The sequence below is a fragment of the Gluconobacter sp. OJA genome (assembly GCF_039638325.1).
GTDB lineage: Bacteria > Pseudomonadota > Alphaproteobacteria > Acetobacterales > Acetobacteraceae > Gluconobacter > Gluconobacter cerinus.
Genome location: NZ_JBDIWI010000001.1, coordinates 627,027 through 683,941 on the forward strand (window position 1 = coordinate 627,027; position 56,915 = coordinate 683,941).

50 protein-coding genes, 2 tRNA genes, 1 other RNA gene and 1 pseudogene (1 of these 54 only partly in view) are annotated in these 56,915 nt (G+C 56.6%); 31 read left to right on the top strand and 23 right to left on the bottom strand.

Going from position 1 to position 56,915, the window contains the following annotated elements:
- Nucleotides 1–9: 9 nt before the first annotated feature.
- Nucleotides 10–1,518 (top strand): oligopeptide:H+ symporter, encoded by a 1,509-nt coding sequence (locus ABDK75_RS02905; protein WP_346004932.1) that lies wholly within the window; start codon nt 10–12, stop codon nt 1,516–1,518.
- 194 nt (nt 1,519–1,712) lie between these two features.
- Nucleotides 1,713–3,260, top strand: a complete 1,548-nt coding sequence (locus tag ABDK75_RS02910; protein ID WP_046901006.1) for a carbohydrate porin — start codon at nt 1,713–1,715, stop codon at nt 3,258–3,260.
- An 84-nt stretch (nt 3,261–3,344) separates the two neighbouring features.
- On the opposite strand, the gene ABDK75_RS02915 is transcribed toward ABDK75_RS02910, so the two are convergent.
- A complete protein-coding gene (locus tag ABDK75_RS02915; RefSeq protein ID WP_099211846.1) occupies nt 3,345–5,594 on the bottom strand; it encodes a TonB-dependent siderophore receptor in 2,250 nt (749 codons plus the stop codon).
- 170 nt (nt 5,595–5,764) lie between these two features.
- Nucleotides 5,765–7,333: a carbohydrate porin gene (locus tag ABDK75_RS02920; RefSeq protein WP_086633364.1), complete on the bottom strand. Its 1,569-nt coding sequence runs from the start codon at nt 7,331–7,333 to the stop codon at nt 5,765–5,767.
- Nucleotides 7,334–7,632: 299 nt separating this feature from the next.
- On the opposite strand from ABDK75_RS02920, the gene ABDK75_RS02925 reads away from it, so the two are divergent.
- Nucleotides 7,633–8,289, top strand: a complete 657-nt coding sequence (locus ABDK75_RS02925; RefSeq protein WP_339408315.1) for a POTRA domain-containing protein — start codon at nt 7,633–7,635, stop codon at nt 8,287–8,289.
- A gap of 13 nt (nt 8,290–8,302) precedes the next feature.
- Here ABDK75_RS02925 and ABDK75_RS02930 read toward each other — a convergent pair whose 3' ends face one another.
- From ABDK75_RS02930 to ABDK75_RS02940, 3 genes are read right to left on the bottom strand one after another with little or no spacing between them, the layout of a single operon-like run.
- Nucleotides 8,303–8,911 (bottom strand): DUF1643 domain-containing protein, encoded by a 609-nt coding sequence (locus ABDK75_RS02930; protein ID WP_215751641.1) that lies wholly within the window; start codon nt 8,909–8,911, stop codon nt 8,303–8,305.
- Nucleotides 8,912–8,937: 26 nt separating this feature from the next.
- On the bottom strand, nt 8,938–9,483 hold the full coding sequence (locus ABDK75_RS02935) for a peroxiredoxin (RefSeq protein ID WP_211498701.1): 546 nt from the start codon (nt 9,481–9,483) through the stop codon (nt 8,938–8,940).
- A 31-nt stretch (nt 9,484–9,514) separates the two neighbouring features.
- Entirely contained in the window at nt 9,515–10,900 is a 1,386-nt protein-coding gene (locus ABDK75_RS02940) for a lytic transglycosylase domain-containing protein (RefSeq protein WP_346004934.1), read from the bottom strand.
- 209 nt (nt 10,901–11,109) lie between these two features.
- Here ABDK75_RS02940 and ABDK75_RS02945 point away from each other — a divergent pair, with 209 nt between their 5' ends.
- The 3 genes from ABDK75_RS02945 (at nt 11,110) to ABDK75_RS02955 (ending at nt 13,072) form a co-directional block, all read left to right on the top strand.
- Complete coding sequence (locus ABDK75_RS02945) at nt 11,110–11,991, top strand: ABC transporter permease (protein ID WP_046900800.1); 882 nt, start codon at nt 11,110–11,112, stop codon at nt 11,989–11,991.
- Nucleotide 11,992: 1 nt separating this feature from the next.
- Nucleotides 11,993–12,775, top strand: coding sequence for an ABC transporter ATP-binding protein (locus ABDK75_RS02950; RefSeq protein ID WP_346004935.1), 783 nt, complete (start codon nt 11,993–11,995; stop codon nt 12,773–12,775).
- Between the two features lie 78 nt (nt 12,776–12,853).
- Complete coding sequence (locus tag ABDK75_RS02955; protein WP_046900802.1) at nt 12,854–13,072, top strand: hypothetical protein; 219 nt, start codon at nt 12,854–12,856, stop codon at nt 13,070–13,072.
- Between the two features lie 34 nt (nt 13,073–13,106).
- Here ABDK75_RS02955 and ABDK75_RS02960 read toward each other — a convergent pair whose 3' ends face one another.
- The 3 genes from ABDK75_RS02960 to ssrA all read right to left on the bottom strand — a co-directional run bounded on the left by ABDK75_RS02960 (nt 13,107) and on the right by ssrA (nt 14,588).
- Nucleotides 13,107–13,499 (bottom strand): VOC family protein, encoded by a 393-nt coding sequence (locus ABDK75_RS02960; protein WP_046900803.1) that lies wholly within the window; start codon nt 13,497–13,499, stop codon nt 13,107–13,109.
- Nucleotides 13,500–13,599: 100 nt separating this feature from the next.
- On the bottom strand, nt 13,600–14,172 hold the full coding sequence (locus ABDK75_RS02965) for an SspB family protein (protein WP_046900804.1): 573 nt from the start codon (nt 14,170–14,172) through the stop codon (nt 13,600–13,602).
- Between the two features lie 89 nt (nt 14,173–14,261).
- Nucleotides 14,262–14,588, bottom strand: a transfer-messenger RNA (tmRNA) gene (gene ssrA, locus ABDK75_RS02970).
- An 83-nt stretch (nt 14,589–14,671) separates the two neighbouring features.
- On the opposite strand from ssrA, the gene thyX reads away from it, so the two are divergent.
- A complete protein-coding gene (gene thyX / locus ABDK75_RS02975) occupies nt 14,672–15,583 on the top strand; it encodes an FAD-dependent thymidylate synthase (protein WP_346005820.1) in 912 nt (303 codons plus the stop codon).
- A 479-nt stretch (nt 15,584–16,062) separates the two neighbouring features.
- Here the strand turns inward: thyX and ABDK75_RS02980 are convergent.
- The 3 genes from ABDK75_RS02980 to ABDK75_RS02990 form a co-directional block, all read right to left on the bottom strand.
- Nucleotides 16,063–16,137: transfer RNA gene (locus ABDK75_RS02980), tRNA-Thr, on the bottom strand.
- Between the two features lie 68 nt (nt 16,138–16,205).
- A complete protein-coding gene (locus ABDK75_RS02985) occupies nt 16,206–16,364 on the bottom strand; it encodes a hypothetical protein (RefSeq protein ID WP_167386129.1) in 159 nt (52 codons plus the stop codon).
- The gene (locus ABDK75_RS02990) at nt 16,361–17,551 is read right to left on the bottom strand and encodes an Mrp/NBP35 family ATP-binding protein (protein WP_346004936.1); all 1,191 of its coding nucleotides are present in this window, start codon (nt 17,549–17,551) and stop codon (nt 16,361–16,363) included. Before ABDK75_RS02990 ends, ABDK75_RS02985 begins: the two co-directional genes overlap by 4 nt.
- A 117-nt stretch (nt 17,552–17,668) precedes the next feature.
- Here ABDK75_RS02990 and ABDK75_RS02995 point away from each other — a divergent pair, with 117 nt between their 5' ends.
- The 4 genes from ABDK75_RS02995 to ABDK75_RS03010 all read left to right on the top strand — a co-directional run bounded on the left by ABDK75_RS02995 (nt 17,669) and on the right by ABDK75_RS03010 (nt 22,684).
- Complete coding sequence (locus ABDK75_RS02995) at nt 17,669–19,204, top strand: Do family serine endopeptidase (RefSeq protein ID WP_211498703.1); 1,536 nt, start codon at nt 17,669–17,671, stop codon at nt 19,202–19,204.
- A gap of 30 nt (nt 19,205–19,234) precedes the next feature.
- Complete coding sequence (locus tag ABDK75_RS03000) at nt 19,235–19,987, top strand: glycosyltransferase family 25 protein (RefSeq protein ID WP_211501641.1); 753 nt, start codon at nt 19,235–19,237, stop codon at nt 19,985–19,987.
- 84 nt (nt 19,988–20,071) lie between these two features.
- On the top strand, nt 20,072–21,103 hold the full coding sequence (locus ABDK75_RS03005; RefSeq protein WP_244591121.1) for an FUSC family protein: 1,032 nt from the start codon (nt 20,072–20,074) through the stop codon (nt 21,101–21,103).
- Nucleotides 21,104–21,226: 123 nt separating this feature from the next.
- Nucleotides 21,227–22,684: a mannitol dehydrogenase family protein gene (locus tag ABDK75_RS03010; protein ID WP_264649143.1), complete on the top strand. Its 1,458-nt coding sequence runs from the start codon at nt 21,227–21,229 to the stop codon at nt 22,682–22,684.
- A gap of 80 nt (nt 22,685–22,764) precedes the next feature.
- Here the strand turns inward: ABDK75_RS03010 and ABDK75_RS03015 are convergent, their stop codons facing one another.
- On the bottom strand, nt 22,765–23,649 hold the full coding sequence (locus tag ABDK75_RS03015) for a LysR substrate-binding domain-containing protein (RefSeq protein WP_346004937.1): 885 nt from the start codon (nt 23,647–23,649) through the stop codon (nt 22,765–22,767).
- Between the two features lie 107 nt (nt 23,650–23,756).
- Between ABDK75_RS03015 and ABDK75_RS03020 the strand changes: the two genes are divergently transcribed.
- A complete protein-coding gene (locus tag ABDK75_RS03020; protein WP_346004938.1) occupies nt 23,757–24,827 on the top strand; it encodes a YeiH family protein in 1,071 nt (356 codons plus the stop codon).
- On the opposite strand, the gene ABDK75_RS03025 is transcribed toward ABDK75_RS03020, so the two are convergent.
- Entirely contained in the window at nt 24,824–25,654 is an 831-nt protein-coding gene (locus tag ABDK75_RS03025) for a TerB family tellurite resistance protein (protein ID WP_046900812.1), read from the bottom strand. The genes ABDK75_RS03020 and ABDK75_RS03025 overlap by 4 nt on opposite strands.
- A gap of 107 nt (nt 25,655–25,761) precedes the next feature.
- On the opposite strand from ABDK75_RS03025, the gene ABDK75_RS03030 reads away from it, so the two are divergent.
- The gene (locus ABDK75_RS03030) at nt 25,762–26,130 is read left to right on the top strand and encodes a hypothetical protein (RefSeq protein ID WP_046900813.1); all 369 of its coding nucleotides are present in this window, start codon (nt 25,762–25,764) and stop codon (nt 26,128–26,130) included.
- A 5-nt stretch (nt 26,131–26,135) separates the two neighbouring features.
- Here the strand turns inward: ABDK75_RS03030 and ABDK75_RS03035 are convergent, their stop codons facing one another.
- Together ABDK75_RS03035 and queG are read right to left on the bottom strand one after the other, a co-directional pair.
- Complete coding sequence (locus ABDK75_RS03035; protein ID WP_086633354.1) at nt 26,136–26,360, bottom strand: ribbon-helix-helix domain-containing protein; 225 nt, start codon at nt 26,358–26,360, stop codon at nt 26,136–26,138.
- On the bottom strand, nt 26,357–27,421 hold the full coding sequence (gene queG / locus ABDK75_RS03040) for a tRNA epoxyqueuosine(34) reductase QueG (protein ID WP_346004939.1): 1,065 nt from the start codon (nt 27,419–27,421) through the stop codon (nt 26,357–26,359). Before queG ends, ABDK75_RS03035 begins: the two co-directional genes overlap by 4 nt.
- Before the next feature lie 109 nt (nt 27,422–27,530).
- Between queG and ABDK75_RS03045 the strand changes: the two genes are divergently transcribed.
- The 4 genes from ABDK75_RS03045 (at nt 27,531) to ABDK75_RS03060 (ending at nt 31,882) form a co-directional block, all read left to right on the top strand.
- Nucleotides 27,531–28,439 carry a PhzF family phenazine biosynthesis protein gene (locus ABDK75_RS03045; protein ID WP_346004940.1) on the top strand — a complete coding sequence of 303 codons (909 nt, stop codon included), beginning with the start codon at nt 27,531–27,533 and terminating at the stop codon, nt 28,437–28,439.
- 75 nt (nt 28,440–28,514) lie between these two features.
- Complete coding sequence (locus tag ABDK75_RS03050; protein ID WP_346004941.1) at nt 28,515–30,059, top strand: adenosine deaminase; 1,545 nt, start codon at nt 28,515–28,517, stop codon at nt 30,057–30,059.
- Nucleotides 30,056–31,147, top strand: a complete 1,092-nt coding sequence (locus tag ABDK75_RS03055) for a purine nucleoside permease (RefSeq protein ID WP_346004942.1) — start codon at nt 30,056–30,058, stop codon at nt 31,145–31,147. Before ABDK75_RS03050 ends, ABDK75_RS03055 begins: the two co-directional genes overlap by 4 nt.
- A 126-nt stretch (nt 31,148–31,273) precedes the next feature.
- Nucleotides 31,274–31,882 carry a nitroreductase family protein gene (locus ABDK75_RS03060; protein WP_339408293.1) on the top strand — a complete coding sequence of 203 codons (609 nt, stop codon included), beginning with the start codon at nt 31,274–31,276 and terminating at the stop codon, nt 31,880–31,882.
- 48 nt (nt 31,883–31,930) lie between these two features.
- On the opposite strand, the gene ABDK75_RS03065 is transcribed toward ABDK75_RS03060, so the two are convergent.
- From ABDK75_RS03065 to mazG, 7 genes are all read right to left on the bottom strand, one after another.
- Nucleotides 31,931–32,989, bottom strand: coding sequence for a purine nucleoside permease (locus tag ABDK75_RS03065; protein ID WP_346004943.1), 1,059 nt, complete (start codon nt 32,987–32,989; stop codon nt 31,931–31,933).
- Nucleotides 32,990–33,056: 67 nt separating this feature from the next.
- The gene (gene tgt, locus ABDK75_RS03070; protein WP_346004944.1) at nt 33,057–34,223 is read right to left on the bottom strand and encodes a tRNA guanosine(34) transglycosylase Tgt; all 1,167 of its coding nucleotides are present in this window, start codon (nt 34,221–34,223) and stop codon (nt 33,057–33,059) included.
- A complete protein-coding gene (queA, locus tag ABDK75_RS03075) occupies nt 34,220–35,263 on the bottom strand; it encodes a tRNA preQ1(34) S-adenosylmethionine ribosyltransferase-isomerase QueA (protein WP_346004945.1) in 1,044 nt (347 codons plus the stop codon). The genes tgt and queA overlap by 4 nt, the downstream gene beginning before the upstream one ends.
- A 115-nt stretch (nt 35,264–35,378) precedes the next feature.
- Complete coding sequence (locus tag ABDK75_RS03080) at nt 35,379–35,867, bottom strand: OsmC family protein (protein WP_346004946.1); 489 nt, start codon at nt 35,865–35,867, stop codon at nt 35,379–35,381.
- A 54-nt stretch (nt 35,868–35,921) separates the two neighbouring features.
- Nucleotides 35,922–38,351, bottom strand: a complete 2,430-nt coding sequence (locus ABDK75_RS03085) for a membrane-bound PQQ-dependent dehydrogenase, glucose/quinate/shikimate family (protein WP_346004947.1) — start codon at nt 38,349–38,351, stop codon at nt 35,922–35,924.
- 97 nt (nt 38,352–38,448) lie between these two features.
- Nucleotides 38,449–39,237, bottom strand: coding sequence for an SDR family oxidoreductase (locus ABDK75_RS03090; protein WP_346004948.1), 789 nt, complete (start codon nt 39,235–39,237; stop codon nt 38,449–38,451).
- A 53-nt stretch (nt 39,238–39,290) separates the two neighbouring features.
- The gene (gene mazG / locus ABDK75_RS03095) at nt 39,291–40,076 is read right to left on the bottom strand and encodes a nucleoside triphosphate pyrophosphohydrolase (protein ID WP_346004949.1); all 786 of its coding nucleotides are present in this window, start codon (nt 40,074–40,076) and stop codon (nt 39,291–39,293) included.
- 186 nt (nt 40,077–40,262) lie between these two features.
- Between mazG and argC the strand changes: the two genes are divergently transcribed.
- The 7 genes from argC to ABDK75_RS03130 all read left to right on the top strand — a co-directional run bounded on the left by argC (nt 40,263) and on the right by ABDK75_RS03130 (nt 47,539).
- Nucleotides 40,263–41,168 (top strand): N-acetyl-gamma-glutamyl-phosphate reductase, encoded by a 906-nt coding sequence (gene argC, locus ABDK75_RS03100; RefSeq protein ID WP_046900824.1) that lies wholly within the window; start codon nt 40,263–40,265, stop codon nt 41,166–41,168.
- Between the two features lie 75 nt (nt 41,169–41,243).
- Nucleotides 41,244–41,327 (top strand) — tRNA-Leu (locus tag ABDK75_RS03105).
- A 55-nt stretch (nt 41,328–41,382) separates the two neighbouring features.
- On the top strand, nt 41,383–42,540 hold the full coding sequence (locus ABDK75_RS03110; protein ID WP_211498720.1) for a phosphoserine transaminase: 1,158 nt from the start codon (nt 41,383–41,385) through the stop codon (nt 42,538–42,540).
- Nucleotides 42,537–43,676: an ATP phosphoribosyltransferase regulatory subunit gene (locus tag ABDK75_RS03115; protein ID WP_099211890.1), complete on the top strand. Its 1,140-nt coding sequence runs from the start codon at nt 42,537–42,539 to the stop codon at nt 43,674–43,676. Before ABDK75_RS03110 ends, ABDK75_RS03115 begins: the two co-directional genes overlap by 4 nt.
- 53 nt (nt 43,677–43,729) lie before the next feature.
- Nucleotides 43,730–45,019 (top strand): adenylosuccinate synthase, encoded by a 1,290-nt coding sequence (locus tag ABDK75_RS03120; RefSeq protein WP_046900827.1) that lies wholly within the window; start codon nt 43,730–43,732, stop codon nt 45,017–45,019.
- A 91-nt stretch (nt 45,020–45,110) separates the two neighbouring features.
- Complete coding sequence (locus tag ABDK75_RS03125) at nt 45,111–47,081, top strand: protein kinase domain-containing protein (RefSeq protein ID WP_346004950.1); 1,971 nt, start codon at nt 45,111–45,113, stop codon at nt 47,079–47,081.
- Nucleotides 47,078–47,539, top strand: coding sequence for a hypothetical protein (locus ABDK75_RS03130; RefSeq protein WP_346004951.1), 462 nt, complete (start codon nt 47,078–47,080; stop codon nt 47,537–47,539). Before ABDK75_RS03125 ends, ABDK75_RS03130 begins: the two co-directional genes overlap by 4 nt.
- Nucleotides 47,540–47,553: 14 nt before the next feature.
- Here the strand turns inward: ABDK75_RS03130 and ftsY are convergent, their stop codons facing one another.
- Nucleotides 47,554–48,519 carry a signal recognition particle-docking protein FtsY gene (gene ftsY, locus ABDK75_RS03135; RefSeq protein ID WP_046900830.1) on the bottom strand — a complete coding sequence of 322 codons (966 nt, stop codon included), beginning with the start codon at nt 48,517–48,519 and terminating at the stop codon, nt 47,554–47,556.
- A gap of 257 nt (nt 48,520–48,776) precedes the next feature.
- Between ftsY and ABDK75_RS17820 the strand changes: the two are divergent.
- The 7 genes and pseudogenes from ABDK75_RS17820 to ABDK75_RS03170 form a co-directional block, all read left to right on the top strand.
- Nucleotides 48,777–48,917, top strand: a pseudogene (locus ABDK75_RS17820) (IS5/IS1182 family transposase); the annotation flags it as partial.
- Nucleotides 48,918–49,956: 1,039 nt separating this feature from the next.
- Nucleotides 49,957–50,751, top strand: coding sequence for an ABC transporter permease (locus tag ABDK75_RS03145; RefSeq protein WP_099211894.1), 795 nt, complete (start codon nt 49,957–49,959; stop codon nt 50,749–50,751).
- A 438-nt stretch (nt 50,752–51,189) separates the two neighbouring features.
- Nucleotides 51,190–52,251, top strand: a complete 1,062-nt coding sequence (locus ABDK75_RS03150; RefSeq protein WP_145995778.1) for a capsule biosynthesis protein — start codon at nt 51,190–51,192, stop codon at nt 52,249–52,251.
- 10 nt (nt 52,252–52,261) lie between these two features.
- Complete coding sequence (locus ABDK75_RS03155; RefSeq protein WP_099211898.1) at nt 52,262–52,909, top strand: ABC transporter ATP-binding protein; 648 nt, start codon at nt 52,262–52,264, stop codon at nt 52,907–52,909.
- Between the two features lie 420 nt (nt 52,910–53,329).
- On the top strand, nt 53,330–54,556 hold the full coding sequence (locus ABDK75_RS03160) for a polysaccharide biosynthesis/export family protein (protein ID WP_174694803.1): 1,227 nt from the start codon (nt 53,330–53,332) through the stop codon (nt 54,554–54,556).
- A 290-nt stretch (nt 54,557–54,846) separates the two neighbouring features.
- Nucleotides 54,847–56,301, top strand: a complete 1,455-nt coding sequence (gene rfaE1, locus ABDK75_RS03165; RefSeq protein WP_099212024.1) for a D-glycero-beta-D-manno-heptose-7-phosphate kinase — start codon at nt 54,847–54,849, stop codon at nt 56,299–56,301.
- 38 nt (nt 56,302–56,339) lie between these two features.
- Nucleotides 56,340–56,915, top strand: partial view of an AGE family epimerase/isomerase gene (locus tag ABDK75_RS03170; protein ID WP_099212026.1) — the start only. The gene runs 627 nt beyond the window's last position; only the first 576 of its 1,203 coding nucleotides appear in the window; it begins with the start codon at nt 56,340–56,342; its stop codon lies off the right edge, out of view.

The following is a 56,915-nucleotide window of genomic DNA, read 5'->3' on the forward strand; positions in this document are numbered from 1 at the left end:
GGGTTTTTCATGACCTCTTATTCTACACCTGCCTCCGGGCAACCGCTGGCGACGACACGTCGTCGCGCCTTTACCGTTGTGCTGGCAATCGAGCTGTGGGAACGGTTCGGTTATTACGGCATGCAGGCAGTTCTGACGCTGTTCATGGTCCAGCAGCTTCGAATGGCCGATACCACGGCCAATCTGATGCTGGGGGCCTTCTCCGCCCTGACCTACATCACGCCTGTTCTGGGTGGCGTGCTGGGAGATCGTTTTCTCGGGACGCGGCGCACTATGGTTATGGGAGCTATTTCCCTTGCCATCGGCTACGCCTGCCTTGCCGCTTCTCTGACATCACCGACACTGCTCCTGCTGGCCATGGCGCTGATTTCTACAGGAAATGGCCTCTTTAAGCCGAATGCGGGTAATCTGGTTCGCCGGATTTATGAGGGGGATAATGCCGCCCTCGATGCGGCGTTCACCCTCTATTACATGTCCGTCAACGTTGGCTCCACGGTGTCGATGCTGCTGACACCATGGCTACAGGTTCACTATGGCGCACCTGTTGCTTTCGCGACCTGTTCGGTCGGGTTGGTGATTGGGTTGCTCTATTATGTGTGGCGTTCGGGATGGCTTGCCCAGACAGCCAGTCCTTTGGAAAAAGAGCGCGTGCCTGCCAGCCGTTTTGCTCTTGTGGGGCTCGGACTCCTTGCGCTGACTGTTTTTAACGCCTGGATCATGAGCAGCGACGGCCTTGCCCGGATCTGTATTTTTGCTGCCGCTGTGTTGCTGTTTCTGTCCTGGGTCGTCCTGTACGTCCGTGCACCGGGAGAAGAGCGACCGGGTTTGCGGCTTACATACATGCTGTGCCTGCAGGGAACGATTTATCTCGTCTTTTATCAGCAGATGATCACGTCCTTGACGTTGTTCGCACTGCGAGATGTCTCGGGCGACTTCAGCATCGGCGGCGTAACGCTTTTTCATATGTCTGCCGGGCAGTTTCAGGCTCTTAATCCGATCTGGATTATGGCGATCAGCCCACTACTGGCGATTTTGTATAATCGGCTGGGCGCACAGGGGCGGGACCTGTCGCTGGCTCGAAAAATGCTGATTGGCTACGTGATGGTGGCTATGGCTTTCGCGGTTTGGTGGCTCTCTGCCGTCGGAACGACAGGTTTGGTTTCCCCCTGGATTATGGTCGCGGGCTACGGACTTCTGTCTTTCGCCGAGTTGCTGACAAATGGTTTGGGTCTGGCGATTGTGGCCCGCTATACGCCCGGGCGTCTAAGTGGCTTCATGATGGGCGCACTTTATCTGCTGTGGGGCATTGCGATGTATGTGGGCAGTGTCATCGCCAACCGGGCGGCCATGCCTGCCGATATGGCAGCTTCCGCGGGAAATGCCCTGTATGCCAGTTTGTTCCGGACGTTGTGCGAAGTGGCGGTTGTTGTGGTGGTGATTCTGGCCTGCCTGGAGCCTTTGACACGCCGTTGGGACCGAGAACACATAACTGTGAACAGGAAACTTTCGCCGAATTGAACCATGTGAAGGTTTTGTAATTCGGGAGAAAACCTAGGAAAAAGATTAGACATGATCTGAAGTGATGCGGCGGAAGTGTCGCATTACGAAAACAACCGTCTTCCTCTCTCTATTCCGGACCGGCATCGGCCTGTATGGGAAAGTCATTCATGATTTCCGGTTACAGGCGACGTGAGAAGGAGACGCGGGAAAAGATGCAGAGGTTTAAAAGCGGTTTGACGAAGGCTCTGGGGGCGGCCTGTCTTTTGAGCACGACGCTCTCCACACCCCAGATTGCATACGCCGAGACGGCTTCTGCATCTGATCAGGGAAAACCTGGTCAGCCTCGCGCCCATAATAGTGCGGGGCACCCGGTTCTTCGCACCCGGTCCATCCAGCCAACCCCTCTGCTGGTCAAACCCGCTCCGACCCCGTCGCACCTTGCTGACGTGCAGCCTTCAGATACGACAGAAAACCGCTTCTTCCCGGCCAGCTTCCATGACTGGCTGACGCAGAGCACCATGACCGGTGACTGGGGCGGATATCGCACCTGGCTTACGGAAAAAGGGATCAACATCGGTGGTCACTTCCTGCAGGACAGTGCAGGAAATCCGATGGGTGGTAAGGCCAAGACCGTTCGTTATGCGGATGAATTCGGTCTTAACATCGATCTCGATCTGAAGCGTCTGACCGGCTGGAACCTTGGCCTGTTCCATTTCCTCAGTACTGCCCGTCAGGGGCTGGGTATCGGTGCCAAGCTTCCGGCGCTGGATAGCCCGCAGCAGATCTTTGGATCTGGTGAGACCGTGCGTCTGACCCGTCTTTCGTGGGAGATGCCGTGGAACCGGTATGTTTCTACCGAAGTCGGTGAAATCAACACTGAGAATGATTTCGAGCAGTCGTCCATGTACTGGGGCATGAGCCAGTACTGCCAGTTCGAGTCCAACGCCATCTGCGGTATGCCGCAGTCTGTCGCAATGAACTCGGGCTACGGATATTACCCGACGGCGCATCCGGGTGCCTGGGTGAAGTTCTACCCTGCCGGAAACAATCATTACCTGATCCAGTTTGGTGCGTATTCGGTCGATCCGACCATCGCCAACACGCATAATGGCTGGAAAATGAACCTTCATGGCGCAACGGGGACGTATGTTCCGTTTCAGCTTGGATGGCATCAGGGCGGTAAGGACGATTACAGCGGCCCGCTTCAGACCAACATCAAGATTGGTGGCTACTGGGATTCTTCTCAGGTCAAGAACGTCTATGGCCAGCTTGGCACATTCGGTGTTCCGACAGAGTATCTGATTTCAGCGCCGACCCAGCAGGTTCGTGGCCGTTTTGGTGGCTGGTTCCAGTTCGACCGTATGCTGGAACGTGACAAGGCTGATCCGAACCGTGGAACATCGTTCTTCGGATCTTTCACCTGGGGTGATCCCCGCACCGCGATTGCACCTTACTTCATTACGTGGGGCATCACGCGTAAGGGGACCTTCCCGAGCCGACCCAATGATACGATCAGCCTTGGCATGAAGATGCTGTGGGTGAACCCGAAGCTGACGATCTGGGCGCGACAGATGCAGGCTGCCGGGGCAACAAACCTGTTCAAGCCCTCTGAAGAGCATGCCATTGAATTGAACTATGGCTGGCGTCCGACCCCGTGGCTCGTGATCCGGCCGGGTGCGCAGTATCTTATGCATCCCGGGGGCACCAATCGCTACAAGAATGCTTTGCTGCTTGATTTTGAGACGGGCATTACCTTCTGATTTCTTTGGCAAAAGCCAGACATGAAAAACGCGCCACCCGATCAAGGTGGCGCGTTTTTTTTGTGCCAGTCGTCTGACGTGAAATCAGAGGTCGGTCGTGAAGGAAAACTTGAATGTCCGGGGCAGGCCTTCAAGCAGATAGCCGTTGAAGGACGAAGACCAGTAGCGTGTGTTGGCGATGTTATCGACGCCAAAGCGCAGAGTGACAGGCTTGTGGTACGTCGTGAACGTATAGCGTGCGGCCAGATCAAAGCGCGTCCAGACGGGCAGATGCAGGGTATTGGCTGTGTTGACCCACTGCTTGCCTGTATTGACGACACGCCCGACAACCGTGGCTCCCTTCAGGAACGGGAGATCGTATTCCAGATTGCCGTTGATCGTATAATTCGGAATGCCGATCGCTGAATTGCCATTCTGCAGGCCGCCGGCCGTGTGGCGCAGGTCCGCATCAATCAGCGTGCCGCCGCCATTGAATCTCAGTCCCGGCAGAATCTCTCCATTTACGGTGAGTTCGATGCCACGGTTTCGCTGCAAACCGTCCTGTTTGTAAACGGAATACCCCGTGCCTTCGATGGGCACATTATAAGAATTGGGGCGTGAAATCTGATAAAACGCCAGAGCAGCGCTGAAGCGACCAATGTCGTACTTGGCGCCGATTTCATACTGGGCAGACTTATAGGGCGGGAAAATCTGTCCGACGTTCTGGGCACTCGCAGGGGCGGTATCACCCTGAGACATGCCCTCAATCCGGTTGAAGTAAATGGACGTCTGACGCGTCGGGTGAATGACAAGCCCGACAACAGGCGTAATCGCATCCTGGTTATACGGAGTGCTTAACGAGCCTCGGCCGGTTGTGCTGTAGTTGTACCCGTTGATCATCATGTTCTGGTAACGGAAGCCCCCGGTAAGGGCGACGCGACCATTCAGGAAAGACATCGTGTCAGAGAAAAACAGGCTGTACAGGCGTGTCCAGTTTGTCGTCTGCGGATCGTTTAAAACACCCCCAACGAAAGTCTGAGCCGGGGAGGCAAACTGCGGTGTCTTGTAAATGTTCGTGGTCGGAGAGGTCAGAGCCATGGCGTAGGCCGCAGCTGAATCTTCCCAGAGCGCGGAGCCACCGGCATTGACTTCGTGCTTGATGAAGCCCGTTCGGAAGTGTGCACGAACGCCGGCGCGGGTGCTCTCATTCGTCTGATTGTAAGGCACATACATGCTGCCCGCAGTTGCAGCGCCGGTGGCTGCATCCGTTAGGGTCGGGCTGGAATAGTTGCCCTTCTCATTCGCGTTCAGGGCACCAAAGGCCCCATACAGGGTCACATTTTTGGAGAGATCATGCTCAATGTTCAGCATGCCAAAAATGTAGTTCAGGTCATTATACGCCCATTTCTGACCGAAATTGTGAGACGGGGCGACCGGGCGCGGAACGCTGGTGACAGATGAACTCAGCATCAGCCCAGGGCGGCCACCATCAACGCCCTGATTCTGATAGTTCATGTCCATCGAAATGCGTGTGCTGTTATCGCGACTGTGCCAGTCAAAATCAGCCCCCAGAGCGGTGGAGTGCCGGTATTCATTATTGATGGAATCTTCGCCGGATTGTCCGGCAACGTTCAGGCGAACACCGAACTGCTTCTCCGTTCCAAAACGACGGCCCACGTCAATGCTGCCGCCTCCCATGGCGCTGCTCGTGTAGTCTCCCGTCAGACGGGTGATGGGGGCATCCGTCGCATGTTTGAACATCAGGTTAATGTTGCCGCCAATAGCAGACCCACTCGGTGCAGCGCCGTTCAGGAACGCGCTGGCGCCGTTAAGAACCTGAACACTGTCGTAGAGCTGGGGTGAAACAAGCTGTCGGGGCGTGATGCCGTAAAGACCATTGATGGCCACGTCATCACCGTTGACGGCGAAACCGCGGATGACAAACATTTCCGAGAAGTTGCCGTATCCATACGTCGTGCGAACGGATGGATCATTTTCCAGAACCTGTCCCAGTGTCTGGGACTGCTGGTTCAGGATCATGCTGGAAGAATAACTGCGAATGTTGAAGGGCACATCCAGGCCCTTCTTGTTTCCGAGTGCACCAAGCTGTCCGCCACTCGTGACTTCCATCTGGTTCCGGCGCTTGGCCTTTACGATGATTTCTTCATCGGTCGGCGCGGATGATTTGGCCGCGCTGGGCGCTGCCGCAGCCTTGTTGGGCGCCACCTGGGTCTGGTTCGGCAAAGGACTTGCTGCATAGGCGAAAGCGGGAAGGGTTGTTCCGGCCAGCAGCAGGCAGGCCAGGTGCCTGCGATGGCGAGCAGGTCTGGGGCGGGAAAGCAGATATGCGCGCACGGAAAGAAGCCTCGATTGGAGGGGAAGATGTGCGCTACATACGGTAATGAGAATTAATCTCAAATAAATCAATGTAACTTAATATGACTGCGTCTGCGTGCGGGATGCGGGCATAAAAAAAGCGAAGCCTTTTTCGGGCTTCGCTTTGTCGTGGTTTGTTCGTCGCTAATTCAGAGCACGACGGTGAACTGAACCCCCAGCACAGCGGCATCACGAAATGTCGTCGTCGCGCTGGGGCGTTGGATGTACTGGAAGTCAGGCTGGATCGCCATCGCACGGGCCACATGCGCGCTATAAAACAGTTCGTACACGTTCTCATGGCTCTGCGGGCCATAGACTGTGCCCCACTGGTTATCCTGATAGGGCAGGTTGAGCTGCTTGGAGGATTCCTGCTGCAAGGCTGCTGTAGTGCTCATATCGAAGTGCTGCCACATGGCACCGACAGTATCGAGCGGACGGCCCCACGCTTTGCCCGTATCAATCATGCCGACCCATGTGTGGTCTCGCATGGCGACGGTCTTGCCGTCACTGTACATGGCGCCCGCCATAAGGATCAGACCGTTGGTATCACCCGGACCGTTGCGCATCAGCATCTGATCCATGATCAGCCACGCACTGTTTCGCCCGGCTTCATAGCGGCGCGGTAGGCCGGTCTGCTGCCATGAGTTCCCGTGAATGTCTTCGTACAGGTTCAGATAGCGTGAATTGTCGTAGGAATATCCAAGCTCGTAATGACCAACGAGATGGTTTTTCCCAAAACGGGGAATCCAGCCGATTTCGACAGGGGTTGAAAACTTCCCCAGCCCCGATTGCGCCCAGGACCAACCGGAAATGCCGCCGTTGTAAGCATGCGGGCTGACGGCGAAGAGGCCACCCATAATATACGTGTTGGCCGTTGGCATGACCCGGGCAATGGCTGCAAGGTTACCGGACGGCCAGTCGCGGTTGCCTTCCGTGTACTTATTTGGTGCTGGATTTCCGCAGACGGCGACGTTCATGAAGTCGCAGAAAAGTGGCGAGGCAGCAAAGAAAGAACCGACCGGAATCCAGCCTGCGCTGATATCGATACGGTTATGGTAAAAGGATGCCTCTCCATACATCGACACGAGATGCGCTACGACGTTGCCACGTGCACCATAGATTTCCTGCACGGGCGCAATGGAATCCCCGAACATCCGGGACACGTTCTGGCCATGTCCGTTGACGATCAGCGTATGCGTCCAGAAGTTTTTGATACCGGCCATCTTGTCCCAGTCGATATCCACTTCGACGCCGACCTGCCCCGTATCCGAATAGGCGCGGTCTTTACCGCCCGTCACATTGCCGGCGAATTCTTCGTTAACTGCAGCGAGGAGGTGAATGCCGTGATTGACAAGCCATGGCTGGATGCCGCCCCAGTCTCCGAAGAAATGCTGTGATCCCATGGGGGCTGCGAAAAACGCACCAGGGTCTTCAACTTCGTCAGGCGTGCCAGCACTGCGTACGCCGCGCATGTTGTTTTGCAGGATGGGAACGCGTCGCCCTGTATCCATAGGGTGAGACGTCAGTTCGGATTTGCTGTTGCCTGCCGAGGGTTCCGCCGACGGGCCTGCCGTCGGGGTTGAACCTGAAGGCGAGGCCGACTGACCCCAGGCTTGGCCTGGCGCAAAAGCCAGTGTCGAGGCGGACAGGAGTCCCAGAAAAACGGTCCGCAGATGTCCGGAACGAAAAAGGCGAGCGTGATCAGTCAGCACGACCATAAGGCAGCGAATCTCTCTTCTGTCTGATGATGGCGAACAGGAAGACGGTCTTCTTCGAAGACTTTCCCACAGGGGGGGCGAAGAAAATGAATTCCAATTTATGGAGTGAGAGGTGGTGTGTCGCAGACCGCCCGACCCGCTGTCAATGCGTGCAAGGGAACTAAAGTGGTTTGGTCTTTGACCATGAGAAGTGTGACATTGTGTGGATGGAGACCATCATGGTCCAGATAAAGGGCAACTCCCGGAGCATTATGGCGTAAGACAATCTCTTGATTTTTTGTTTTTTTACAGGAGGCAGCATGAGGTTCTCTCGTTCCATGCTGACACGTGCAGGAGTGGGTCTTGCCGTGGGAGCGATTTTAACGACCGGTTCGGTTTTGGCCGAGCCCGCTACAGGTCCAGTCGCTCCCCCCCCTGTTCCCGCTCTCGATTCCCCTCTTCAACTGGGCTCGGTGTCTGTGGAGGGGAACAAGCGTGTTGCGTCTGCGGATATTCTCGCAGCATTCGGCTATCACGACGGCCAGAACGTCACACGTGCGAAGCTGGCAGACGCACAGAAACAGGTCGCGACGCTGTATCAGTCACGCGGTGTTGGGGCGGACCTTGGTGAGCAGTTGCATATCTCCGCCAACAAGGTGGATGTGAAGCTGCTTATGAGGGAGCACGATCAAAGGACTGCCGAGGCTGGCACTGCTGGACTGATTGTGGATAAGGTCGCTTTCGAGGGGAACCGAAAAGTACCAACGCCTGCTCTGGCAGCAGCAACCACCCTTCAGGATGGCGCAGCGATCTCGGATCAGGCTTTGGCTGCGGATGAAGTGGCGATCGAGAAAGTCTATCGGGAAAACAAGCTCGGCGCTCAGATCCAGCCACAGGTTGTTTATCCGAACCATGATAATCATCTGGTTCTGGTCTGGCAGATCCGTGAGCAGAGCCCGCGCTCAGACGGGGAATAACCCGCCTGAAGAATTAGGTCAGGGTCTCCGGATCCAATGACTGGGGGGTCAGGACACCCGGAAGATAAAGTGGGTGTTCTGGCCGTCCTGTCTTGCTCAATCTTAATGCCGTCACCTTCACGCCATGGTGCGCCAGCATCCGGGCCACAGCAGTGCCCCGAGGCCGAAGTGCCTTTGCCTGTGGTGCACCGTAAGCCAGCACGACAAGATCAGCTGCCTTTGCCATTTCAAGAAGATGCCTGTCGTTGTCAGGCCCAATGGGATCATCGACTTCCAAAAGGCGTTTCTGATCCGTGCAGCGGTAGGCAAAACTGTTGCCGACGAAAATTCCACCGTAACCCCATGCACGCGCATAGCGCTGGCATTTGGCGACCGTTCGGTCGTCCCCGAGTTCTGTGGCCACTGACGGGTTCATCATCAGCCACATGACCATGGGTTTCGTCTCGTCCCATACGCGCTTCAAGGTGTAACGGTAACAGTCGCCCGGGCCGTCGTAGAGGGCTGTACTGATGACGTCTTCCGACAGCCGAAGCGGGCGTGAATCACCAACATGATGCTGCCCAAAAAGGTCAGCAGGCTCCCCTCCGCTCTGAAACGGTGTGGAGCGGGAAGGGCGCGGCATAGAAGACATTCCGGTGTGTGGTAAACTTAGTGGGCAGCCTGAAGCGCCTTGACGGCAGCCAGTGTGCGCTCGACATGGCCATCCGGGGACATGGACGCATAGGAGAGGGCAACATGCCCATCCGGCGCAATCACGTAAGAGGTGCGGCTGGCCATATGCAGAAGAGGCATCTTGGCCTTGTAGGAATTGGTGATGGTCCCGTCAGGATCCGCGGCAACGGGAAATGCGCTCCGGCATTCACTGACGGAGAAACGGGTCAACTTGTCGATCGGGTCCATGGAGATCCCGATAACCGTTGCGCCCATCGCCTTGAATTCGGGAACAGCCTCGGCGAATTCATGTGCCTCGATAGTGCAGCCTTTGGTGAAGGCGGCAGGGTAAAAGTAAAGGACGACCGGACCCGTTTTTAAGGCCTCGGCCAGATGGTAGCTGAACTCATGTCCTGCCATGCTCGCCTTGGCCGTGAAGTCTGGAGCATGGGCTCCTGATTCCAGAGCAGCGTGAGCTGGAGAAGGGAGGGTGCCAATCATGGCAAGGGCACAGAAAGCAGAAATTGGCAGAAAGCGACGCATAGGATGTGCTCTGTTCCCTGAAGGTAACGGTTTAGAATGCGCCGGGCGGAACCACGACGCATGGTGAACCGTGCGGCAGACGGTGGCAGGCCGCAAGAGCATTTTCATGTGTCAGGCCGGTCAGGCGGGCACGATAGAGGTGTCCCTTGCCTGTTTTGACGCTGGCAACCTGTGTTTTCGCAGACGCGACAACTGCTCCGCCCTGACTATGAGCCTGAGACGCGGCTGAAGTGGCCTGTCCGGAATTGGCAAATGCGCCGACCTGAATGGCCCATGTTTTGGGGCCACTCGTTTCCTGTGGTGCGGCGATGGTGGCGTGATGCATTGTCGGTGCAGGGGAAGACAGTCGGTACTGCTGTCGTGAAGCAGGCATGACGGCCATGATCGGCTGGGGCTGCAAATGGTGCCCCATCGGAATTTCCTGCGCCGTGACCTGGCTGTCGGCCAGTTCGGTATCCATGCTGTTTGCGACTGGTGGGTGATAGGCCACTTTCTGCACAGTGGGAGCTGGTGATGTGATACCCCGCGCTGCCCACGCCGCGCTGACACTGTTTGGTTCTACCGGTGCGGCAGAGGCTACAACCACAGGCGCTGCGGGAGCGACTTGTGTTTCGGACACGGTCTCATCTGAAGACGAGCTATCGTCAGACGAACTGTCTGCTGATGAATCTTTGTGAGACCAGGCTGCACGGATCGACTGACTGGCAGGCGTGGTGGGAGCAGTATTTTCTGCGACCTGGATCTGGGCGTTTGGATCATGCTGGGAGACCAAAAGGTCTGCGGCCGACCGGTTATGAGGGGTCACGCCTGCGATGCGTGGACCGATTGCTGCCACATAGCGGCGTGTCTCGCGCGGCAGTGGACGTCCGCGACGCAGATAGCTGTCTAGGCTTCCAGGGCCATCGTTGTAGGCGGCGAGAAATCCTGGAGAACCATAGATTTCGTACATCTGCCGAAGATATGCCGTGCCTGCGAGAATATTATCGTGCGGATCAAACGGGTCGTCGCCGAGGCCGTATTGTTGGCGCATGTCATCATAAGTTGGCGGCATAAGCTGTAACAGGCCCATGGCACCCGGCGTCGAAGTGATGAAATTGCCATTGTGGTCGTAAAGGTGGCCGCCGGACTCCTGCTGCATGACCGCCCGGATCCATGCTTCTGGAATATCGAACCGAGCAGAGGCTTCCTGAATGTATGGCCCCCATGGATCGCTGGGTGGGCCAGGCGGAGCGTAATAGGATTTCGCGTGAGCGCGATATTTCGCGGCTTCCTGAGAGACCGGAACCTGCGAGGTAGAACTCATGTCTGGTGTACCGGCACAGGCCGCGAGAAGGCCGATCAGACCAAGTGCCAGACCGGAACGGAGAGCGGTCAACGGGCGAAGAGTGGTCTGGAACGGCACGGCGGGTCTGGGCATCGGGGCAGGGTACCTGACAAGGGAAGAACTGTCGCAACCCCCAGACAATACACAGGGATTACGGCAAAACTAGGAAAAATGACGAAAGGTTTACGTTTGTCGCCTACTTTTTCGCTTCGAAGCTGTTCGACGAGAGATGGTGAAAGGGTGCTTCTTCATCAAGGGGAAGACTGCTTGCGGGAACAGAGTCTATCGGCTAGGCGAACCAGATGAACTCATCTTCCCCGGCCCCCAAAGAGCCAGAGATGCAACGGCTACCGAAGCATGATCTGAGCCCGCTGAAGTTCGACCAGCGTCGCGGGAGCCCTGCTGCCCGGGCCTGGGATGATTTTCGCGGAGCCTGCAAGCTCTGGCGTCTGGGCGTTATGCTGGGATGGTTGGACATCAAGCTTCGCTATCGCGGATCAGCGTTGGGTCCATTCTGGCTGACCATTACATCCGCCATCATGGTTGCATCCATGGGCGTTCTGTACAGTCGTCTCTTTCATCAGGATATGAAGGTTTACCTGCCGTTTCTGGCGCTCTCCCTGACGCTCTGGCAAACGGGGTTATCGAGCCTCCTTCAGGAATCCTGCACCAGTTTTCTGGATGCAGAAAGCATCATACGCTCCAGTCGTCTTCCTTTGCTGCTTCAGGCCATTCGGGTTGTGGTCCGTAATGCGATCGTCTTTGCTCACAACATCATAGTACCTGTGGGTGTTTTCGCGATCTATCATGTCTGGCCGGGGTCTACGGCGTTGTTGGCGCTTCCTTCACTCCTGCTATGGGGACTGGACGGATTTGCGGCCTGTATGCTGCTGGGCTCGCTCTGTGCGAGGTTTCGGGATGTGCCGCCGATTATCGGGGCGCTCCTTCAGATCGTGTTCTATGTGACGCCTGTCATTTGGCAGCCGCAGCAGCTGGCGGGGAAAGCACGGTATCTTCTGTACAATCCGTTTTATGCCCTGCTGGAAGTCGTTCGTGCTCCGCTGTTAGGGCACATTCCTTCGATCGGCGTCTGGCTTGTAGCTCTGCTGACGAGTGCGGTCTTCTGGGTTATCGCGATATGGGCTTTCGTCCGCGTGCGCTCACGGCTGGTATTCTGGATCTGACATGACGCATATCCGCCTTGAGAATCTCTCCTTGTCGTTCCCGGTTCTGCACGGGGCTTCTCGCTCTTTGAAGAAAACCCTGCTGGCGCGTGCCAAGGCCACCGTCACGAAGCCTGCATCTGTTGGCGGAAGAATGCGTCTCGGTGCAGTCGCCTCGGATGCCGTGCTCGTGCAGGCGCTGTCAGGACTGACATTTCAAATCAATGGAGGTGAGCGCATTGGCCTGATCGGCCATAACGGCGCTGGTAAAACAACGCTCCTGCGTGTGCTGGCCGGGATCTATGAAACAGATGACGGTTATCTGGATATCGAGGGCGACAGTCATGCGCTCATTGATCCGCAGTCTGCCATGAACCCTGAGTTGAGCGGGCGCGAAAACCTCAATCTCTTTGCATGTCGCATTGGTTTGCCCAAAGGGCAACTTCCTGCTTTGGAAGCCGATGTCGAAGCTTTTGCGGAGCTGGGGCCATTTTTTGATCTGCCCGTTCGACTCTACTCGTCCGGGATGAGCATTCGGCTTGGATTTGCTTTGGCTACGGTTCCCCGTCCACGCATTCTGCTGATGGATGAATGGTTCATGGCAGGGGACCAGCGCTTTCAGGAAAAGGCGAAGGAGCGGATGGCAGGCATGGTTGATGCCGCTGAAATTCTTGTCGTGACATCGCATTCCCTGCCTGTGCTCAAGCAGTGGTGTACGCGCATCCTCTGGATGGAAAAGGGGCAGATCCGCATGGATGGTCCGACGGACACTGTGCTTGAAGCGTATGAGGCCTCACTGGCCTGAGGTCAGCTGTTATTTGGTCTGGTCTCAAGGGTGCGGTAGGATCAACTTCGAGTTTGACCATCACCATGGAGACTAATCATGTCTTATGCCGCTATTGATGCAGCCCGCGTTGCCAAAGCTGCAAAGTCTGCCCTTCAGACACTTGCGACCGTCAAGGAGCAGTCAGAAGCTCATCAGCGTAAGACGCTCATGATCGAGCGGATCGAAGCCCTCGCCACGGCTGCGGCTGAAACCAAAGACTGCAATGCGATTACCCTGACATCCGAAGAATTCTGGATGATCTCCAAAAATTGGTAAAAGCCAGCAGGACAGGCGGGTCAAGACCCGCCTGTTAGCCTTGGTAAGAGGCAATTTCCACAAGGTTGCCGTCCGGGTCCCGGCAATAGACCGAGGTGATTGGACCTAGCGCGCCCAGGCGCGAAACCGGACCTTCCACAACGACAACACCGCATTTTTCGAGATGCCGCACAACATCGTCACTTGAGATGGCTGTTGTGAAGCAGAGGTCGGATGTGCCGGGCTGCGCGCCCTCGGCCGTTTCCCAACCCTCTGATCCTTCAGGGCGAAGATTGATCTTCTGGCCGCCGAAGCAGAGAGCAACACGGTTATTCCGGCCGTATTCCTCAATATCCATGCCCAGAACCCGCTGGTACCAGGATGCCGAAACAGTTCTGTCCCGTACGGTCAGAACGATGTGGTCAAGGCGATCAACGGTAAAGCGCATGATTGTCCCTCAAGAAAACGGCGCCCGATGGTCCTGATATTATCATCAGGACGCAGAAACCGTCAGGCCTCGGTGCCCTGTTCGGGCGGGAAATAATAGCTCAGGTTGGTGGGCGCTTGCGGAATGCCGCCAAGCTGACGACTTCGGCATCTTTCTTCTCTTCCTGAGGAGGCTCTTCGATCGTCACCTCGGGGTGGTGTGCCGGATCGATATCATCTGGCTCTACCGCACCTTCAGGGATCTCGATGTCCTCGTCGTCATCGACCATGCTGCTGACGAAGCGCAGCGCCATCCGGATATGCGGATCGGCAAAGGCCGTAATGGCGGCGACCGGGATGACGAGGATGCTGCCAACGCCCCCGAACGACAGACCAACGGAAATGACATTCTTTTCGCGATCCAGCGCCAGATCCCAGAACTGGTGCTGAAGAACGATCGTCATCTCTTCCGGATACTGGGCGCGGAGACGGGACGGAATGATCACGTCCGGACGATTGGTGCGGAAGGTCAGATAGAAATGGTGAGCACCGGGAAGTCCCTCAGCCGCAACGTGCTCAATGGCGCGCAGCATGACTTCACGATAGGCGTCTTCCACCCAGTCGTCATAGGGAAGAAGGCTTTCGGGCAGGTCATGCTCAAGGCCGTCCTGGCCGGTGTGATCGTCGTCGCTCATGGTCGCAGGCCTGATGTTTCAGTCAATCAGGTCAGGGATGCGACAGACCAGCCAGAATGGCAAGACGTTTTGCACAAAAGGAAAAATGAGGTGGGAGGGCTTCTGTTGCCCGGTGCCCTCCCGAACCGCGCTTATCGCTTATGCAGCGACAGCGAGCACCTCAGAGTTATCATTGGCACTTGTAAGTTTAGCCCGATGACGGTGGTACAATACCGGGCAAAAGATAAGTCTTTACCATGCGCGTCGAGCCTGTTTCGTCCCCACAGATCCCTCTTGCGAGAGATTTTTCTTGGTGGAGACGCCGGGCACTGCCCCCGGGTCCACAACACTTATTTCACTTACCGTTTATCGCCATAGCCGGGGACGAACCCCTTGCACTGCTGAACATAGGAGTGCTGTTGCCGTCCTGCAAGGGGAAAAGACGAAGCGCATGATGATGCCGCCCGGACTCGTCTCTTGCGGTGGCGGGAGATGTTTCGTCATGCTAGAGCCGCGGCCTATGGCACTGACATCCGAACAGCGCGCTGAGATCGAAGCTCAGCGCAACGAGCCCCAGCTGACCTCCCGCCCGACCGTTCCGGCGATGGAGAAACTTCTTTTCACGCCCATCGAGGTGCTGGATCATGGTTTCCTGCGCGTCGTCGATTATATGGGCGATGATGGAGCCGTCGTTCAGGCTGCCCGGGTGTCTTATGGGCGTGGCACCAAGAAGGTGTCTGAAGATGCCGGACTGATCCGCTATCTGATGCGTCATCGGCATTCGACGCCGTTCGAGATGTGCGAAATCAAGTTCCACGTGAAGCTTCCGGTTTTCGTGGCACGGCAGTGGATTCGTCATCGCATGGCGAGCGTGAACGAATATTCCGCGCGCTATTCGATTCTCGACCGTGAGTTCTATCTGCCAGCTCTGGATCAGGTTGCATCGCAGAGCGCCTCGAACCGTCAGGGACGCAGCGAAGCTCTTGATCCGGAAACAGCAGAGCGCGTGCTTGAGATTCTGCGTCGTGACGCCAGCCAGTGCTACGATGATTATGAATCGATGCTGGACCCGGAGGGCACTGGCCTGGCCCGTGAACTGGCGCGCATGAACCTAACGCTGAACACCTATACCCAGTGGTACTGGAAGATCGATCTGCACAATCTGATGCACTTCCTCGCCCTGCGCGCGGATCCGCATGCGCAGTACGAGATTCGTGTTTATGCAGAAAAGATGATTGAGCTCCTGCATGCCTGGGTGCCGGCAACGGCTGCTGCATTCGAAGAATATCGTCGCGGAGCCTTCACGTTCTCAGCGGGGATGCTGAGCGTGGTGCGCCGCCGTCTGGCGGGAGAGGCCGTGACACAGGAAACGTCCGGGCTTTCCAAGCGCGAATGGATCGAGATGAACAACATTCTCGAACCAGAAGCCTGAGATAACCGAAAATCGTGAACGATTTTGACAAGCTCCTGCGAGAAGCTCCTTCCGTGCAAAGTGAAACTTCGGCTGAAATAGAGCCGCAGTTACCACGGATCTGGCCTTGGGCGATTCTCGCAGGGCTGCTCATTCTTGCGTCCGTGTGCATCCACATTTTCTGGCCTGCACCGGCACACAAGCATATGGCCCTTTGTAAAAAGGGCCTGACTGAACACTGCTATAAAATTGACCCCACCGCCGAAAATTGAGTTCGTATTTCGGTGAGTAAAATGGTCGGTGGATTTCCTGTTTTCCGGAATCGCTGTTTCTGAACGGATTCTACGGAGAACGAATGTGGAATCACGTCGGACTCACATTTCGTAGATCTTAATCAACAAACTTATCCACAGGGCTTGATCCCCCAAAGAGGAGGTCGACGGCATGCACGATTTTTTTTGGAGAATCGCGTAGAATGCTTGATTTTCTGGGAAAAATCGTGGTGCCGGGTGAGGGATTTGAACCCCCGACCTTCGGTTTACAAAACCGCTGCACTACCACTGTGCTAACCCGGCATCCACAGCCCGGCTTTTTCCACGCCGAGACCCCTTTGGTCAAGCTCCTGAGTGTCGATTCTGTAATTTTATCGTGTCGCAGGGGTCATGAGGCTCGGTGGCGGCGGAAGATGGGAGGAGTTATTCGTGAAGCCGTAGCCGTCTGAAGAAAGCCCATGATGGACTACAGGCGGCTTAGCACAAGCCGATAGAAGTAGTGCTGTTCCCAGCAGGAGAAGACGGGTCATGAGGAAGCCTTTTCATCAGAGTGGCTGAGGGCCTCGGCAATAGTCGTGGCGAGGGCCGTGTAGGCACGGGCAGCTTCGCTGTCAGGTGCCGAAAGGATAATGGGCGTGCCCTGATCACCGCTGGCCCGGATGTCAGCTAGCAGAGGAATTTCGCCGAGGAAGGGTACGCCCAAACGTTCGGCCTCTTCTCTGGCGCCACCGTGGCCGAAAAGCTCAGTGCGGTGATTACAATTGGGGCAGCAGAAATAGGACATGTTCTCCACAACGCCGAGGATGGGGGTTTCCATCCGTTCGAACATGGAAACGCCACGTCTTGCATCCAGCAGCGCAATGTCCTGAGGCGTGGAGACAATAACAGCCCCACCCTTGGCCATCTTGGCCCCAAGCTTCTGGGCCAGTGTCAGTTGGGCATCACCGGTTCCGGGCGGCATGTCTATGACAAGGACGTCCAGATCTCCCCAGTCCACTTCTCCAAGGAACTGGGTGAGGGCGCCCATGACCATGGGGCCACGCCAGATCATGGCCTGATGCTCGTCCACCAGATAGCCGATGGACATACTTTTCAGCCCCCAGGCTTCAATGGGAATGATCCGGCCTTCAATAACTTCGGGGCGTGTGTTGCGGCCGAGCATCCGCGGCAGGGACGGGCCGTAGATGTCTGCATCCAGCAGTCCGGTCCGGACACCTAATTTAGCCAGTCCGGCTGCAAGGTTCACAGCGGTTGTGGATTTGCCAACGCCTCCCTTGCCGGACGCAACAGCGACGACGGCTTTTACGCCCGGCAGAAGCGTCTCTGGAGCATGACGACTGGACGCATTCTGCCGTTTGCCGCCCAGATTGAACGGTCGGTGACCGCCCCCGGCTGCGGGAACTGGTGCGTTGGCCGGTGGTGGCGTGGTAGCGCGATGGGCTGTCAGGGAAATTGTTGCTCCCGTCAGGCCTGGAATGCGTGCGATCTCTGCTTCAACCTGAGGTCTGATCGGCTCCATGCGCGACACGTTGTCCCGCGAGGTGGCAAGGGTCACGTGCGCATGTCCATCGCGAACTGAAACACCTTCCAGCGACGCAAAGGACAATACATTCGATCCAAGGCCAGTTTGTTCGTTGTTCAGAATCTCGGAAATGCGTTTCTCGGCATTGGCATGTGATTCGTCAGAAGAACTGGTCGGGGGGAGATGATCGGTCATGCCAAGACTCTTTTTTCTGGGGGAACGGCCTGTCAGGAAGGAGAAACAGCGTAGCATACGCCCCTCCTGAACTACAGGATGGTGACGAAGGACTGTCTTCTGCGTTAGCGTGTCACCATGAGCAGATTGACCGCCAGCCTTGCCCTGTCCTGCGCCGTTTCCCTGGCGCTGTCCGTCACGACGGTACAGGCCCAGACCGCCCCGCAGCCCTCTCCGGCACCCGTTCCAGCCCCGCGCTCCGTTCCGTCCAGCTTTGCGGATCTGGCAAATCGCCTTCTTCCGTCCGTGGTGAATGTTTCCACGTCTGCTGTGCTCAAGCCCGGTAAGGATGAAGACAAGGGGCCGGACTCCAGTGGTCCGGATGGGCCGCAGGTGCCGCAGTTCCCGCAGGGCTCTCCGCTGGAAAAATTCTTTCACGACTACATGACGCATAAGCCGGCACCCAACCGGCCGCCGCGGCGGATGCAGGCTCTGGGATCAGGCTTTATTGTCGATCCGGCGGGCATCATCGTGACGAACAATCATGTCATTGAAGGCGCAGATCAGGTCTCCGTGACACTTCAGGATGGTACGGAGCTGCCGGCAAAGATTGTGGGGCGTGACAGTCAGGTTGATCTGGCCGTTCTGGAAGTCAAACCGAAACATCCGCTGCCGGCTGTTCCGTTAGGACACAGCGATGCCGCCAGGATCGGAGACTGGGTGGTGGCCATTGGCAATCCGTTCGGCCTGAACGGAACAGTCACGGCAGGTATCATCTCGTCCCGCGGACGGAATGTCGAACACGGCCTGTATGATGACTATATCCAGACGGATGCAGCCATTAACCGGGGAAATTCAGGCGGCCCGCTCTTTAATCTCTCGGGCGAAGTTATTGGCATCAACACCTTGATCTATGGTGGGGCCGGGGGTGATTCTATCGGGATCGGCTTTGCCATCCCGGCGGATGACGCGCGCGGCATCATTGATCAGCTTCGCAAGACAGGTCATGTGTCGCGCGGGTGGATGGGACTGAAGTTCCAGAATGTCTCCTACGACATCGCTGAGGACCTTGATTTCCACCAGGCGGACGGCACCGTCGGCAAGGGCGCTCTGGTATCTGAAGTGGGGCCGAAAAGTCCGGCAGCTCAGGCTGGCCTGCAGGTGGGCGACATCATCACGCGTGTGGGCAGTCAGGATGTGACGGGTCAGACCATGCCGCGCATCATTGCGTCCATTTTGCCTGGAACAAAGACAGAGCTGACCGTCTGGCATAAGGGCAGCATCAAGACGCTTCCGATCACGCTGGCACAGTCGCCAAACGCGCCAGATATGCCACCGTCCGACACGCATCAGCCAACGCATACGAAAGCAGCTTTTGGCGAGCTGGGTCTGGCGGTGCGTTCCATCGATGCAGAAATGCGCACCCAGTATGCTCTGACGGACGATCAGCGCGGCGTGCTGGTGGATCGGGTTGAACCGTCCAGTCCGGCCACATCTCGCGGGATTGCCGTTGGGAATGTGATTACGCAGGTTGGGCAGGATCAGATCGACACGCCGGATGCTTTTGCCAAAGCTGTGAGCCGCGCGCTGGAACAGAAAAAGAAAGAAGTTCTGCTGTTGGTGCAGGATGATGACGGGCTACGCTGGGTACCAGTTCCCTTTCTGGGGAACTGATCCGCTCAGCTTCTTAGGGTGTGAGGGGCGATGAAGAATTACGTCATCAGTCTTGCTTCCAGGCCAGACCGGCTTGCGCAGTTCAATGCCATAAATGCGCCGTTCCTCGACCAGATTACCGTTTTCCCTGCGACAGATAAAAATGATGTCAGCAAGCAGGCGGGTATTGATGCCGGTATCGTTTTAAATGACGCCGATTATGACGATACGGCGCTTGCCGTCGCGATGTCGCATCTGAGGCTATGGCAGCTCTGCCGGGACATCGGGGAGCCCATTATGGTCATGGAGGATGACGTTCATCTGTCTCCAGATTTCTGGAAAGACCGAGAGCAGGCGCTGACCACCAATCCTGATTATGATTTTCTGGCTCTCGGGTTCAACACGGATTGGCCGTTGGAGGTGGCGTTTGTTCCGGGCTCCATGAAGGCGACAATCATTTTTGATGAAGAGCAGCCAAAGTTCTTAAAAGGGCGTGCGTTCTGTTACCCGCAACTCAGTGCCTTCGCAGGCTGTTGCTGCTACGTTATCACGCCTGCCTGTGCAAAATTCTTCATGGAAAATATCTTTCCGATAAAGGACGGGTATTACGCTCTGCGGTATTTTACATCTCCCGTTTGTCGGGAATTTACCCGCATACGATGGACGAACGTTGGAATTGATGTTGCCATCAGCATGGTTCTGCAAGACGTCAGGTCCTACGTGTGTCTCCCTCCCATCGCCATTCCGGGGAATGACTGGTCCAGTTCTTCGTTTGAAAGAGGCGGGCATCTGATCTCGCTCTGAAACGGGTGGACGGAAGAACCGGGAAGCTCTTAAAGCGCTCATGACATGATGAGTGCTCTAAAAAAAATCACACAGACCTGGCTGATGGTCCCGCCGAAGGGAAGCAGCTGGCGAGAGGTTCTGCGACCCGCCACGCGCCAGACCATTCGCGTTCTGGTTTCGATCGTCACAGCCTGGGTTGTGGGCATGACCCTCCATCTTCAGGAAACAATCTGGGCGCTTGTGACCGCACTGATTGTTACGCAGTCCAGCATAACGCAGACAATGGCAACGGCCCGCGATCAGATTACCGGCACGCTGCTAGGCGCTGTCGCGGGGATCGTGGCGGTCTTGCTGGAAATGTGGACGGGTCTGCGGTGGCTGCCTTTCTGGATCGTTCTCGCGCCGTTGGCCTTCCTTGCAGCCGTTCAGACCAATCTGCGGTTTGCCTGTATCACCCTGATTATTGTGTATCTGTTTCCCAGCGAAGGCAGCCCGTTCCTGCCAATGGTCACGCGGCTGACGGCTATCATGATTGGTGTGGTCGTCTCTCTGGTGGTGTCTTTCGTGGTATTGCATAGCAGTGCCCGAAAGCAGGCTTTCCACACATCCAGCCGTATTCTGCGACGTCTGGACGGATTGCTGGAAGGCGCACTGGATCAGAAAACAGGCTGGCGAGAAATTGAAACCCGGAACGAAGCCTGTGTGGCCCTTCTGATCGAACTTGAAGGCGCAGTGGAAGAGGCCAGACGCGAGCGTTTCAGTGATCTGGAGAAGCGCGATCCTGTGCTTGCGGCACTTCCAAGGTTGATGCGGCGGCTCCTGAACGATACGATGCTGGTGGCTCGAGCAATCGCGACAGGCCGTGCAGCAGGGAATACAGGCCTTGTTCCACTCTACAAAAGCCTCAGCCACACGCTGAGAGCACTGGCTCATAGCTGTGAACAAAGATTTGTTCGCAAGCAGGACCGTCATCCGCATCAGCCGGAAGACAAGGACATTCTCGAACTTCTTCCACGGCTGGAAGAACAGACGCGGCCTGAAATGCGCTTCGTCATGTCTTTGTTCAAGGATGATCTGGAGCGCGCTGTAGGCGTTCTTATGCGGGATGATGCCAGTGCTGCCAAAGGGCTCTAGGCGCCATTTGATGGCGTTTTTTCGAAACCCGGTCGTGATCTCCCGCGTTTTCTGGAGAGCTCGGTGCATCTGCCCGGAAAACCGGCCCCCGTCAGAGGCTGGTCATTAGGAACGGAGAAATCCATGATTACGCACGAAACCCTCAAGTCTCTTCCCGCCGGTGTGCAGGCTCCGCCCTACGACATCAACGGGATAAAGCCAGGGATCGTGCATTTTGGTGTGGGCAATTTCTTTCGTGCCCATGAGGCATTCTATATTGAACAAATTCTCAAGGATGATCCCAACTGGGGCATCATTGGCGTCGGTCTGACGGGCGGTGATCGCTCAAAGAAAAAAGCTGAAGAATTCAAAAAGCAGGATTGCCTCTTCTCCCTGACGGAAACGGCACCGTCTGGCAAAAGCACTGTCCGCGTCATGGGCGCATTGCGGGACTATCTGCTGGCTCCGGCAGATCCGGAAGCCGTACTGAAGCACCTTTCAGACCCTACCATCCGGATTGTTTCCATGACGATCACCGAAGGTGGCTACAACATCAATGAATCGACGGGTGCGTTCGATCTTGAGAATGCGGCTGTTCAGCAGGATTTGAAGACGCCGGAAGCGCCGTCTACGATCTTCGGATATGTTGTGGAAGGACTGCGCCGTCGCCGGGATGCCGGGGGTAAGGCCTTTACGATCATGTCCTGCGATAATCTTCGGCACAATGGGAACGTCGCCCGCAAGGCGTTCCTGGGTTATGCAAAGGCGCGTGATCCGGAACTGGCTAAGTGGATTGAAGAAAACGCCACATTCCCCAATGGAATGGTGGATCGCATCACACCGACCGTGTCTTCAGAAATTGCCAAGCGCCTGAATGAGGCCAGTGGCCTGAGCGATGACCTTCCGCTCGTTGCTGAGGATTTCCATCAGTGGGTGCTGGAAGACAGCTTCGCTGACGGACGCCCGGCACTGGAGAAGGCCGGTGTCCAGTTCGTCGATGATGTGACGGACTACGAACATGTGAAGATCCGTATGCTGAATGCTGGCCACATCATGCTCTGCTTCCCTGCCGTTCTGGTCGGGTATGAAAATGTTGATGAGGCGGTTCGTGATGCGGATCTGCGGGGCAATCTGGAGAACTTCCTCAACAAGGATGTCATCCCGACCCTGGAAGCCCCGCCGGGCATGACGCTGGAAGGGTATCGTGACAGCGTGATCAGCCGCTTCTCCAACCCGGCGATGGCTGACCAGACCCTGCGAATTTCAGGGGATGGGTCCTCGAAAATTCAGGTCTTCTGGACGGAAACGGTGCGTCAGGCTCTTGAAGGCAAGCGGGATCTATCCCGAATTGCGTTTGGCATGGCCGCCTACCTTGAGATGCTGCGTGGGAAGAGCGAGAAGGGCGGAACGTACGAGCCGTTTGAGCCAACCTTCGGTGAGCAGCAGAAGGCACTCGCGAAAGCAGACGACTTTGAGAGCGCTCTGAAACTTCCCGCTTTTGACGCTTGGCGTGACCTTGATAATGCGACGCTTGATGAGAAGGTTATCGCGCTGCGCAAGATCATTCGCGAAAAGGGCGTCAAGGCTGCACTCCCAGCCTGAAACCGGGCAGCCTGATAGGTCTTTTAACCGCTTCTCTTTAGGGGGAAGCGGTTTTTTTATGGGCTGGCGCCCATCCGTTTCTAGGTGCCGTTTTTCCGCGCCGAGATGATCTGCAAAAGAGCATCAGCGGCTTTGCTGCGATAGCGTTCTTTGTGTCGCAAACCGAAGAAGGTGCGGGGGCCAAGATCAAACGGAGCAGCATGAAGTTTTCCGCTGGCGAGGGATGGGGCAACCACAAGGGAAGAAAGAGCAGCCAGTCCGGCGCCTGCCTCAACAGCCGTCCTTACGCTTTCGTTTGATGGCAGAACCAGACCTTCCTTCAGGGTCTCAGGTTTTACGCCGACAGCCCGCAAACTGGTATCAAGCGATGAGCGTGTGCCCGAGCCACGCTCCCGCATGATCCAGGTCGCATTTTGCAGCCAGCCAGCGTCCACAGTGTGCGTTCCGAAAGGTTCTGCCTGCACGAGTTGCAGGCGATCTTCCGCGAGTGGCCACTGCGCGAGTGCGGGGTCATCCACGTCGCCTTCGACAATTCCAAGATCCGATTGTCCCTCTCGCACATGCGCTGCGGCCTGCGTCGTATTGCCGATTTCAAGCGTAATAGTGATGTTGGGAAAGGTGGCGCGAAAGGCGACCAGTATTGGTGGGAGCCAGTAGGCTGCGATGGTCTGGCTGGCGACAACGCGAAGACTGCCGCGATTGAGTCCGCTGAGTTCATCAAGTGTGTTTTGCGCCGAAGCTGCGCTTGCAAGAACATTGCGGGCTTCTTCCAGAAAAATCTGGCCAGCATCCGTTAAAGCGATGCCTCGCCCCACGCGATGGAACAGCTTGATGCCGTGCCGTTCTTCAAGGGCAGAAATTGCGGCTGAAGCAGTGGACTGCGTGACGTTCAGCGCTCGTGCAGCGGCCGTCATATGTTCGCGTTCGGCGACGCCAACGAAAATGCGTAACTGCTCTAGCGTCATGATCGTCCTCAATAGCAATCAATCGTTTTTAACGAATGAACTAACTTAATCAATTTGTTTTATTGATGATTTATGAGCGGATATCTGAAGGGCAGGAGAAAACGATCATGCCCCGATGTCTCGCTGTTCCGAAATTTCAGCCCGCTTATCGCACCCTGCCGGGAATAGGATTGTGCCTTGCAGTGAGTGCTGCTGCATCATTGCTAGAAGCTGGTGAGCAGGTTCTTTTCGGCAAGGCATGGCTGGAGGCCCTCGTCTTGGCGATTTTGACCGGAATGGCCGTGCGCAGCCTCTGGTTGCCGGGGGATAGATACCAAGCCGGCATTGCTTTCACCGCGCGCTATTTTCTGGAGATATCTGTTGTTCTGCTCGGAGCGCCAGTAAGTGCGGCAAACCTGCTGGCAGTCGGGCCTGTCCTGATTATTGGCATCATGGTGCTCGTAGCGACATCACTCATCATGAGCTTCGGGATTGGGCGGCTTATGGGGCTTCCACCCCGCATGGCGCTGCTCATTGCCTGCGGCAACTCGATCTGTGGAAACTCCGCAATTGCAGCTGTTGCGCCTGTTATTCGAGCAGACGGAAAAGACGTTGCCGCGGCGATTGCTTTCACTGCAGTGTTCGGCGTTCTCACGGTGTTGGGACTGCCATGTCTTGGCTTACTCTCAGGTATGAGTGGCAGCATGTTCGGCGCATTCGCTGGACTGACGGTCTATGCTGTGCCGCAGGTCGTCGCTGCCACGGCCCCGCTCGGTACCATTGCTGTGCAGACAGGCATGATCGTCAAACTGGTGCGCGTTCTGATGCTTGGGCCCGTGTGTTTCGGGCTTGGACTGGCCTCTCCCGTTTTCTTTTCCGAACGTAAAAATGAGACGTCAGAAAATATAAACGCATCAGTCAGGAAAGGCGGAATTTTCCAGTTTGTGCCGTGGTTTATTTTGGGTTTTCTCGCGTTGGTAGCGTGCCGCTCACTCGGGCTAATTCCGTCGTCACTTGGCAGCCCCATCAGTCACATCGCAACAATTCTGACGGTAACGTCCATGGCGGCTCTGGGCCTCGGTGTTGATGCCCGCAGCGTTGCGAACGCTGGCCTGAGGGTGACAGGAGCTGTCATCCTGTCACTGTTGGGACTGGGCGCCATCAGCTACGGTATGCTGGTATGGCTTCACTTCGGTTAAAGTTGACGGTCCCGCTTGATGCGGTCCCATGCAGCATTGATCCGGGCCACGCGTTCCTGCGCACGTTTGCGCTCCAGATCCGTCATGGGTTTCTGGGCAATAACATCCGGATGGTACTCGCGGATAAGCGTTCGCCATCGAACGCGGACTTCCTTGTCAGACGCTGTACGCGTGATGCCGAGAACGCGATAGGCATCCGGCTCGCCAGTGCTGGCAGCACGGCTGTCGCCACTTTCTGCGCGTGTCCATGCTCCAGACGACAGACCAAACGCACGATGGACACGCTGAAGAAAATCAATTTCTTTTGGATGGAGCTCCCTGGATGCTCCGGCATCCGCACGAGCAATCCGGAAAAGGGCCACCATCAGGTTTTCCAGCGGTGCCTTGTCGTCTCCGTAAGCTGAGCCCATCTCGCGGGCGTACATTTCAAAATCGTCCGTTCGCTCCCGTGCGCGGTCGAACAACATGCCAACTTCACGCGTATTGTCGGGTGGAAACTGGAAGCAGGTTTTGAAAGCATTGATTTCGGAGCGATTGACCGGCCCGTCAACCTTCGCCAGCTTTGCGCACAGCGCCACAAGGCCAATGGCGTAAAGCTGATCTTTTTTGCCCATGGCAGCCGCAATTTTTGCAGCTCCAAAAAACGCTGCACTGTTCGGGTCAGGACGACCCCGTGCAGGAAAGCGTTCGCTCCACCCCCCGGTGGAAGGATTAAGCAGAGAGCCACTGTCGGCGGCATGCCCAAGGGCTGCTCCCATCAGTGCCCCGAACGGGCCGCCGACTGCGAAGCCAGCAACACCACCGAACATTTTGCCCCAGATAGCCATATCGACAATCTAGCATGGTCCCGGAAAGCGGCAAATGACAGATCGGACATGTGCCCTCCACAGAAAGAACTGGATCTCCCGCAGGCTTCGGGTGTTGAAGGAGCATCATGAAAAACAAGGTCACCCCAGTTATGTCCGATCAGACGCAGCATCTCCCCGTCGCTCAGCCTTCGTCGGCAGACGACTATGAGGAGAAGATGCAGGCCCTGATTCGCAAACTTCCTGAATGGATGCAGAAGACGCTGAGCTGGCTACGGGAGCCAGAGCGTAAATGGATTCGTATTCCGGCTGGTATTCTGTTCATGCTCGGAGGCTGCATGGCGTTCTTACCCGTTCTGGGTGTGTGGATGATTCCTGTAGGTATCCTGCTTCTTTCCGAAGATATTCCGTTCTTCCGTCGTTTGATGGAGAAAGCTCTGAACTGGATCCAGAGAAAGCACCCTGACTGGATGGATCTTCCTCCGAACGCGAAGTAATCCGATCAGTCTTCGGCCGTTTTTCGCGCATCCATAAGGGCTGCAACACGGAGAGCTGAAGCCAAGGGGCGGTCTGGTGTGCGTTTGGCGTCAATCGACGCAACGAGGGCCGCAAAGCTCAGGGCCCGCTCCGTAGCCATCTGATCCAGGACTGCCCAGAATTCTGGTTCAAGCGCGACGGACGTCCGATGTCCTGAGAGCGAAAGGCTGCGTTTGACGAGGTCACTCATGTCAGGCGTTCCAGTGCCCAGCGGGCCGTTTCGGCAATATCGGGATCGGGGTCAGACTGAAGAGCCTGCGCTGAGGATACGAGGGCAGGATCGTTCGAGTTGCCGATTGCGATCAGAACATTCCGGACAAACCGGTTGCGACCTATGCGCTTGACCGGCGAGCCCGAAAAAAGCGTGCGGAAAGCTGCGTCATCGAGGGCTGCAAGTTCTGCAAGTTTTGGCTCGATCAGTTCCGGTCTGGCCTGAAGCTTGATGTGGCGGGACGCCTCGGCAAAGCGGTTCCACGGGCAGGCGGAAATGCAGTCGTCGCAGCCATAGATGTGGTTGCCCATTTTTTCCCGCAGGTCGTGCGGGATCGGCCCTTTGTGTTCGATTGTCAGATACGAAATGCAGCGCCGGGCATCCATACGATAGGGACCAATGAATGCGTCCGTCGGGCAGGCTGTCAGGCAACTCGTACAGGTGCCGCAGCTTCCGCCTTTTGGCTCGGACGGGCTTAAATCCAGCGTCGTGTAGATTTCCCCCAGCAAAAGCCATGAACCATGGGTGCGGGAGACCAGACAGGTATGCTTACCCTGCCAGCCCAGATGAGCCTTTTCCGCCAGAGCGCGTTCCGAAACCGGGGCCGTATCGACGAAGACCTTCACCTGCGTAGTCTCATCGCCCAGCTTCACGACGAACTGCGCCAGATGCTTCAGCATCCCTTTGATGACGTCATGATAGTCCCGATTACGGGCATAGACGGAGATATTGCCCCGATCCGGCTGACGCAGCGTTGCGTCCGGGTCTTCGGCTGGTGCGTAACAGACGGCAAGGGAAATGACGCTGCGAGCTTCGGGCCAGAGGGTCTGCGGATGGCTGCGCTGTTCAATGCGCGTCTCCATCCATTCCATCGTTCCGTGATGGCCCTGGGCAACAAAAGCGCGCAGGCCAGCTTCCACATCCGGGCCAAGCTCCGCCGCGCAGAAGCCCACGGCATCAAATCCCAGATGCCGGGCGTGGTCCTCGATCCGTTCCTCAAGGGAACGTCCGGGGCGGGAAGGGGATGGGCGTGATGTCATGCGCTCAGCAGATGGATGGAAAGCAGAATCAGCAGTTTACGCCATCTTTCCCCCAACGGGCCAATCAGACATGATGGGATGTCTTCATTCTCCGATGAGAGAACCGGTTATGCGTCGTTCCTATGTCACCCTGGATGTTTTCACGGACCAGCTTTTTGGGGGCAATCCTCTGGCGGTCGTGCTGGATTCAGCGGGGCTTTCCACCGAGCAGATGCAGAAGATTGCCATTGAGTTCGGCTATTCCGAGACAACCTTCGTGCTCCCTGCGGTAGAGGCGGATCATACGGCGCATGTCCGTATCTTCACGCCAGCCGGAGAGCTGCCATTCGCTGGTCATCCGAATATCGGCACCGCTTTTGCCTTGGCGCGACAGGCCGAAGCGCAGGGGCGGGAGCTGCCGGAAACGCTTTTGTTTGAAGAAAAGGCCGGCCTGGTTCCTGTGCGGCTGGAGCGTGAGAACGGACGGGTCGTTCGGGCGGAGCTTATGGCGCCGGAAGCCATGACACGCCGGAGCCGGATGATTCCTGAAAATGCGGCTGCGTGTCTGGGGCTTGAACCCGCAGATATTCGTACGGATCACCACGCGCCACAGGTTGTTTCGGTCGGGCTGCCGTTCCTGATTGTTGAGCTTGCGTCTCGCGACGCTCTGCGTCGCGCCCATGGAGAGTTTGCCGCGCATCGCAGGCTTCTCGCCTCCAACGGGATCAGTTCCGTGTATGCCTACACGCGCAATGCGGGGGAGAGCGCCTTTGAAAAAGGCAGCGACATTCAGGGGCGCATGTTCTCGCCATTGGATGGCATTGCCGAGGATCCCGCGACGGGGAGCGCCACAGTTGCCGCCGTCGCGTTCCTGTCTGCGCTGGAGAATGGAGCGGATCTGTCCCTGACCTTCACGCAGGGTGTGGACATGGGACGACCAAGCCTTCTGGACGCCAGAACAGAAGCGGGCAAGGCTTACGTCGCCGGTTCCTGTGTCCCTGTCATGGATGGATTTTTCAGTTTGGAAAGCGAAGTCTGAGAACGGTCTGTTGCAGAGTTTATAACGGTCTTAAAATATCTTGTCAGGGGCGTGGGCAGTCGGCATCGTGCCACCATGCGATGCACCCTTCCTTCCGTTCTTGTAGCGGCTGCCCTCTCCCTGACGGCCCTGTCTCCTCTGGCAAGGGCCGAAGCTCCGTCTGCAGTTGAGCAGACTTACAACACCGTTCGAAATGATCCGGTTCGGCTTGGTCTGTTTCTGCGGGCCTTTCCCAAAGGCGCAGATCTGCACAATCATCTCGTAGGGGCGATCTACGCAGAAAACATGCTGAACTGGGCGGCCCAGGATGGCTTGTGCGTCTCTCTCAAAAGCCTTGAGATCCTCAGTCATGCATGTCCGCATCCGAAAGAGGGTGAGATGCCAGCAACGGCTCTGGCTGGAAATCCGGATGCTGAAAGTCGCCTGATTGATGCCATGTCCATGCGGGATTTCACGCCATCGCCGACTGACCGCTCAGGTCATGACCACTTCTTCGCAGCTTTCAGGCACTTTGGGTCGATCGATGCGGCCCATCAGGGCGATATGTTGGCAGAGGCCATGGATCGTGCCGCCCACGATCATATCACCTATATCGAGCCCATGATTTCACCGGCTCTTCCCGCGATGATCCATGCTGGCTTCAAACATCCGATGAGTGGTGACGATTTCGCCGCTGCTCATAAAGCGCTGGAGCCGGAGATTTCTGCTCTTGTGACGCAGGCCCGTCAGGAAACGGATGCCATGGACAAGCAGGCACAAACGGTTCTGAAATGCGGCACGCCCGAGGCTCATCCGGGTTGCAGCGTGAGTGTTCATTACCTTTTCCAGGTTCTTCGTACGCTGCCGCCACAGGCAGTCTATGCCCAGCTTGATGCCGGATATGCGGTCGTTAAGGCCGATCCCCGATTTGTCGGCCTCAATATTGTGGCGCCGGAAGATGATGCCATCGCCATGCGGGATTACACCCTGCATATGCGGATGTTCCAGTTTTTGTCGCAGGTCTATCCGGGGGTGAACCTCAGCCTTCATGCCGGTGAACTCACTGGCAAGCTCGTTCCGCCGGAAGGCCTGAAGCATCACATTCGGGAAGCCATCGAAATCGCTGGTGCCAAGCGCATCGGCCATGGCGTCGATATCGCATCGGAAGATGATGTTACCGGGCTGCTGGCCGAGATGGCTAAGAAGCACGTCATGGTGGAAATCAACCTGACGAGTAATGACGAGATCCTGAACGTGAAGGGCGCTGAACACCCGCTGCCGCTCTACCGCCGGGCCGGGGTTCCCGTTGCACTTTCAACGGATGACGAAGGCGTCTCCCGTGGTGATCTGACGCAGGAATATATCCGGGCCGCTCAAACCTACAATCTGAGCTATGCGGACCTGAAGCAGATGTCCCGGACGGGTCTGGAATATGCGTTTATTCCAGGGCAGAGCCTTTGGGACAACCATCAGGTCGGTAAGCCTGTTGCCGCCTGCCAGACCGTATCTTCATCTCAGCCTGAGAGCGGCCCTTGTGCCGATCTGTTGAAAACCAGCGAGAAAGCCCGCCTTCAGTGGCAGCTTGAATCGCGGTTTGCCGCTTTTGAAACTTCTGCTCCTCACGAAAGCCTCTATCAATGAACCGCCTGAAAACTCTTCTCGGGGCGACTGCCCTGTCCGTCCTCGCAGTTTCAGGCAGCGTCTCCAGCGCATCTGCCAAAACGCGGCCTATTCCTGTGCGCGTAGTTGTGGTGACGACCTTCGAACTTGGCAAGGACACGGGCGACACGCCGGGCGAGTACCAAAACTGGGTTGAGAAGCTCCCGCTCTCGCAGGAAATTCCTGCGCCCGGTACGGACCATGATGTCATGCACTACAACCCGGAACTGCATGTTCTGGGTATCGCGTCCGGGGAAGGGCCGGAGCACATGGCATCGGCCATCACGGCGCTCGTCCTTGATCCGCGTTTTGACCTGAAACATGCCTATTTTGTTCTGGCCGGAATTGGCGGTGTTGATCCGAAGTTCGGTACGGTCGGCTCTGCCATCTGGGCGCCACGCGTGATTAATGGCGGTCTGTCGCATCTGATTGATCCGCGGGAAATTCCGAAATCCTGGCCGGATGGGTTTACGCCGGTTCAGGGCAGTCTCCCGGATGAGAAGCCGCGTCCGCCTTTGCATTCTGTCAGCGGGGACATGGTTTACACGTTCAACCCGCAGCTCGTGCAGTGGGCCTATGGCCTGACGAAAAACATGACCCTGCCGGATACGCCGGGCCTTCAGGCATCCCGCGCGCGTTACAAGGGTTACCCGGAAGCCCTGAAGGCACCGTCGGTCATGGTCGGTGACACCATTTCTGGTGAGACCTTCTGGGTTGGCGAGAAGATGAATGCCTGGGCAGAGCGCTGGGTGCGCTACTGGACCGACAATCAGGGAACATTGGCCACGACGGCAGAAGAAGACGTTGCGTTCTGTCAGGCGCTTGCTGCACAGGCTAAGGCGGGTCGAGTAGATCCCCAGCGTGCTCTGATCCTTCGGACGACCAGCAATTTTGACATGCAGTATCCGGGCCAGACGGCGGCTGAATTGCTGGCGGAAGAAGCGCACGAAGGCAGCTACTCGGCGTTTATTCCATCTGTTGAGGCAGCCTATACTGTCGGCAGTGTCGTGGTGCGCGAGTTGGCCACGCATTGGGACAAATACGAGAAAACCATCCCGGGTGCAGAATAACGACCAGCTCCTGTGTTGAAAGGAAAATGCTCGCCAGATTGAACTGGCGGGCATTTTTTGCGTGTATGCGCTTAAGACATAGTTTGTCGTGAACAGAACGCTTTAGTTTCGATTGATTGGATTCCCATGACTCTCGACGTTTCTTCCGCCATTCTTCAGCGCCGTGCGACCAAGCATTTCGATGCTGCGCACAGCATGCCGGAGAAAGACCTCGAAACTATTCTCGGTCTGGCGCGCCGGATGCCGACGGCCTTCAATATCCAGAACTGGCGCTTTGTGGCTCTCAAGGACCCGGAGTTGCGCAAGCAGGTGCGTGCCGTCTCGTGGGATCAGGCTCAGGTGACGGATGCGTCTGCGCTGATCGTTCTGTGTGCGGACATCAAGGCATGGGAAAAGTCGCCAGAGCGCTACTGGGAAAACGCCCCGGATGCTGTTCGGGAGTACATGGTTGGCGCCATCGACCAGTATTACCGGGGTCGCGAGCAGGTGCAGCGGGATGAAGGCATGCGCTCCTGCGGTATGGCTGCTGCTGCCATCATGTTGGTGGCCGAGAGCATGGGGTATGGAACCTGCCCGATGGATGGTTTTGACTTCGATGCCGTCGGCAAGCTTATCAATCTGCCAGAGGACCATGAGATCGTCATGTTCGTGGCGATCGGAAAGGCCGCGTCTGCTCCGAAGCCATCGGGCGGGGCGCTCCCGGTTTCCGAAATCATGATCGAAAACCGGTTCTGATAAATCGGCTCTGGATGGTGCTGTTGCACTGTCCAGAGCCTGACGGCCTTAATTCTGGCCCGGGATATGCGTCCGGTACGTCGCCCAATGCGCGATCAGTTCATGGACAACCGGCTCACCGGCACGCTCGTTGTTGTCGAAAGCCAGTTTCTGGCCGGGCGCTTCGTCCCCGATGCTCTCGGTGATCGGCACGCCTGGGGGCGGCATGTCAAAATTGCTCCCTGAGCGCAGAACCATGACGCGGTTCAGATCGACATATCCCAGACGGGCGAGTGTCCGCATATCGATCTGATAGGTCTGGCTTTCCTCATTGGTCATGACGAACTGACCCTGATCTTTTGTCCACAGCTTGACCCATTTTTCCGCCCATTCGTTGCGGGACGGGCCATGCCAGTAACGAAGCGCCCCAAGCGTCTCACCCATAATGAGCATTGGCGGCTTCTGAGCGTTGGGGAAGCCTTTCCAGGCCTTCCGGCGCTCGGCAATAGCAGGATCGTCTGCCATTGGAGTGTTTTTGCTCAGGTTGAAGGCCCAGTTCGCCAGACCCTGATTGAGTGGATACGCCTTGCTGAGTTCCGCCACATCCGTGACAGAGCCATAATGGTTTGCGTTGGCTGGTAGCGTGTCCGGCTTGTCTGCCCCGATGGCATACAAACCATACGGCCAGCCTTTCGGAACCGTGCGGTCATCGATTTCCCGCAATGCGTCTCCATCTACAACCCAGCGTGCCCAGGCCACACTACCCACGGACGCGACATTCGGGTTCACGCCAGAAATGCCGGTAAAAATCCAGTAGGTGTGCGTCAGATCATAATGCGGATCGAGCGCAAGCGCGTGCAGGTCAATGCTGCCGCTTTTCAGGGCGATGCCGTAAACGCCATCTGCATTGCGGCGGAGCTTTTCCTGTACGCCGCGAATGGGGCGTTCTTCATCAAGATGGAGACGCTCCACCCAGTCCTGATATTCGCCTGGCTCATCGCCCTTGTCTGCGCCGACTTCCCAGTTGGCGACAACAAGAACTTTGATTTCTTCCTTATGGGGCGCAGCCAGAGCGCTGCCCGCACAGAGAAGCCCGGCAAAAGCCAGGCCTGCATTAAAGCGTTTCAAATCCGTATTCCCCAAAGCCGAAGGTCGTTGGGGAAACACATTATTGGAACAGGATCAGAATGAAAACTTACAAAGCGAGAGAGGGCATGGGCCATTCATCTTCGGTCCAGTCTCCTTTGGACCAGTCCTCGCGCAGTTTGATTGCCAGTTCGTTCAGCGTACCATCCACGATAGCGGCGCGGATCTGCCGCATCAGGCGCTGATAATAGGCCAGATTGTGCCACGTCAGCAGCATTGGGCCGAGCATCTCACCAGCACGGAACAGGTGATGCAGATAGGCACGCGTGTAACGGCCCGCCATCGGGCTGTCGTCATGCGGTGTCAGCGGGCGCGTGTCTTCAGCAAAGCGTGCGTTGCGCAGGTTGATGTAGCCGCGCTCCGTATAAGCTCGCGCCGTACGGCCAGCACGCGAGGGCATCACGCAGTCGAACATGTCCACACCACGCATGACCGACCCCAGCAGATCGTCCGGCGTACCAACGCCCATCAGGTAGCGCGCCTTGTCCTGCGGAAGCATGGGCGTTGTGAAATCAAGGGTCGAGAACATGAGTTCCTGACCTTCACCCACCGCCAGACCACCAATCGCATAGCCTTCAAAGCCGATCTCCGTCAGCGCCTTGATGGAATATTCGCGCAAGTCTCGCTCGGTGCCGCCTTGCACGATGCCGAACTGGCCATAGCCATCACGTGCCACGAACGCCTCACGTGAGCGGGCCGCCCAGCGCATGGAGAGTTCCATGGATTTGCGGAGTGCTTCTGGCGTGGCGGGGAGGGCCGGGCACTCATCGAACGCCATGCTGATCGTGGCGTCCAGCTTGTACTGGATGTCCGTCGAGATCTCCGGCGACAGGCGATGCTTGCTGCCATCAATATGGGACTGGAAGGTCACCCCGTCCTGATCGAGCTTGCGGAGCGCGCCGAGAGACATGACCTGAAATCCGCCGGAATCCGTCAGGATCGGGCCGGACCAGTCCATCATCTTGTGCAGGCCGCCCAGCTTCTGCACGCGGTCCGCCGTCGGGCGCAGCATCAGATGGTAGGTGTTGCCCAGAACAATGCCTGCGCCCGTGGAGCGAACGGCATCCATGGTCATGCCCTTCACGGTGCCAACGGTACCAACCGGCATGAAGGTCGGGGTCGGGACGGTGCCGTGACGAGTATGCAGATGGCCGGCGCGGGCCTGTCCGCAGGTTGCTTCCGGAACCCACGTCATTTTTGTGGCCTGTTCGGTCATGGTGCTCGCTCCAGAAGGCAGGCATCGCCATAGGAATAGAACCTCAGTCCGTTGGCGATGGCGTAGGCATAGGCCTCACGCATGGTGTCGGTGCCGCTGAACGCGCAGACCAGCATAAAGAGCGTCGAGCGCGGCAGATGGAAATTGGTCATGAGCAGGTCCACCGCCTTGAAGCGATAGCCCGGCTTGATGAAAATGGACGTCTCGCCCCGCCAGGGCTGAACCGTACCGTCTTCGAGCGCCGCACTTTCCAAGAGGCGGAGAGACGTGGTTCCGACAGCAACAACACGGCCACCTCGGGCGCGTGTTTCGTTGATGGCCTGCGCCGTCTCCGCGTCGATCTCGCCCCATTCTGCGTGCATACGATGCTCGGCGATGGAGGATCGGACAGGCAGGAACGTGCCAGCGCCCACATGAAGCGTCAGCGTTCGGCGCTGGATGCCTTTTGCGTCGAGCGCGGCGAGAAGGTCTGGCGTGAAATGCAGACCGGCAGTGGGAGCCGCCACAGCCCCGCGATGCTTGGAAAAGATCGTCCGGTAATCGCTGTCATCCTGCACGGTCGGCCCGAAGGGACGGTCGATATAAGGCGGAAGGGCCAATGCTCCCACGCGTTCGAGGAACGCATCGAACGCATCCCCTTCGACGGAAAAGCGGATGCTGACGGCACCATCGCCTTCATTTTCCACAACGGAGGCCGTGACCGGATCATCGCCAAAATTCAGCGTATCGTTCGGTTTCAGCTTGCGGGAGTTGCGGGCGAGGGCATGCCAGCTTCCGTCAGCCAGAATCCGGTCCAGCGTGATGCCGATTTTCGCCTCGCCGCGCGTGGCGGAGAGCTGGGCACGGATGACGGCAGTATTGTTGGCAATCAGCAGATCGCCTTCCCGCAGCAGGCCAGGCAGATCGCGTATGATCCGCAGATCGGGTGCTTCTCCGGACCGCACATGCAGCAGCTTTGCGCTGTCACGCGGTCTGGCGGGTTCGGTCGCAATATGGTCGCGGGGCAGTTCGAAATCGAACGTGGCGAGTTCATCCGTCATGGGATGCTCTCTAGCAGGTTCAGCCAACATGAAAACGCCGGACCAGCCGACCCGGCGCATCTTTTCGGTCAAAAGGCGATTTTTTTTGGCGTCAAGCCGTCGAGGTGGATGCGTTTCAGGCGCCCTGTTCACCCTCATGAACAATAACAGGCTCGTTCATGACCGGGAAATTGACCGATCGTGCGATGAAGCACATGTCGTGCGCCTTGTGATGCAGCTCCAGTGCTTTCTCGGCGTCTGACTTGGCGGACAGGGTGACGCGTGGATGAAGCGTTACGGACGTGAACTGCCCAGCGCCGGTGCGTTCTTCTTCCATTTCGCCGGTGGCATGGTCTTCGTATGCCGTGACGACGATGCCTGCCTGCGCACAGAGCCCTAGAAACCAGAGTTTGTGACAGGCCGACAGGGACGCCAGAAGCAGATCTTCGGGATTCCATCGGGCAGGATCTCCGCGAAAAGAAGGATCAGACGAACCTTCAATCGTCGGCTTGCCAGGCGCCATAATATCGTAATCGCGCGTGTAGCTGCGGGCAGAGGATGTGCCGGTTCCCGTATTGCCGGTCCAGATAACTTTCACGGAATAAGTGTGCTGTTTTCCGGCCATGTTTGATCCTGCCTCTTGCTGTCTTCCTGCCCTGACGGCAGGAAGACAGTATGTTCATCGGGCTTTGGGTAATGCAAAGGCCACGACTTCATCGCTGTTGCGCGTTTTTAGCCCACCGTGGCCGCCCACAGCCAGCACGACATATTGTCGGCCGTCTTCGCCCATATAGGTCAGCGGCGTGGCATTGCCGCCGGCATCCAGTTCTGTCTTGAAAAGCGTATGGCCGTCATGCCCATCAAGAACATGGAAGCTTTGATCGGCCAGCGCCCCCATGAATACCAGACCATTCGGCGTGGTCACGCTGCCGCCCATGGAGAAGACGCTGGTAGGCAGGCCAACGGGCATCCGCAGCATGTTCGTCGGGCCAACATTCTTCGTTGTGCCCAAAGCCCGCTCCCAGATGACCCGACGGTGAACAAGATCAATCGCCTGCATCTTGCCCCATGGGGGTGCCAGGCATGGAGCGCCAAACGGGCCAAGCCATGGCTTCACGACGGCCGCGAAGGGCAGGCCATGCTGTGGGTTGTTTGTGAAAACAGGTTCTGGATAAGGCTGGGTCCAGTCATGCCAGGATTTGTAGAGCCCTTTGGCAAGAGCTTTTTCCTGCGGCACCAGCGTCATCAGGAACGGAATGAACGTGGTGTTGATATACATGACACCGTGCGTCGGATCGATGGTGCCCCCATACCAGTCTGCCACGCCATCAAACGCTGGAAAGCCCACGGTTCCCTGCTGGCTCGGCGGTGTGAAAAGGCCCTTGTCCCGCATGGAGCGGAAGGCAATGCGGCAGAACATCTGATCGTATGGGGTCGCGCCCCACATATCATCTTCTGTCAGATTAGGGCGGCGCAGATTGGGCATGTCGACGGACAGTGGCTGCGTCGGCGAATAGTGCTCGCCCGGCGTGTCCCCGGCAGGTACGGGGGTTTCCTGAACGCGATAGAATGGAGCACCGGTACGCCGGTCCAGCACGAAGAGTTCGCCCTGCTTGGTTGTTTGTACCAGTGCGGGCGTCAGGGTGCCGTGGGCATCTGGCAGATCCACCAGAGATGGGCCGACGGGCAGGTCAAAATCCCACAGATCATGATGAACGGTCTGGAAATGCCAGCGCTCCTCGCCCGTCGTGATATCCAAGGCGACAAGGGAGCTGTCATACTTCTCGTCAAAGCTCCGGCGCTTGCCACCGAAATAGTCAGGCGTGGCAATCCCGAGCGGGACGTAAACCATGTTCAGCCCGGCATCGGCCGTATAGACGCCCCAGCCATTGGCGGTGCCACGGGTAAAGACTTCGCCCGGATCCAGAGGTTTGTTGGTCGGTGTGCGGCCCATGTCCCAGGCCCAGGCCAGTTGGCCCGTAATGGCGTCAAAGCCACGAATAACGCCGGAGGGCTCGCCAACCGTCTGATCATCATAAACCCAGCCACTTGTCATGATGCGGTTATGCAGCACCATGGGTGGGGAGGTGATGAAGTGAAAGCCGGGTGGAATAGCTCCCATCCCACCCCGGAGATCCACAACGCCATGATCGCCAAAACTTTCGCAGAGTTTTCCCGTGTCTGCATCGACTTCAAACAGGGTTGGAGGGGAGCTGGAATTTGTTGAGACGATGCGATGGGCGCAATCCGTTCCCGGCGCATTGACGTAGGACACGCCACGACAGGCCTGATAGATGTTCTTGCCGAATTCCCCACCCGGCGAATATCGCCAGATTTCCTTTCCGGATGTTGCATCCAGCGCCACGACATCTCGGTGTGGCGTGCAGAAAAACAGCCGGTTGCCGATTTTGATTGGGGTTGCTTCAAAGCTGAATTCCCGCCCGCGGGAGTTCTCGCCAGCGCGTGGCAGATCCTTGCTGTGATAGACCCACGCCACTTTCAGGTCGTGTGCGTTGGAAGCGTTGATCTGGGTTGGCATGGCAAAGCGGTCTCCTGCCGGAGAGCCGCCATAGAACTGCCAGTCATTGGCAGCCTGCTGGTCCGCGCCCGGAAGGGTCGCACCGGTCTCACCGGGGAACGGATTGAACTGGTGGTCGCGCGATGCAGTAATGTGCCAACCGCAGGCAAACACGAAGACAAAGAGTGCCGCGCAGAAGGCCATGCCGCCTGCAACAACGGGTTTGTCGAAGGAGCGACGCTCCGTGCCCTGGAGCAGTCGTCCCGTAATCCATGGACTGAATACCCACAGGCCCATCCCCGCTGGCAGGGCAAGAGGCGGGAGAAGGCGCCAGCCATCAAGGCCTACGCGCCCCAATGCCCAAACAAGCGTATAAAGCAGGAGGGCGGCATAAACTGCGGAAGCACCGGGGTGAAGCCGGATCATCAGAATGCCGGACGCCACCATGAGGACGCCTGCGACGGCGTAGTAGAAAGAGCCTCCCAGCCCAATCAGCCAGAAACCGGGCAAGGCCAGACCCAGGCCGAGCAGAACGAGTAAGATGCCAGTTACAAGGGGCAGGAACGAACTGCGTCGAGGCGTAGGCGGCATGGAATTTTCCTTCGGGGTAACCGAAAGGATTAATCCCGCACGGGGGAGCGCAGTTTCCTAAAAAAGAAAATAGGGCGCTCTTTTACTCAAGACTGTTTCAGATCGACTTCAGTGCGCCACCATCAACACGGATCATGCTGCCGGTTATATAGGCAGCACCCGTACTGGCGAGGAAAGCCACAGTCGCACCGAACTCTTCGACAGTGCCGTAACGTCCAACGGGGATATTGCGGGCCTTTTCTGCCTGAACGGCCTCCGGTGTTTTGCCCGCCTTGCGGGCTTCGGCCTCTGCCAGGAAATGGGTTCGATCCGTTGTAATATGGCCGGGCAGAAGCATGTTGACCGTCACGCCATGGGGCGCCACTTCCGTCGCAAGCGTTTTGGACCAGCCCGCGAGTGCCGAGCGTAATGTGACGGAGACGCCAAGCCTGATATTCGGCTCAACCACAACAGCCGATGCGATGGTAAGGATGCGCCCCCAATGGCGCTCCTTCATACCGGGCAGTACTGCATCCGTAATTCGGAACAGACTCAGAACCATGGTCTCAAATTGCTGTTTCCATGTGTCTACAGAAATGCCCTCAACACCTGATGGGGAGGGGCCGCCAGTATTGTTTACGAGAATGGAAATATCCGGGTGCTGTGTGCGGATGGCCTGAACGCATTCCTCAACGGAGGTGCTGTCCGACAGATCAACCGGCAGTGTAGCCGTCTGAACGCCGTGCTGGCGGGCAATTGCCATGGCAGCTTCTGTCAGCCTGTTACTGACGCGTGCAGCCAGAACGATATGAACGCCTTCTGCTGCTAGTGCCTCCGCAACGCCCCGGCCCAGACCCGAAGATGCGCCAAGAACAAGAGCTTTGCGGCCGGAAATCTGGAGGTCCATATCAGAGTATCCTTAGGGGCAATGTAGAATTGAGGAAGGTGAGCGGGTAACGATCAGCGCATCCCCGGCTGTTTCTTGACCGTCTGCCAAAGCGTTTCCAGCGTTTCCAGATTTTGCTCGCCCATTGTTTTACCCTCAGAGGCCAGGCTGGCTTCCATGGCTTCAAAACGGCGCGTGAACTTCCGGTTGCTGCGACGTAATGCGGCTTCCGGGTCAATGCCCAGCTTGCGTGCCAGACTGGCGACAGTGAACAGGACATCCCCGAGTTCGTCTTCGATCCGGTCGCGGTCTCCGTCCAGTTCAGCTTTAAGTTCGCTGATTTCCTCTTGCACCTTTTCCAATACGCCTGACGCATCATCCCAGTCGAACCCGACGCGCGCTGCACGGCGGCACAGTTTGGCGGCTCTGACCAAGGCAGGCAGGTGCTGGGCCACACCAGCGAGTGCGCCATATTCCGCTTTGGCGTGGCGCTCGGTTTCTTTCGTGCGTTCCCACAGGTCTTCGTCGTGTTCTACATCGCTGAAGATGTTGGGATGACGGCGGACCATCTTGTCAGCGATCTTTCCAGCAACGGTTTCGAAGTCAAATTGGCCCTTTTCTTCAGCCATTTGAGCTTGGAACACGACTTGTAGCAGCAGATCCCCGAGTTCATCCGGCAAGGAATCACTGTCATCCCGGGCGATGGCATCCATCACCTCATACGCTTCTTCTATGGCGAAGGGCGCAATGGTTTCGGGTGTCTGTGCCACGTCCCACGGGCAACCGCTCTGCGGGTCGCGCAGGCGCTTCATAATGTCCAGAAGGCGGTCAATCTGACGGACGGGGGGGGTCTGGGTCATAACAGCTCCTGGGTAATGATCTGGCGTCTGGCCTGACCCAAAAGCATACTCTTTCGTTGCACAGACAGAAAGCACAGAGCGCACGAACTGCTCTCACGGGATGACAGCACCAAGGGTAACGCTATAAGAAGGCCAGCCCGGCTGCTTGGACAGGCCGGACATTTTTTGCAGACCGGATTTAAATACATGGCCAGGATCTTTATCGACGGAGAAGCAGGAACCACGGGGCTTGGCATACGCCAGCGTATCGAGGCCCTGCCCGAAAGTTACGGTTTCGAACTGCTATCGATTGATCCGGCTCTGCGAAAAGATGCTGAGGCACGGCGTGCCCTGCTGGCGCAGGCGGATATTGCCATTCTCTGTCTGCCAGACGATGCCGCGCGTGAAACCGTTGCTCTGGCAGAGGGTCTGAACGTCCGTATTCTGGATGCAAGTACGGCGCACCGGATCGCCGATGGCTGGGTTTATGGTCTGCCGGAACTGGATGAAGATCAGGGCGCTCTGATCCGCGGTGCGACCCATGTTGCGAATCCTGGCTGTTATCCGACGGGTGCAATTGCACTGTTGCGGCCGCTGGTTCGCGCTGGACTTGTCCCAGCAGACCACTCCATCTCCATCAATGCCGTATCGGGTTACAGTGGGGCAGGGCGCTCCGCAATCGAGGCGCATGAACGGGATGGCGGCCCGGCATTCTTTCTTTATGGGCTGACGCTGGAGCACAAGCATCTTCCAGAAATCCAGCACTATTCCGGCCTGACGCGCCAGCCGGTGTTCGTGCCGTCTGTAGGGCACTTTCCGCAGGGCATGATTGTGTCCATCCCGCTTCACCTTGCGGATCTGCCCGGCCATCCGACGCCGCGCGATCTGGAGGCAACGCTTGAAAAAGCTTATCGCGGGTGTGACCATGTGCGAGTTCTTCCGTCTGAACCCAAACTTCTGGCAGATGCGCTGGCCAATACGGACAACATGGAGCTCCGTGTGCACGGCAATGCGCAGGGAGAAAAAGTAGTTCTGACCGCGCGTCTCGACAATCTGGGCAAAGGAGCCTCTGGCGCTGCGATCCAGAATCTGCTTTTGATGCTGGGTCTCTGATTTTCCACGGTTTGGGATTTTTTTTTCACGGTCTGGTCCTTTGCTCAGGAATGCACTAGGGTCTGGGCCGTTCGCGCGAGAGTGGCGGAACGGTAGACGCAGTCGGCTCAAAATCGACCGCCGAAAGGCATGGGGGTTCGAATCCCCCCTCTCGCACCACAAACCGGGCGCACCAGTCTGGCTGCACCCGAGGACCGTTTAGCCCGGAACGAGCATGTCCAAGCCGACTGTCAGACCTTCCCGCCCGTTCTTTTCCTCTGGTCCGTGCGCAAAACGCCCTGGCTGGTCCCTCTCGGCTCTGGATCAGGCCCTGCTGGGACGGTCACATCGTGCCCCTGAAGGCCGTGCGCGCCTGAAGGAAGTCATTACCCGCTCAAAAAATATCCTAGGCATTCCCGCAGACTGGCGTCTGGCTGTTGTTCCGGCTTCGGACACCGGGGCGGTTGAGATGATTCTCTGGGCCATCGCCGGTGAGCGCGGCATGGATGTACTGTCTTTTGAAAGTTTTTCCGGAACATGGGCGCAGGATCTGCGGGACGTTCTGAAAATCGAAGATCTTCGCGTGCTGGACGCTCCTTATGGAGAGCTTCCGGATCTGGCGGCTGTGGACTGGTCCCGCGATGTCGTCCTGACCTGGAACGGTACAACGTCAGGCGTTCGCATTCCGAATGCAGAGGCTATTCCCGTCGAGCATGACGGTTTGATCATCTGTGATGCAACATCCGCTGCTTTCGCCATGGACCTTCCTTGGGATCGTCTGGATGTTGTCACCTGGTCCTGGCAGAAGGCCCTCGGCGGTGAAGCTGCTCACGGCATGGTGGCCATCAGCCCCCGTGCTGCCGCTCGTCTGACAGAGGCCTCCCCACGTCCGCTGCCCAAGATTTTCCGTCTGACGGGAAAGAAGGGCCTGCTAGAGGCAGTGTTTGAAGGGGATACCATCAACACGCCTTCCATGCTGTGCGTCGAAGATGCTCTGGATGGTTTGCGGTGGGCAGAATCTGCAGGTGGTCTCCCTGCTCTCAAGGCGCGCTCGCAAGCCAGTCTGGCCGTCGTAGCGGAATGGGTGGAAAAGACGGATTGGGTGTCCTTTCTTGCGTCCGATCCTGCAACGCGGTCCTGCACGTCAATCTGCCTCAAAATCGTAGCACCCTGGTTCGAGGCCCTGTCGTCTGAAGCCCGGGCCAAGGCTGTCAAGCACTTGACCGGGCTGGTCGCGCAGGAAGGTGCAGGCTATGACCTCGCGTCTTATCGAGACGCCCCTGCTGGTTTGCGGATCTGGGGAGGAGCCACCGTTGATGCAGCGGATATTCAGGCTCTCCTTCCGTGGCTGGACTGGGCGTATGAGTGCACGCGCGAGGAGTTTGCTGCATGAGCCTGTATTCCGAGACCCCTAGCGCTGCCCTTCTGCCGTCTGGCTTCTCTGACCTTCTCCCGGGTGAAGCCGAAGCTGAGGCGCGGGGTATTGCCTGCGTCATGGAAGCCTTTTCCCGCCATGGTTATGAGCGTGTACGTCCGCCCATGCTGGAGTTTGAAACTTCCCTTCTGAATGGTTCAGGCGGTGCGCTCTCCACTCAGACGTTCCGTCTGATGGACCCAAGCTCTCATCGTATGATGGCTCTTCGGCCAGATATGACGACGCAGATTGCTCGTATCGCCAGTGTCCGCCTTCAGGATGCTCCGCGCCCGCTGCGTCTCTCCTATTCCGGAAGCTGTATCGTCATCGGCACGCCAGGACGTGAAGCTGACCGTCAGGTTTCTCAGGCTGGTATCGAACTGATTGGCCCGGATTCTGCACAGGCTGATGCTGAAGTGGTGGCGCTGGGCGCCAGAGCACTTGAGGAACTGGGCATCAAGGGTGTGTCCTTTGACCTCTCGATGCCAGCTCTGGCTCTGGGCCTGATCGAGACTGCTATTCCTGAAGCGGACCGGGAAGATCTGATTCAGGCGCTGAACCGCAAGGATGCAGCATCTGTTGCTGAACTTGGCGGCTCAATCGCGGACACTCTGGCGGTTATGCTTCAGGCCGCAGGTCCTGCCAGTCGCGCGCTTGATCTGCTCGCTTCTCTCGATTTTCCGGCTTCCGTCCGTCCGCATTTCGAGCGTCTGGTTGCCTCCGTTGCCGCTATTCGCGAGCGCGCACCGTCCTTGCGTTTGACGGTAGATCCCGTGGATTTCCGGGGATGGCAGTATCATACCGGACTATGCATCACGGTCTTTTCCACCACCTCGCGTGAAGAACTGGGTCGTGGTGGACGGTATATTGCGGGTCAGGAGCCAGCCTGTGGTTTGACGTTGCGTCCGCAGGCGCTGTTGCGTGCGGCTCCTGTGCCTCCGTCCCGTCCGCGGTGCTATGTGCCCGTTCGGCTGGAGGATGAGGCCATGGCAGCCCTCCATGCTCAAGGTTTTGCGACGGTTTCTGCACTTGAAGTAGATGCAGAGCCTGATGCCGAAGCGCGCCATCTGCGCTGCACTCATGTCTGGCGGAATGGCGCAGCGCACGCGCTCTGACCCCCAGTTTTTTCTAATTTCTGCTCTGCATACCAAGTCGAGGAAGCCAGCTCATGTCCAACGTCACCGTGATCGGAACCCAGTGGGGGGATGAGGGTAAAGGCAAGATTGTAGACTGGCTTGCCAGCCGCGCCGATATCGTTGTCCGTTTTCAGGGTGGTCACAACGCTGGTCATACGCTGGTTGTCGGCGATCAGGTCTATAAGTTGTCGCTGCTGCCATCGGGTCTCGTGCGTGGCCAGATCGGCGTAATCGGCAATGGCGTCGTCATCGACCCGAAGGCCCTGATGTCCGAGATTGACCGTGTGACGGCGCAGGGCCTGAAGGTCACGCCGGAAACGCTGTGGATTGCTGAGAATGCTCCGCTGATCCTGCCAGTCCATGGTGCGCTGGATCGTGCGCGTGAAGCTGCTCGCGGTGATCGCAAGATCGGCACGACTGGCCGCGGTATCGGCCCGGCTTACGAAGACAAGGTTGCACGCCGTGCCATTCGCGTCTGTGATCTGGCCGAGCCGGAGACGCTGGACTGGAAGCTGGACGAAGTGCTTCTGCATCACAACACGCTGCTGGCGGGTCTGGGTGCTGAGACCTTCACGAAGGAAGAACTCAAGGACTTCCTGACGGAATTCACACCGCGTCTGATGTCTTTCGCATGCCCGGTCTGGGACCGTCTGGACGAAGCACGTCGTGCTGGTCGTCGTATCCTGTTTGAAGGTGCACAGGCCGTCATGCTGGACGTCGATCACGGCACCTATCCGTTCGTGACGAGCTCCAATACGGTTGCTGCGGTTGCTGCGTCTGGCAGTGGTGTCAGCCCGTCTTCCATCGGCTTCGTGCTGGGTATTGCCAAGGCATACACAACCCGCGTGGGCGAAGGTCCGTTCCCGAGCGAGCTGTTTGATGACGTTGGCCGCACGATCGGTGAGCGTGGTCATGAGTTCGGCACGGTTACTGGCCGTCCGCGTCGTTGTGGCTGGTTCGATGCTGTCATGCTGCGCCGTGCAGCCCGCGTTGGTGGCGTCACGGGTATTGCCCTGACGAAGCTGGACGTGCTGGACGGTCTGGAAGAAATCTCGATCTGCGTTGGCTATGAGCTGGACGGCAAGAAGATCGATACCTTCCCATCCGCTCCGGGTGCACAGGCCCGTGTGAAGCCAATTTATGAGACAATGCCAGGCTGGCAGGAAACCACAGCGGGCGCCCGTTCGTGGGGTGAGCTGCCGGCACAGGCCATCAAGTATGTTCGTCGTATTGAGGAGCTGATTGAAGCTCCGGTTACGCTGCTGTCCACCAGCCCGGAGCGTGATGACACGATCCTGATGCGTGACCCGTTCGAAGACTGAGTTTTTTCTGAACGGGAAACCGCCGTTCCGTTAACGAAGCCTCAATTCCTGTCCGGCATAGAGTGTCAGACAGGAATTTGATGGAACGGACATGGATTACACTCAGGGAGATGACAGCCCCGAACTGCTGATTGCAGACCGTTACCTGGTGAATACGAGCCAGAAACAACCTAACCTCAGCGGCTGTCCTGCCTGGGTGGCTCAGGATATTACGGCCACAGGTTCAACCTGGCTGGCTCTGGCACCGTCCATGCCATCTCCCCATCTCTCTGATCTTATGTTTTTCCGACATGAGAGTGTCATCGGCCTGCATGCCCATGAGTATCATGCAGGCTCGCTCTGGGTGCTATGTCCGCACCCTCCCGGACCGTCCCTGAAAGACAATCTGGGCGTCTGGTCTGAAAGCCAGATCATTGATGGGGTTATACGCCCTATTGCCGATGCTCTTGAGAAGCTCTCTTCCATGGGGCTGACCTGTCGCGGGATCCGGCCAGATAATCTGTTTGTTGGGCAGGGGCTGCATCAGGTGGTGGTGGGCCCGCTTGGGGTTGCCTGTAACGCAGAAGCGCAGCCTGTCCTGTTCGAGCCTTTGTCTTCCGCAGTCTGTCATCCAACGGCGCGGGGAGGTGGGACAATTGCCTGTGACATCTTTTCATTGGGAGTACTGGTTCTCTCCCTTTGCATCGGGGAACTGCCTCTGAGGGGCATGTCAGATAACGAAATTCTGCAACGACGTTTTGAGGTGGGTTCTGCTGAGGCCTACATGCAGGGGCATAATGTTCCCGCAGGTCTGGTCTCCCTTCTGGAGGCCATGCTTTCAGACAGGCCCGAAAACAGACCCTCTCCCAATGACCTTATAACGATTGCGCCGAGCAAGCTGTTTTCAATCCGGCCTGATATTCCCGCGCGCTCGCCGCTGGTCATTGGCGGTGTGGAGGTCAGAACACCACAGGCACTGGCATGGTATGCCGGGAAATATCCCAATGAGTTCCTGTCTTTGCTTCAGCGAAAAATTGTCAGCCAATGGTTACATCGAGAGCTGGAGCTGTCGGTCATGTCCAGCCTGATCGAACAGGCTGGAATTGCGTTTTTGCCATCCAGCGGAAACAAAGCCGTCGACCCGACGACAATGGTTGTGACACGGGCCATTGCCATTCTGGACTCTGCCGCTCCAATGTTCTGGGCCGGACACTGGTTCTGGCCATCCGCCATTCCTCATATGTTGGCGTGTGCCGAAGCCGGACGGTTCCCGCCTGAAGAGCAGCGCAATATTCGTGGGATAGCGGGCTTCCTGATGACGAGCCCGGAAGTGTTTGATGTTCCTTCGCTGCCCGCATTGCAGGCAAAGCAGATCAATGATCTCGCGACTGATGCGCGGCGAACAGGTGCAAAGGGAATGGAGCAGATCCGTCGTGTACCTTACGACGTGAATGTCTATCAGCCCTGCCTGTCTTCTCGTTGCCTGAAAGAACGGATCTCGTTGTCAGCGGGTCTGTTGCAATGGCTGGATCGGCACGTTTCTGAACAGGAGCTCTCTGCCGACGACCTAGGGCGTTCAGGCTTTCTGGACGATCAGATGCGGACCTTTCTGGAAAGTCATTGCGCGCGCCAGGGAATCATCCCACTTGCTCAGTCCCAGAAAGCGGGTCTTCCGTCCTGGCTTTCGGATCTGACATTGATGGCTGCGGCCCAGCGACGTTTCGACAAGACGCCCCTCAGTGCTGTGGCAAAGCGGGCGCTTTCTTTGCTGGAAAACGAGCTTAAGCAATGGCGAAGCAAAACGACGAGAGCAAAGCGTCGTGCCCGGCTTTTTCAGCTGGCCGAAACGGGAAATCTTACGAAGTTTCTTGATAACGTCACTGACCCTGCCGGCTTGCAGCATGATCGCAAGTTGGCTCGACAGGCTGAAGCAGAGATTGCACATCTTGAGAAAATTCTCGAAGAGGAGCCTGTCCGCAAAGCTGTCCATGAAAAACAGGCCCGCAATGCTGGAGAGTTCTTCTCACTCTTGATCGGGATTGCTGCCGCGATGACCAGTATCTGGCTGGAGTTTTGTGAATGACCCGCCAGTCAGTGCGTTTGCGTGTAACGGAGGCGAGTTTCAAATGGTGGCACGGCCTCATTCTTGGCCTGCTTTTGGCATATGTGCCGGGCAGTCTGCTTGTGGGCGGTGTTCTGCTGCTGCCCCTGATCGTGCTTCGATTCATCGATCCGGATGCTGATCGGCAGCGGATCATGATTGTTCTGTTTTATCTGGGGGCTGTCATGGTTCATCCCTTGAGGGAAGCATGGTTGTCACATGGGGATTGGGAGGCCTGTACCCAGCAAATTATGCAGCCAATGCTGCTTGTGATGGACTGGATGGCCGTTGGTGTGGCGTGGCTGGTCGCTGAAGCGTCTGCCATTGGTGCCAGACTTTGGTATGCGGATTATGTTCGCAGAGAGCGCAGGGCCATCGAAAAGAAGACCGACGCCCTGCGAGAGGAATGGCTGACTTCAGACGGTGAGAGGCAGCCCTGAAAGGGCCGGTATCTTCAATCTTCCGGGGTTTCTTCTTCTGAGGGGCTCTCGACAAGCCGGGAGGCAAGATCTCCCGTAGCTCCACCCACAAGACCGCGCGCATAATCCTGAGCTGAGAACGGGCGCAGGTCTTCGGCCTGTTCGCCGACCCCGACCATGTGCACGGGCAGTTTGAACTGTTCTGCTAGTGCGACCACAATTCCGCCGCGGGCAGAACCGTCCAGTTTGGTCACGATCAGGCCTGTCACGTTCACCAGCTCACGGAACACGCGCACCTGCTCAATGGCGTTCTGACCGGTCGTTGCATCCAGCACCAGCAATACGGAATGCGGGGCGGTTGGGTCGAATTTCTGCATGACGCGGATGATCTTGGCCAACTCTTCCATAAGCGCGCCCTTATTATGCAGGCGGCCGGCCGTATCGATGAAGAGAAGATCTTTGCCCTCTTCCGTCGCGCGTTTGATGCCGTCATAGGCAAGACCCGCAGCATCTGCTCCGTGTTTTCCCGCGATAACGGGCACATCTGAGCGTTGCCCCCAGACCTGAAGCTGTTCGACAGCCGCAGCACGGAAGGTATCTCCCGCCACGAGCATGACGGATTTGCCTTCTTCGCTGTAATGGCGGGCCATTTTGCCGATGGTTGTGGTCTTGCCTACACCGTTGACGCCCACCACGAGAACGACATGTGGCTTCTTCTTCGGATCAGGTTCAAACGGGATCGCAACGGGCTCCAGAACCCGCGCAATCTCTTCGGCCAGGGCATCGCGAATTTCGTCACTTGTGACGTCCTTACCAAAACGGGAGCTGCGAAAGCTCTCGATGACACGCTCTGCCACGACAGGCCCTAGATCTGCCGCGATCAGTTCGTCTTCGAGTTCTTCAAGAGCAGCATCGTCCAGCTTGCGATGCGTGAACACAGCTCCGAGACGTGAGCTCGAGCGTGAAAGACCCTGTTTGAGTCGTGAGAAAAATCCAGCCATTTACGGGAGTTCGGACAGGTCAGGCCCAACGTCAAGTCTGTAGCGTCGATTTCCTGAGAGTAAATGGGCTGTTGGGCGATTGTTTCACACATTTACAGTCTGACAGCCTTCTAGTTTTCTGTAAGGGCGTATGGTTCTTCATCCCGGTTTCGTGGCTTGCGCCATGCTTAGGAGTCATAATCTTCTTGTAGGAATCTGTTTTCAGGCTCCGTGAGGTGGCTGGATAAGCGCCCTAATATTGGCTAGCAGACGAATAGATGGATCGTTTGCGCCCTTGTTTCCCGAAGAGCCACGGCAGACCGAATTGATGCCTGCCGTGTGCTGAGCGGCATTATTTTTGTCAATCGGAACGGCCTGCGCGGGCCTAAAAATATGCGCTGCAAAAGACGCTTTATAACAGCGGGAAACATTGAGGCTACATGGGTGCTTCATGGGAGGAATGGCCTATCTGCCAAAAGGCAGCGCCGCAGACCATGGTGATTGATGCGGCTTCTCTCAAAATATACTGCACGGCTTTGAGCCCGTGCGTAAAAAAGAATTCAGGGCGACTGCCTTGCTGGGCAGCCTCTGTAAGGGAAGAATGGCTTTAGGCAGCCCAGGGTTATGATGCTGACTGGTTTTGGGGCTGTTCTGGAGTAAAAAGGGATAAACCCTTGCATTCTGGGACGAAGGTCTCTGGAAATCCGCATCGGGTACTATAAGCAACACAGATAAAAATGCCTTAATCGCATCGAAATCATGTTCTCAGGTCTCAAGGATTGGAGGCGTCTCGCAACGCACTATAATAGATGCCCGAATGTCTTCTTCTCAGGCATTTGTCTTTCTGCAACCGTCATGTTCGGACTATGTGTCTTGAGCTAGGTATTGGTGTCACCTTTTGGCCGTTGAAGTATCTGCCCGCATAGAATGCGTGTCCAGCCATCAGGGGGGGGCCTGGAGATCCGCTTTTTTCTTTATTGGTGTTGCGTTGCTTTGGCGCCCCCACCGAAATTGTATCTAGAATCTTGCCTGACTTTGGGTGCCCGGTGCGATAGGCCCGGACAACGCAAATAAAGACAGGTAGTTGTTGATCAGATATTCCGTGTGCTCGTTAGAAAGAGCCGCGTGTTCAACGTCTGGAACACTAGGATTTGAGCATCGGAACCAGATTAAAGGGGGGACATCAGCTTTTGCTCTCATCCGCATGAGCCATAGCTTTGTCTAGATTTAGGTCAAGATACCTTAAAATCCACAGTCCACTAGATGCCTAGAGCTGATTGTCAAGCCCACGCCAACGAGAAAGCCTCTTCTCAACATCAAAAAATGACTGTCTCATTTTATCCATCCAATCATCAAAGGAAAAATGAAATCATAGATACCTTCTAAAAACCAAAGGATTTTCTGAACCCTCTAGTTAGCGACTCTTGCGATGATCTTCCTGTTGAGGGATGATGTTTCATGCATCAAAATCGTCAAACTCTTCTGCAACTCTTTCTAACCCAGCTTCGGGTTATCGGCGCCTTGATGCTGCGCGAATTGCATACACGATTCGGACGTGAAAATCTCGGATATCTTTGGATCGTAGGTGAGCCGATCCTTTTCTGTGCAGGTGTCGCCATCGCTTGGACAGCCATCCGCCCCTCATACGAACATGGCCTACAGACTACAGCTGTTGTAATTACAGGCTATGTCCCCCTGACGATGTGGCGGCACTGCCTAGCAAGTTCCGTTCGGGCATTTGAAGCGAACGGAAGTTTACTCTTTCATCGACAAGTAACGCCTCTTGACATCATTACGGCTAGAAGCATTCTCGAAATAGCAGGAACGATCATTGCAGGGGTTATCGTTTGCTCGGGGGCAATGTTGCTAGGGTATATGACGCCCCCGAAGGATTACGGACTTCTTTACATAGGAATTTTTTACCAAAGCCTTTTTTCTTATGCGACGGCTTTGCTTGTCGCCGCTCTGAGCCAACGATCAGAATTAGTCGAAAAATCTATAACTGTTTTTTCTTATCTTTCTTTGCCGTTTTCTGGTGCTTTTATTTTGGAAAGCTGGCTGCCGCTTAAGGCAAGGAACCTTCTTCTCTGGTCTCCATCAGTCAATAATATTGAAATGATTCGTGGTGGGCAATTCGGAAATAATATTCATCCATACTACGATATGGTTTATAATTCATACGCAACAGCATTCATGCTTATTTTGGGAATTTCACTCACGCTTAGAAGTAGAAAATACATTAATGTCCAGTGATTTTCTGAGAAAGGATCTTCAATTTATTAGGGTATTTTTATTCGTATTTGGTTGGTGAGTAACATCGGTTATTCCTCTTTTCAGGGAGCGGGTTTGCAGATCCGTTGAAAGGATCGTCCCGCCTTCCTGTCGCATCGCCTGCGTAACCCCTCTTGACCAGTGGATATACTGGCTCGTGCAGTAGTCTCTTCTGAATGTTCGAATGGATCGAAAGTTTCAAGGAGAACTCTTCACAAGGTGTAATACGTTAGCGTGGTAAAAAATATATTCTCCTGATGGAATAAAGGGTGGGGAAGCTACGTTGCCTTCCTGTGATGTTTGAGGCAAAGCAGACCTATGGCTAAATCGTTCATCACCTCGTCTTCCAGATCCGATGCAAAATTTGGGCTTAGCATCAGACAGATAAGTGCCTGGGCCAAGCGTCGCGTGGTTTTTCTCATGATGGTGATTCTGCCGACGCTGTTGGCTATTATCTATTATGGCCTTATCGCGTCTCCTCAATATGTCTCGCAGGCCGATTTCGTCGTTCGCGGGCAGGCGCCGCAGACCCCAGGGCTGCTGGCGGGGATTTTGTCTTCTGGCGGCGCAGCAGGTGGTAGCGAGGACACGTATGCCGTCCAAGACTACGTCATGTCGCGCGACGCAGCGCAGCTTTTGCTGAAAACGCAGGATCTCGCTAATGTTTTCGACATTTCCGAGGCAGATGCTCTGGCGCGGTTTCCGAATTTCTATTCGGGGCGTACGTTCGAGCATTTCTATCGCTACTATAAGAGGCATGTGAAAGCCGAGCTCGATACGACGACCGGCCTTTCTACGCTTACTGTTCGCACCTTCGGGGCGGCGACTTCCCAACGTATTGCCCGCTCGCTCCTTACAGCCGCTGAGCAGCTTGTCAACGAGATGAATGCGCGACAGCGCGAAAATACCATTGCAGCATCTCTGCGCGAGCGAGATGCTGCAATCAGCCGTCTGCAGGCACTTAATACCCGGATCGATGCATATCGCAATCAGACAGGCTTGCTCGATCCACAGCGTCAGTCCCTGCCGCTTCTGACCGATCTTGCCGGTCTCGATACGGCGAGAATGACCACTCGCGTACAACTCGAGCAGCTTCGGCGCTCCACGCCCAGTAGCCCTTTGATCGAGGTGCTGACACGACGACTGAGTGCGCTGGATCAGGAGATTGCCAATTCGGCGACCAAGGTGACAGGCGACGGCAAATCATTCGTGCCGAAGATCAGCAAATATGAGGATCTGGTCTTTCAACGGCAGCTTTTGGAGCGGGAAGTCAGCGCGGCTGATGCGGCGCTCGACGCTGCACGAATTCAGGCCGACCGGCAGCAGCTTTATCTGGAAGAGATCTCCCAACCTGATCTGCCCGACTATCCCATCTATCCACGAAGTGTTGCAGACATCGCCATCGTTTTCGTAACCATGCTCGGATTGTATTTCATTGGTGCGTTACTGGTTGCAGGTGCCCGTGAGCATAAAAGCATGTGAAAGCTAACTGATGTTGCAATGCATTGATCTTATAAAGGACTATCCGGTCCATGGAGGAAGGCGCCGCATACTTAACGGCGTTAATTTCACCCTTAAAAAGGGCGAAAAACTCGGGATTCTTGGGCGTAACGGTGCAGGAAAGTCGACTTTGATCCGCATCATTGGGGGGGTAGAGCACCTTACGGGGGGGAGAATCGAGCGGGATATGACTGTTTCGTGGCCCCTCGCCTTTGGGGGAGCGTTTCAGGGTAGCTTGAGCGGGTTAGATAACCTGAAATTTATTTGCCGGATCTACAATCTCGATTATGCGGATACCCGAGCTTTTGTGGATGATTTTGCCGAACTTGGGCATCAGCTTACCGAGCCTGTCAAAACTTATTCGTCAGGAATGCGGGCACGATTGGCTTTTGCCCTTTCGATCGTCATCGAGTTCGACTGTTATTTGATAGACGAAGTAATAATGGTTGGAGATGCGCGTTTCCATGCGCGTTGCCAGGAAGAACTCTTTGGGAAGCGCGATGAACGGGCAATGATCGTTGTCTCACACGATATGGGTTTTATGAGAGAGACGTGCAACCGAGTTGCAGTTCTTGATCAGGGGGAACTGACTCCTTACGATAGCATGGATGAAGCCATTTCTACCTACGAATCTCTGTAGTGAATGTCTTTAGTGAGGTTTTTGCATGGCGGTGGGATGGACATGGAATGTGAGGAGAGCGACGCTAAAATAACCAGACATTTTTCTTGCAGCGGTCTGTGACGATATATGGCTTTTTAATTGAAGCCACTGTTGCTCCGTTTGATCGAGGTAAGATCTTTTTATATCTTCTAGGGTGCTTCAAAAGTCACAATTTCTCAGAAGGATTCAAGTGAATTCTCTGGTGGGTTCCAATGCGTCAAGTTATTCGGACCATAAAACCGGCTGTTTCATTTTCTCGTTCTTTGTTGTGTCCTAAAGAATGGAATAACGGGGCTTATTTTATATTTAAAGGATTTTTCAAACCCTTCACCTGTTGCAACAAGTGGAAAACCAGACCAGAAAGAGTACATGATCGTATATCCCAAGCAACGAGCTGCTATGCCGACTAATTCTCTTATAGGTTCTTCCCGGTGTTCCAGCGTTCTTGGCCTGTCGCAGGTGGCGCTTCTTCTGATACTTGGTGGGTGCTCGGCACTTCCTGACAGTGGTCCGACAGAGCGTGGCGTGCTTTCAGAAGCCCGGGATACGAAACGAAATCCGCTTGATTTTGCGGTTGTACGTCTGTCTCCCGATGTTGCAGCTATTCTGGCGGCTGAGGTGACACCACTCGTTTCGAGCCTAGATACGGCAAATAACCCACCAGCTCATAACGACCGGATCGGCGCTGGTGACGTTCTTACGATAGCGGTTTTTGAGCTCGGCAATGGACTGTTCTCCTCCAGCGGTTCAATGTCGGCGGCAGGACAGAGTGGCGATGTCGGAGCGATCTCGCATGGAACAACGGGCGTCACGACGTCTAATCTACCTCCCACAGAGGTCGAGTCGGACGGGACGATCGCCATTCCGTATGCCGGTCGTTTGTATGTTTCGGGTCTTACGCCTCAGCAAGCCGCCGCGTCGATCCGAGCACGCCTTATTGGCAAATCACAGAATGCGGAAGTCATGGTTCGCATCGCCAGCGATATTTCCAATACCGTTATCGTGTCTGGCTCGGTCCATCATCCGGGGCGCGTCGTGCTGAGTACGGCGCAGGAACGACTATCGGATGTAGTGGCCATCGCCGGAGGCGCGATGTATCCGCCGGAGGATACGCAAATTCAGGTTGTGCGCGGCAATCGTGCTGCCCAGACGGATCTGGGAACGCTGGAAACATACCCTGCTGAAGATCTTCGAGCCCGGCCAGGGGACCGCCTGCATGTCGTTTATCAGCCCCGGAGCTATACGGTATTTGGAGCTGCTGGCAAGCAAGCGACGGAAGTGCGTTTTGAAACGCCGCATGTCTCCTTAGCGGAAGCGCTTGCGCGTGTTGGGGGGCCTGCGGATGAGCGGGCGGACCCGAATGCTGCGTTTCTGTTCCGCTTCGAAACTCCTGAGACTGCGCGGCGGCTAGGTCTTACGACGGCTGCGACGCCGAAAGGCGTTCCTGTCGTGTATCAGGTCGATCTGATGAGCCCGACATCCTATTTTCTGACGCAGCAGATCCCGGTAAAAAGCAAGGATGTTCTCCTCGTCGCCAATGCACGAACGAACCGTTTCTACAAATTCAACCAGCTGATCAGCACGCTGGTTAGCCCAGCAATCACGGCGGCATGGATCGCCAAGTAACCCCCAGATGCTGCATCCTGTCCTGCCAGCGGAGTATGTCGGAAGTCCGGAAGGTAAGGGGTCACTGATGCGGTCTTTACTCTTTGTTTGTGATTTTCCGACAGATTTGATCGCCCAGTTGCGCTATCGGCAGCGCAACTGGGCCCGGCAGGTATGTGTGTGCACAGGCCTCTTTCGGGGATCTCACGTCGCGCGGGGGATGTCTGGTTGTCCTGCGGGCCATCTTTATTTCGAGAGGTCCATTCAGTTTCGTCCCTCTTTTCTTCCACGGCAATCACGAGAATGTGGTCATGATTGATAATTTCGCGTTCGGCCGGGTGGCTATTATCGGCGATCTCCTGCTCGACTGTTATATCAACGGCTCTGTCGGCCGTATTTCTCCCGAGGCTCCCGTTCCAGTCCTTCTACGGGCCAATCATACTGCAGTGCCAGGAGGCGCAGCCAATGTGGCGTTGAATGCCGCTACTCTGGGAAGCAGTGTGGCACTCGTCGGGCTAGTGGGTGACGATGAATCGGCAAATAGGCTGCGCGCGGCTCTGAGTGTTCAGCCAGGCATTGATATCAGTGGTCTTGTAGTGGACTCCGCATGGACGACGATCACCAAGACTCGTGTGCTGAGCGGGCGCCAGCAGATCGTGCGGATTGACGAGGAACGAGTTGAGACGACCGCCGCCTCTACGCGCCGCCGTCTCGTGGAGGCCAGTCAGGCCGCGATCGCTGGGGCGGATGTCGTCATCTGCTCGGACTACGCCAAGGGCGTCCTGACGGACGAGGTTCTGGCTGCGATTTTCGAAGCCGCGAAACAGCATGGTGTTCCGGTGATCGTCGATCCCAAGCGGCGGGATTTCACGGCTTATCGTGGTGCCGATCTCATTACGCCCAACCGGAGTGAGCTTGGCGTGGCCACAGACATGCCCTTGCGTGACGATGCGGAAATCGAACTGGCCGCACATGTTGCGTCTGAGCAATTCGGCGGCCATGTTCTGGTGACACGTTCGGAAGAAGGGATGACACTCTTCCGCCGAGACGGGCGGATTACGCATGCGCAGGTCCGTAAATCAGAGGTTTATGACGTGTCCGGAGCCGGCGATACAGTTGTGGCAACGGTGGCGAGCGTGCTTTCGGCCGGGCAGGATCTTGAGACCGCTGTCGTTATCGCGACCAGCGCGGCGTCGATCGTCGTGGGAAAGCTTGGGACGGCGACCGTCTCGCGTGCGGAATTGAGTGCGGCGCTGATAGACGAGATGAAAGAGGATGGAGCCATCGTTTCGCTCGAAGGCGCCCGCTCCATAATCGAGCAGTGGCATCACCATGGTGCGCGAGTGGTGTTCACCAATGGCTGCTTTGACCTTGTCCATCCGGGGCATGTCGCTCTGATCCGGGCTGCTGCGAGCCAAGGGGACAAGCTTATCGTGGCCCTTAACAGCGATACTTCCGTTCGGCGTCTGAAAGGGGAGCAGCGTCCGCTTCAGGATGAACGGGCCCGCGCGACCGTCATGGGGGCGCTGCGTGACGTCGATATGGTCGTAATCTTCGACGAGGACACGCCACTTGAAACCATTCAGGCTTTGCGGCCCGATGTTGTCGTCAAGGGGGCTGACTACCAAGAGCACCAGGTCGTGGGCGGGGATTTCGTAAAGTCCTACGGTGGGTCAGTCGTTCTCGTGGATATCGTATCTGGTCGTTCCACGACGTCCATCGTTAGGAAAATGCAGACAGCACCGGCACCATCGCCTTTCATCTGATGATCCGCTCCATTGCCCGTTCATCCAAGGACACATTCATGACGGTTTCTGACAAGCTTTCCTTTTCGACCGACACGAAGAGCGCAGGCTCCGGTGAAGTCTGGAGGGACTGGCTGAGCGCGAGGGCGCTCCCGCTTTGGAGTGTTGCGGGATTCGATAGGAAGCGAAATCTTTATCATGAGCGACTAAACTGGGACGGCTGTCCTGTGCCCATGAGTGGGCTGCGCCTGATGGTACAGGCGCGCCAGATTTCGACTTATTGCCGCGCCACGCTCGACGGGTTTTACGATGCCTCCGCACAGGCGCTGCAATGTCTCGACGTCGTTGAGCGCGCCTATCATGGCAGCGATGGGGATGCCGGGTGGGTTTTTTCCCTTGCGCCCAACGGTAAGCCTGCCGATTCCCGACGTGATCTTTATGCTCATGCATTCATACTGTTCGCCTATGGGTGGGCAATTCGGCTGACCGGGGAAGAACGATACCGGAAAATCGCCCGTCAGACGGCGGAAGAGGTGGAGCGTATCTTTGCCGCGCCCGACACGGGTTATCTCGATACGGTCCCTTCCACGGATTCCCTGCGGCGGCAAAATCCGCACATGCACCTGCTCGAAGCC

Coding starts and splice junctions, on each gene's coding strand:
- rfaE1 (WP_099212024.1), top strand. CDS start 54,847: ATGATTGATAATTTCGCGTTCGGCCGGGTGGCTATTATCGGCGATCTC.
- ABDK75_RS03020 (WP_346004938.1), top strand. CDS start 23,757: ATGCCCCGATGTCTCGCTGTTCCGAAATTTCAGCCCGCTTATCGCACC.
- ABDK75_RS03085 (WP_346004947.1), bottom strand. CDS start 38,351: ATGCCGCCTACGCCTCGACGCAGTTCGTTCCTGCCCCTTGTAACTGGC.
- ABDK75_RS03145 (WP_099211894.1), top strand. CDS start 49,957: ATGCATCAAAATCGTCAAACTCTTCTGCAACTCTTTCTAACCCAGCTT.
- ABDK75_RS03130 (WP_346004951.1), top strand. CDS start 47,078: ATGACCCGCCAGTCAGTGCGTTTGCGTGTAACGGAGGCGAGTTTCAAA.
- ABDK75_RS03060 (WP_339408293.1), top strand. CDS start 31,274: ATGACTCTCGACGTTTCTTCCGCCATTCTTCAGCGCCGTGCGACCAAG.
- ABDK75_RS03000 (WP_211501641.1), top strand. CDS start 19,235: ATGAAGAATTACGTCATCAGTCTTGCTTCCAGGCCAGACCGGCTTGCG.
- ABDK75_RS03045 (WP_346004940.1), top strand. CDS start 27,531: ATGCGTCGTTCCTATGTCACCCTGGATGTTTTCACGGACCAGCTTTTT.
- ABDK75_RS02960 (WP_046900803.1), bottom strand. CDS start 13,499: ATGCGCTTTACCGTTGATCGCCTTGACCACATCGTTCTGACCGTACGG.
- ABDK75_RS02955 (WP_046900802.1), top strand. CDS start 12,854: ATGTCTTATGCCGCTATTGATGCAGCCCGCGTTGCCAAAGCTGCAAAG.
- ABDK75_RS02930 (WP_215751641.1), bottom strand. CDS start 8,911: ATGCCGCGCCCTTCCCGCTCCACACCGTTTCAGAGCGGAGGGGAGCCT.
- mazG (WP_346004949.1), bottom strand. CDS start 40,076: ATGACCCAGACCCCCCCCGTCCGTCAGATTGACCGCCTTCTGGACATT.
- queG (WP_346004939.1), bottom strand. CDS start 27,421: ATGACATCACGCCCATCCCCTTCCCGCCCCGGACGTTCCCTTGAGGAA.
- ABDK75_RS03080 (WP_346004946.1), bottom strand. CDS start 35,867: ATGGCCGGAAAACAGCACACTTATTCCGTGAAAGTTATCTGGACCGGC.
- ABDK75_RS03115 (WP_099211890.1), top strand. CDS start 42,537: ATGAGCCTGTATTCCGAGACCCCTAGCGCTGCCCTTCTGCCGTCTGGC.
- tgt (WP_346004944.1), bottom strand. CDS start 34,223: ATGACCGAACAGGCCACAAAAATGACGTGGGTTCCGGAAGCAACCTGC.
- ABDK75_RS02945 (WP_046900800.1), top strand. CDS start 11,110: ATGAACTCATCTTCCCCGGCCCCCAAAGAGCCAGAGATGCAACGGCTA.
- ABDK75_RS02920 (WP_086633364.1), bottom strand. CDS start 7,333: ATGGTCGTGCTGACTGATCACGCTCGCCTTTTTCGTTCCGGACATCTG.
- ABDK75_RS02990 (WP_346004936.1), bottom strand. CDS start 17,551: ATGACCGATCATCTCCCCCCGACCAGTTCTTCTGACGAATCACATGCC.
- ABDK75_RS03055 (WP_346004942.1), top strand. CDS start 30,056: ATGAACCGCCTGAAAACTCTTCTCGGGGCGACTGCCCTGTCCGTCCTC.
- ftsY (WP_046900830.1), bottom strand. CDS start 48,519: ATGGCTGGATTTTTCTCACGACTCAAACAGGGTCTTTCACGCTCGAGC.
- thyX (WP_346005820.1), top strand. CDS start 14,672: ATGGCACTGACATCCGAACAGCGCGCTGAGATCGAAGCTCAGCGCAAC.
- ABDK75_RS03010 (WP_264649143.1), top strand. CDS start 21,227: ATGATTACGCACGAAACCCTCAAGTCTCTTCCCGCCGGTGTGCAGGCT.
- ABDK75_RS02940 (WP_346004934.1), bottom strand. CDS start 10,900: ATGCCCAGACCCGCCGTGCCGTTCCAGACCACTCTTCGCCCGTTGACC.
- ABDK75_RS03005 (WP_244591121.1), top strand. CDS start 20,072: ATGGTCCCGCCGAAGGGAAGCAGCTGGCGAGAGGTTCTGCGACCCGCC.
- ABDK75_RS02965 (WP_046900804.1), bottom strand. CDS start 14,172: ATGAGCGACGACGATCACACCGGCCAGGACGGCCTTGAGCATGACCTG.
- ABDK75_RS03030 (WP_046900813.1), top strand. CDS start 25,762: ATGAAAAACAAGGTCACCCCAGTTATGTCCGATCAGACGCAGCATCTC.
- ABDK75_RS03110 (WP_211498720.1), top strand. CDS start 41,383: ATGTCCAAGCCGACTGTCAGACCTTCCCGCCCGTTCTTTTCCTCTGGT.
- ABDK75_RS02935 (WP_211498701.1), bottom strand. CDS start 9,483: ATGCGTCGCTTTCTGCCAATTTCTGCTTTCTGTGCCCTTGCCATGATT.
- ABDK75_RS03035 (WP_086633354.1), bottom strand. CDS start 26,360: ATGAGTGACCTCGTCAAACGCAGCCTTTCGCTCTCAGGACATCGGACG.
- ABDK75_RS03050 (WP_346004941.1), top strand. CDS start 28,515: ATGCGATGCACCCTTCCTTCCGTTCTTGTAGCGGCTGCCCTCTCCCTG.
- queA (WP_346004945.1), bottom strand. CDS start 35,263: ATGACGGATGAACTCGCCACGTTCGATTTCGAACTGCCCCGCGACCAT.
- ABDK75_RS03015 (WP_346004937.1), bottom strand. CDS start 23,649: ATGACGCTAGAGCAGTTACGCATTTTCGTTGGCGTCGCCGAACGCGAA.
- ABDK75_RS02925 (WP_339408315.1), top strand. CDS start 7,633: ATGAGGTTCTCTCGTTCCATGCTGACACGTGCAGGAGTGGGTCTTGCC.
- ABDK75_RS03025 (WP_046900812.1), bottom strand. CDS start 25,654: ATGGCTATCTGGGGCAAAATGTTCGGTGGTGTTGCTGGCTTCGCAGTC.
- ABDK75_RS03155 (WP_099211898.1), top strand. CDS start 52,262: ATGTTGCAATGCATTGATCTTATAAAGGACTATCCGGTCCATGGAGGA.
- ABDK75_RS02905 (WP_346004932.1), top strand. CDS start 10: ATGACCTCTTATTCTACACCTGCCTCCGGGCAACCGCTGGCGACGACA.
- ABDK75_RS02985 (WP_167386129.1), bottom strand. CDS start 16,364: ATGACCCGTCTTCTCCTGCTGGGAACAGCACTACTTCTATCGGCTTGT.
- ABDK75_RS02910 (WP_046901006.1), top strand. CDS start 1,713: ATGCAGAGGTTTAAAAGCGGTTTGACGAAGGCTCTGGGGGCGGCCTGT.
- ABDK75_RS02950 (WP_346004935.1), top strand. CDS start 11,993: ATGACGCATATCCGCCTTGAGAATCTCTCCTTGTCGTTCCCGGTTCTG.
- argC (WP_046900824.1), top strand. CDS start 40,263: ATGGCCAGGATCTTTATCGACGGAGAAGCAGGAACCACGGGGCTTGGC.
- ABDK75_RS02995 (WP_211498703.1), top strand. CDS start 17,669: ATGAGCAGATTGACCGCCAGCCTTGCCCTGTCCTGCGCCGTTTCCCTG.
- ABDK75_RS03125 (WP_346004950.1), top strand. CDS start 45,111: ATGGATTACACTCAGGGAGATGACAGCCCCGAACTGCTGATTGCAGAC.
- ABDK75_RS03160 (WP_174694803.1), top strand. CDS start 53,330: ATGCCGACTAATTCTCTTATAGGTTCTTCCCGGTGTTCCAGCGTTCTT.
- ABDK75_RS03150 (WP_145995778.1), top strand. CDS start 51,190: ATGATGGTGATTCTGCCGACGCTGTTGGCTATTATCTATTATGGCCTT.
- ABDK75_RS03090 (WP_346004948.1), bottom strand. CDS start 39,237: ATGGACCTCCAGATTTCCGGCCGCAAAGCTCTTGTTCTTGGCGCATCT.
- ABDK75_RS03120 (WP_046900827.1), top strand. CDS start 43,730: ATGTCCAACGTCACCGTGATCGGAACCCAGTGGGGGGATGAGGGTAAA.